The organism is Solirubrobacter deserti, from assembly GCF_027587175.1.
Taxonomy (GTDB): domain Bacteria; phylum Actinomycetota; class Thermoleophilia; order Solirubrobacterales; family Solirubrobacteraceae; genus Solirubrobacter; species Solirubrobacter deserti.
In genome coordinates this window covers 55,838-112,715 of the sequence record NZ_JAPCID010000021.1, presented here as the reverse complement: position 1 = coordinate 112,715, position 56,878 = coordinate 55,838, and the positions used below count along the sequence as shown (strand labels likewise).

50 protein-coding genes (2 of these 50 cut by a window edge) are annotated in these 56,878 nt (G+C 72.9%); 29 read left to right on the top strand and 21 right to left on the bottom strand.

Annotated elements, in window-relative coordinates; translation table 11 throughout:
* Positions 1 to 1,696, top strand: partial view of an O-antigen ligase family protein gene (locus OJ962_RS16530; RefSeq protein WP_270006484.1) — the 3' portion only. It extends 272 nt beyond the left edge of the window; 1,696 of the gene's 1,968 nt are visible here — the last part of the coding sequence; the start codon falls outside the window, past its left edge; it ends in the stop codon at positions 1,694 to 1,696.
* On the opposite strand, the gene OJ962_RS16525 is transcribed toward OJ962_RS16530, so the two are convergent.
* From OJ962_RS16525 to OJ962_RS16510, 4 genes are read right to left on the bottom strand one after another with little or no spacing between them, the layout of a single operon-like run.
* A complete protein-coding gene (locus OJ962_RS16525; RefSeq protein ID WP_202954977.1) occupies positions 1,693 to 2,262 on the bottom strand; it encodes a class I SAM-dependent methyltransferase in 570 nt (189 codons plus the stop codon). The genes OJ962_RS16530 and OJ962_RS16525 overlap by 4 nt on opposite strands.
* A complete protein-coding gene (locus OJ962_RS16520) occupies positions 2,262 to 3,722 on the bottom strand; it encodes a DUF4153 domain-containing protein (protein ID WP_202954976.1) in 1,461 nt (486 codons plus the stop codon). Before OJ962_RS16520 ends, OJ962_RS16525 begins: the two co-directional genes overlap by 1 nt.
* Positions 3,719 to 4,726 carry a sensor histidine kinase gene (locus OJ962_RS16515; RefSeq protein WP_202954975.1) on the bottom strand — a complete coding sequence of 336 codons (1,008 nt, stop codon included), beginning with the start codon at positions 4,724 to 4,726 and terminating at the stop codon, positions 3,719 to 3,721. The genes OJ962_RS16520 and OJ962_RS16515 overlap by 4 nt, the downstream gene beginning before the upstream one ends.
* Positions 4,723 to 5,400, bottom strand: coding sequence for a response regulator transcription factor (locus tag OJ962_RS16510; RefSeq protein ID WP_202954974.1), 678 nt, complete (start codon positions 5,398 to 5,400; stop codon positions 4,723 to 4,725). The genes OJ962_RS16515 and OJ962_RS16510 overlap by 4 nt, the downstream gene beginning before the upstream one ends.
* Before the next feature lie 117 nt (positions 5,401 to 5,517).
* Here OJ962_RS16510 and OJ962_RS16505 point away from each other — a divergent pair, with 117 nt between their 5' ends.
* The 4 genes from OJ962_RS16505 to OJ962_RS16490 are packed head-to-tail and all read left to right on the top strand — an operon-like array spanning position 5,518 to position 11,846.
* Positions 5,518 to 7,368 carry a Kelch repeat-containing protein gene (locus OJ962_RS16505; protein ID WP_202954973.1) on the top strand — a complete coding sequence of 617 codons (1,851 nt, stop codon included), beginning with the start codon at positions 5,518 to 5,520 and terminating at the stop codon, positions 7,366 to 7,368.
* 56 nt (positions 7,369 to 7,424) lie between these two features.
* On the top strand, positions 7,425 to 9,293 hold the full coding sequence (locus OJ962_RS16500) for a kelch repeat-containing protein (protein WP_270006483.1): 1,869 nt from the start codon (positions 7,425 to 7,427) through the stop codon (positions 9,291 to 9,293).
* Positions 9,287 to 11,071: a choice-of-anchor D domain-containing protein gene (locus tag OJ962_RS16495; protein WP_202954971.1), complete on the top strand. Its 1,785-nt coding sequence runs from the start codon at positions 9,287 to 9,289 to the stop codon at positions 11,069 to 11,071. The genes OJ962_RS16500 and OJ962_RS16495 overlap by 7 nt, the downstream gene beginning before the upstream one ends.
* Before the next feature lie 10 nt (positions 11,072 to 11,081).
* Positions 11,082 to 11,846, top strand: a complete 765-nt coding sequence (locus OJ962_RS16490; RefSeq protein WP_202954970.1) for an MBL fold metallo-hydrolase — start codon at positions 11,082 to 11,084, stop codon at positions 11,844 to 11,846.
* On the opposite strand, the gene OJ962_RS16485 is transcribed toward OJ962_RS16490, so the two are convergent.
* The 3 genes from OJ962_RS16485 to OJ962_RS16475 are packed head-to-tail and all read right to left on the bottom strand — an operon-like array spanning position 11,823 to position 14,584.
* Positions 11,823 to 13,346 (bottom strand): sugar transferase, encoded by a 1,524-nt coding sequence (locus tag OJ962_RS16485; protein WP_270006482.1) that lies wholly within the window; start codon positions 13,344 to 13,346, stop codon positions 11,823 to 11,825. The genes OJ962_RS16490 and OJ962_RS16485 overlap by 24 nt on opposite strands.
* Before the next feature lie 54 nt (positions 13,347 to 13,400).
* Complete coding sequence (locus OJ962_RS16480; protein WP_202954969.1) at positions 13,401 to 14,351, bottom strand: UDP-glucuronic acid decarboxylase family protein; 951 nt, start codon at positions 14,349 to 14,351, stop codon at positions 13,401 to 13,403.
* Between the two features lie 23 nt (positions 14,352 to 14,374).
* Positions 14,375 to 14,584 (bottom strand): hypothetical protein, encoded by a 210-nt coding sequence (locus OJ962_RS16475; RefSeq protein WP_202955231.1) that lies wholly within the window; start codon positions 14,582 to 14,584, stop codon positions 14,375 to 14,377.
* A gap of 28 nt (positions 14,585 to 14,612) precedes the next feature.
* On the opposite strand from OJ962_RS16475, the gene OJ962_RS16470 reads away from it, so the two are divergent.
* On the top strand, positions 14,613 to 15,146 hold the full coding sequence (locus tag OJ962_RS16470; protein ID WP_202954968.1) for a ferritin: 534 nt from the start codon (positions 14,613 to 14,615) through the stop codon (positions 15,144 to 15,146).
* Positions 15,143 to 15,775, top strand: a complete 633-nt coding sequence (tenA, locus tag OJ962_RS16465; RefSeq protein ID WP_202954967.1) for a thiaminase II — start codon at positions 15,143 to 15,145, stop codon at positions 15,773 to 15,775. Before OJ962_RS16470 ends, tenA begins: the two co-directional genes overlap by 4 nt.
* Positions 15,776 to 15,998: 223 nt before the next feature.
* Here tenA and selB read toward each other — a convergent pair whose 3' ends face one another.
* Positions 15,999 to 17,450, bottom strand: a complete 1,452-nt coding sequence (gene selB / locus OJ962_RS16460) for a selenocysteine-specific translation elongation factor (protein WP_202954966.1) — start codon at positions 17,448 to 17,450, stop codon at positions 15,999 to 16,001.
* Positions 17,451 to 17,467: 17 nt separating this feature from the next.
* On the opposite strand from selB, the gene OJ962_RS16455 reads away from it, so the two are divergent.
* Positions 17,468 to 18,217: a class I SAM-dependent methyltransferase gene (locus OJ962_RS16455; protein ID WP_202954965.1), complete on the top strand. Its 750-nt coding sequence runs from the start codon at positions 17,468 to 17,470 to the stop codon at positions 18,215 to 18,217.
* Positions 18,218 to 18,374: 157 nt separating this feature from the next.
* Positions 18,375 to 20,045 carry a biosynthetic-type acetolactate synthase large subunit gene (ilvB, locus tag OJ962_RS16450; RefSeq protein WP_202954964.1) on the top strand — a complete coding sequence of 557 codons (1,671 nt, stop codon included), beginning with the start codon at positions 18,375 to 18,377 and terminating at the stop codon, positions 20,043 to 20,045.
* Here ilvB and selA read toward each other — a convergent pair.
* On the bottom strand, positions 19,998 to 21,287 hold the full coding sequence (gene selA, locus OJ962_RS16445; RefSeq protein ID WP_202954963.1) for an L-seryl-tRNA(Sec) selenium transferase: 1,290 nt from the start codon (positions 21,285 to 21,287) through the stop codon (positions 19,998 to 20,000). The two genes, ilvB and selA, sit on opposite strands and share 48 nt — an antisense overlap.
* 25 nt (positions 21,288 to 21,312) lie before the next feature.
* Between selA and OJ962_RS16440 the strand changes: the two genes are divergently transcribed.
* The 4 genes from OJ962_RS16440 to OJ962_RS16425 are packed head-to-tail and all read left to right on the top strand — an operon-like array spanning position 21,313 to position 27,325.
* A complete protein-coding gene (locus tag OJ962_RS16440; RefSeq protein ID WP_202954962.1) occupies positions 21,313 to 22,926 on the top strand; it encodes an acyl-CoA mutase large subunit family protein in 1,614 nt (537 codons plus the stop codon).
* A gap of 44 nt (positions 22,927 to 22,970) precedes the next feature.
* Positions 22,971 to 25,469 carry a hypothetical protein gene (locus OJ962_RS16435; protein WP_202954961.1) on the top strand — a complete coding sequence of 833 codons (2,499 nt, stop codon included), beginning with the start codon at positions 22,971 to 22,973 and terminating at the stop codon, positions 25,467 to 25,469.
* Complete coding sequence (locus OJ962_RS16430) at positions 25,469 to 27,037, top strand: acyl-CoA carboxylase subunit beta (RefSeq protein WP_202954960.1); 1,569 nt, start codon at positions 25,469 to 25,471, stop codon at positions 27,035 to 27,037. The genes OJ962_RS16435 and OJ962_RS16430 overlap by 1 nt, the downstream gene beginning before the upstream one ends.
* Positions 27,038 to 27,325 carry a hypothetical protein gene (locus OJ962_RS16425; RefSeq protein WP_202954959.1) on the top strand — a complete coding sequence of 96 codons (288 nt, stop codon included), beginning with the start codon at positions 27,038 to 27,040 and terminating at the stop codon, positions 27,323 to 27,325.
* 12 nt (positions 27,326 to 27,337) lie between these two features.
* Here the strand turns inward: OJ962_RS16425 and OJ962_RS16420 are convergent, their stop codons facing one another.
* Both OJ962_RS16420 and OJ962_RS16415 read right to left on the bottom strand, forming a co-directional pair.
* Entirely contained in the window at positions 27,338 to 28,057 is a 720-nt protein-coding gene (locus OJ962_RS16420; protein WP_202954958.1) for a hypothetical protein, read from the bottom strand.
* A gap of 3 nt (positions 28,058 to 28,060) precedes the next feature.
* Positions 28,061 to 29,173, bottom strand: a complete 1,113-nt coding sequence (locus OJ962_RS16415; protein ID WP_202954957.1) for a hypothetical protein — start codon at positions 29,171 to 29,173, stop codon at positions 28,061 to 28,063.
* A gap of 177 nt (positions 29,174 to 29,350) precedes the next feature.
* On the opposite strand from OJ962_RS16415, the gene OJ962_RS16410 reads away from it, so the two are divergent.
* Complete coding sequence (locus OJ962_RS16410) at positions 29,351 to 30,019, top strand: hypothetical protein (protein WP_202954956.1); 669 nt, start codon at positions 29,351 to 29,353, stop codon at positions 30,017 to 30,019.
* Here OJ962_RS16410 and OJ962_RS16405 read toward each other — a convergent pair.
* Positions 30,016 to 31,344 (bottom strand): aspartate aminotransferase family protein, encoded by a 1,329-nt coding sequence (locus tag OJ962_RS16405; protein ID WP_202954955.1) that lies wholly within the window; start codon positions 31,342 to 31,344, stop codon positions 30,016 to 30,018. The genes OJ962_RS16410 and OJ962_RS16405 overlap by 4 nt on opposite strands.
* A gap of 75 nt (positions 31,345 to 31,419) precedes the next feature.
* Here OJ962_RS16405 and OJ962_RS16400 point away from each other — a divergent pair, with 75 nt between their 5' ends.
* Positions 31,420 to 32,331, top strand: coding sequence for a LysR family transcriptional regulator (locus OJ962_RS16400; RefSeq protein ID WP_202954954.1), 912 nt, complete (start codon positions 31,420 to 31,422; stop codon positions 32,329 to 32,331).
* Here the strand turns inward: OJ962_RS16400 and OJ962_RS16395 are convergent.
* Together OJ962_RS16395 and OJ962_RS16390 are read right to left on the bottom strand one after the other, a co-directional pair.
* Positions 32,273 to 33,871, bottom strand: a complete 1,599-nt coding sequence (locus tag OJ962_RS16395) for a virginiamycin B lyase family protein (RefSeq protein WP_202954953.1) — start codon at positions 33,869 to 33,871, stop codon at positions 32,273 to 32,275. The two genes, OJ962_RS16400 and OJ962_RS16395, sit on opposite strands and share 59 nt — an antisense overlap.
* Positions 33,872 to 33,888: 17 nt before the next feature.
* Entirely contained in the window at positions 33,889 to 34,113 is a 225-nt protein-coding gene (locus OJ962_RS16390) for a hypothetical protein (protein ID WP_202954952.1), read from the bottom strand.
* Positions 34,114 to 34,197: 84 nt separating this feature from the next.
* Between OJ962_RS16390 and OJ962_RS16385 the strand changes: the two genes are divergently transcribed.
* A complete protein-coding gene (locus tag OJ962_RS16385) occupies positions 34,198 to 35,760 on the top strand; it encodes an alkaline phosphatase D family protein (RefSeq protein ID WP_202954951.1) in 1,563 nt (520 codons plus the stop codon).
* A 29-nt stretch (positions 35,761 to 35,789) separates the two neighbouring features.
* On the top strand, positions 35,790 to 35,933 hold the full coding sequence (locus OJ962_RS16380; RefSeq protein WP_270006481.1) for a hypothetical protein: 144 nt from the start codon (positions 35,790 to 35,792) through the stop codon (positions 35,931 to 35,933).
* A 156-nt stretch (positions 35,934 to 36,089) separates the two neighbouring features.
* On the opposite strand, the gene OJ962_RS16375 is transcribed toward OJ962_RS16380, so the two are convergent.
* The gene (locus tag OJ962_RS16375; protein ID WP_202954949.1) at positions 36,090 to 36,647 is read right to left on the bottom strand and encodes a histidine phosphatase family protein; all 558 of its coding nucleotides are present in this window, start codon (positions 36,645 to 36,647) and stop codon (positions 36,090 to 36,092) included.
* Between the two features lie 10 nt (positions 36,648 to 36,657).
* Here OJ962_RS16375 and OJ962_RS16370 point away from each other — a divergent pair, with 10 nt between their 5' ends.
* From OJ962_RS16370 to OJ962_RS16350, 5 genes are all read left to right on the top strand, one after another.
* Positions 36,658 to 38,412, top strand: coding sequence for an acetyl/propionyl/methylcrotonyl-CoA carboxylase subunit alpha (locus tag OJ962_RS16370; protein ID WP_202955220.1), 1,755 nt, complete (start codon positions 36,658 to 36,660; stop codon positions 38,410 to 38,412).
* Positions 38,405 to 39,715 carry a M20/M25/M40 family metallo-hydrolase gene (locus OJ962_RS16365; protein ID WP_202954948.1) on the top strand — a complete coding sequence of 437 codons (1,311 nt, stop codon included), beginning with the start codon at positions 38,405 to 38,407 and terminating at the stop codon, positions 39,713 to 39,715. Before OJ962_RS16370 ends, OJ962_RS16365 begins: the two co-directional genes overlap by 8 nt.
* Positions 39,712 to 42,663, top strand: coding sequence for an AAA family ATPase (locus tag OJ962_RS16360; protein WP_202954947.1), 2,952 nt, complete (start codon positions 39,712 to 39,714; stop codon positions 42,661 to 42,663). The genes OJ962_RS16365 and OJ962_RS16360 overlap by 4 nt, the downstream gene beginning before the upstream one ends.
* A 95-nt stretch (positions 42,664 to 42,758) precedes the next feature.
* The gene (locus OJ962_RS16355) at positions 42,759 to 43,238 is read left to right on the top strand and encodes a hypothetical protein (RefSeq protein ID WP_202954946.1); all 480 of its coding nucleotides are present in this window, start codon (positions 42,759 to 42,761) and stop codon (positions 43,236 to 43,238) included.
* Entirely contained in the window at positions 43,235 to 43,900 is a 666-nt protein-coding gene (locus tag OJ962_RS16350) for a hypothetical protein (protein ID WP_202954945.1), read from the top strand. Before OJ962_RS16355 ends, OJ962_RS16350 begins: the two co-directional genes overlap by 4 nt.
* Here OJ962_RS16350 and OJ962_RS16345 read toward each other — a convergent pair.
* The 4 genes from OJ962_RS16345 to pdxR all read right to left on the bottom strand — a co-directional run bounded on the left by OJ962_RS16345 (position 43,876) and on the right by pdxR (position 49,624).
* Positions 43,876 to 44,991: an MFS transporter gene (locus OJ962_RS16345; RefSeq protein ID WP_202954944.1), complete on the bottom strand. Its 1,116-nt coding sequence runs from the start codon at positions 44,989 to 44,991 to the stop codon at positions 43,876 to 43,878. The two genes, OJ962_RS16350 and OJ962_RS16345, sit on opposite strands and share 25 nt — an antisense overlap.
* Positions 44,988 to 45,212 carry a hypothetical protein gene (locus OJ962_RS16340; RefSeq protein WP_202954943.1) on the bottom strand — a complete coding sequence of 75 codons (225 nt, stop codon included), beginning with the start codon at positions 45,210 to 45,212 and terminating at the stop codon, positions 44,988 to 44,990. The genes OJ962_RS16345 and OJ962_RS16340 overlap by 4 nt, the downstream gene beginning before the upstream one ends.
* 41 nt (positions 45,213 to 45,253) lie before the next feature.
* Positions 45,254 to 48,046: an ATP-binding protein gene (locus tag OJ962_RS16335; RefSeq protein ID WP_202954942.1), complete on the bottom strand. Its 2,793-nt coding sequence runs from the start codon at positions 48,044 to 48,046 to the stop codon at positions 45,254 to 45,256.
* Positions 48,047 to 48,199: 153 nt separating this feature from the next.
* Complete coding sequence (gene pdxR, locus OJ962_RS16330; protein WP_270006480.1) at positions 48,200 to 49,624, bottom strand: MocR-like pyridoxine biosynthesis transcription factor PdxR; 1,425 nt, start codon at positions 49,622 to 49,624, stop codon at positions 48,200 to 48,202.
* A 68-nt stretch (positions 49,625 to 49,692) separates the two neighbouring features.
* On the opposite strand from pdxR, the gene OJ962_RS16325 reads away from it, so the two are divergent.
* Together OJ962_RS16325 and OJ962_RS16320 are read left to right on the top strand one after the other, a co-directional pair.
* On the top strand, positions 49,693 to 50,715 hold the full coding sequence (locus OJ962_RS16325) for an SIS domain-containing protein (RefSeq protein ID WP_202954940.1): 1,023 nt from the start codon (positions 49,693 to 49,695) through the stop codon (positions 50,713 to 50,715).
* An 82-nt stretch (positions 50,716 to 50,797) separates the two neighbouring features.
* Entirely contained in the window at positions 50,798 to 51,619 is an 822-nt protein-coding gene (locus OJ962_RS16320) for a DMT family transporter (RefSeq protein ID WP_202954939.1), read from the top strand.
* Here the strand turns inward: OJ962_RS16320 and OJ962_RS16315 are convergent.
* Positions 51,606 to 52,367, bottom strand: coding sequence for an MBL fold metallo-hydrolase (locus OJ962_RS16315; protein ID WP_202954938.1), 762 nt, complete (start codon positions 52,365 to 52,367; stop codon positions 51,606 to 51,608). The two genes, OJ962_RS16320 and OJ962_RS16315, sit on opposite strands and share 14 nt — an antisense overlap.
* Entirely contained in the window at positions 52,364 to 53,044 is a 681-nt protein-coding gene (locus OJ962_RS16310; protein WP_202954937.1) for an HAD-IA family hydrolase, read from the bottom strand. Before OJ962_RS16310 ends, OJ962_RS16315 begins: the two co-directional genes overlap by 4 nt.
* A 67-nt stretch (positions 53,045 to 53,111) precedes the next feature.
* Between OJ962_RS16310 and OJ962_RS16305 the strand changes: the two genes are divergently transcribed.
* The 5 genes from OJ962_RS16305 to OJ962_RS16285 all read left to right on the top strand — a co-directional run.
* Positions 53,112 to 53,561: an NfeD family protein gene (locus tag OJ962_RS16305; RefSeq protein ID WP_202954936.1), complete on the top strand. Its 450-nt coding sequence runs from the start codon at positions 53,112 to 53,114 to the stop codon at positions 53,559 to 53,561.
* A gap of 38 nt (positions 53,562 to 53,599) precedes the next feature.
* Positions 53,600 to 54,382: a slipin family protein gene (locus OJ962_RS16300; RefSeq protein WP_238931755.1), complete on the top strand. Its 783-nt coding sequence runs from the start codon at positions 53,600 to 53,602 to the stop codon at positions 54,380 to 54,382.
* A gap of 15 nt (positions 54,383 to 54,397) precedes the next feature.
* A complete protein-coding gene (sucC, locus tag OJ962_RS16295; protein ID WP_202954934.1) occupies positions 54,398 to 55,537 on the top strand; it encodes an ADP-forming succinate--CoA ligase subunit beta in 1,140 nt (379 codons plus the stop codon).
* Positions 55,537 to 56,424, top strand: coding sequence for a succinate--CoA ligase subunit alpha (gene sucD / locus OJ962_RS16290; protein ID WP_202954933.1), 888 nt, complete (start codon positions 55,537 to 55,539; stop codon positions 56,422 to 56,424). The genes sucC and sucD overlap by 1 nt, the downstream gene beginning before the upstream one ends.
* Positions 56,425 to 56,520: 96 nt before the next feature.
* A protein-coding gene (locus tag OJ962_RS16285) for a delta-60 repeat domain-containing protein (RefSeq protein ID WP_202954932.1) crosses the window boundary here: on the top strand, positions 56,521 to 56,878 show its 5' end (the start). The gene runs 911 nt beyond the window's last position; the window shows 358 of its 1,269 coding nt (coding positions 1–358); its start codon is at positions 56,521 to 56,523; its stop codon lies beyond the right edge, outside the window.

The window sequence follows — 56,878 nt, the reverse complement described above, 5'->3', positions numbered from 1 at the left end:
GGCGGCGTTCGCGGGCGCGCTCGCGGTCGGGCGCCTCGCGCCGGGTCGCTGGAGCGCGGTCCTGTACGGCATCGCGTGCGGCGCCGTGGCGCTGTCGCTTTGGTCGCTGCTGTCGAAGGTCTTCCCGGGCCTGCTCGCGCCGAACGACTCGTTCGCGCGCCTGCGCCCACCCTCGGACTACTGGAACAGCGTCGGGTTGACCGCCGCGCTCGGCATCCCGCCCTTGCTGTGGCTGGCCGCGCGCCGTTCCGGCCACGCCGCGTTCAACGTGCTCGCGTGGCCGGGGCTCGGCATCGCCGTGACCGCACTGCTGATGGCCTACAGCCGCGGAGCGCTGCTCGCGCTCGCGATCGGGCTCGCGCTGTGGTTCGCGTTCGTGCCGCTGCGGCTGCGCGGCGTGGTCGCGCTCGCCGGCGTGGTGCTGACCGTCCTGCCGCTGTTCGTGTGGGCGTCCTCCCAGGACGGCCTCACGCGCGACGGCGCGGAGCTCGCGTTGCGCATCGACTCCGGGCAGGCGCTCGGCGCGCTGCTGCTGCTGTTGCTCGTCACCACGACGATCGCCGGGCTCGCGGTCGGCTTCCTGTCCGCGGTCCACCCCCCCGGCGCTCGGACGCGCGCTCGCGCAGCCCGCACGCTCGTCGCCGCGCTGCTCGCCGTCCCGGTCGTCGTGATCATCATGCTGGCGAACGCGTCGGGCGGCCTCGGCGGTCAGCTGTCCAAGGCGTGGAAGCAGGCCACCGACCCGGCCGTGTCCGCGCCGACGAACTCGCCGACGCGCCTCACCGAGACCTCCTCCGGGCGCGCCCGCTACTGGCGCGAGGCGTCCAAGATCCACGCGCAGGCGCCCTGGCTGGGCACGGGAGCCGGTTCCTACGGGACGCTACGGCTGCGCTACCGGGTGGACGAGCGCCGGGTCGAGCACGCGCACGGCTACATCCCGCAGACGATGTCCGACCTCGGCTGGATCGGGCTCGGGCTGTCGCTGCTCGCCGCCGGCGCGTGGCTGGTGACGGCGGCGCGGGCGAGCGGTCTGCGCCGCAAGGACCGGGACCTGCACTGGGACGCGCAGCGCGTGGGCGTCGCGACGCTGGCGGTGGTCGTGATCGTCTTCGGCGTGCATTCCGCCGTCGACTGGACGTGGTTCGTGCCCGCGAACGCGCTCACCGCGTTGATCTGCGCCGGCTTCGTGGTCTCGCTGCCCACGCTGCGTGAGCGCTTCGGCGCCCCCGAGCCCGAGCCCGCCCGCGCCCCGCTGCGGGCGCGTGCCGCCGTGGCCGCGTTGGTGGTGGTGATCGCGCTGGTCGCGTCCTGGAGCGCGCTGCAACCGATCCGCGCGTTGAACGCGCAGGACGCGGCGCTCGCGCGGGTGGAGCAGGGCCAGCTCCCGCAGGCGGCGGCGATCGCCCGCATCGCCCATCAGCGCAACCCACTGGCGGTGGATCCGCTCTTCGAGCTGGCCGCGATCGAGCAGGCGCGCGGGAACCGTGAGGCGGCGCTGCGCGCCCTTGGCGACGCGATCGAGCTTGAGCCCGCCAACGTGGAGACGTGGCGCCGGCTGGGCCAGACGCGGCTCTCGATGGGCGACGCGCGCGGGGCCCTGAGCGCGTTCCAGGTGGCGTTCTTCCTCGATCCGCGGCACCGGCGCAGCTGGTCGGACGTGGTCGTCGCCTCCCGCACGATCGCGGGCACGCCCTAGGTCCGCGTCGCGCGGGCGACCAGGAACGGGCCGTCGCGGCCGACGCTCGCCTCGAAGCCGGCGAACTCGAGCGCGGCGGTCAGCGAGCGGCGCGTGAAGAAGCGCACGTGCTGGCCGAGCGGGTCGAAGTGGGTCTCGAAGCGCGTGAGCGCGACCATCGCCGCCTGCACGCGGCCGTGGTACGGGACGGTGATCAGCGCGCGGCCGCCGCGGCGCAGCACGCGCCGGAGCTCGTTGAGCGTGGCGCCGACGTCCGGGATGTGCTCGAGCGTCTCCGAGCACCAGACCAGGTCGAACTCGCCGTGGCCGACGGGCAGCGTGTCCTCGGCGACCCGCACGTCCGCGCCGGGCACGTTGGCGCGGGCACGCCGCGCGGCCTCCTCGGCGATCTCGACGCCGACCGCGTCGTCCAGCAGCGCCAGGAAGCGGCCCGCCCCGCAGCCCAGGTCGAGCACGCGGTCGCCGGGCCGGACCTCCGCGAGCAGGAGCCGCTTGCGGCGCTCCCACTCGTACGGCTCGGGGTCCTGCGGCGCGTCGGCCCAGAACGCCTCGTAGAACTCACGCATCAACAGCCATTGGAGCGCACCCCGGAAGCGCGCGCCTGCGCGCGGCCGAGGTTCAGGCCGGCGAGGCCGTCCGAGCGCGGGACGTCCGGCACGCACCTCATGCCCTTCAACGCGGGGATCGCGTCGGCGGAGAGGTAGCCGAGGTAGTCCGCGTCGACCTTGCCCGTGCGCTCGAAGCGATCCACGTTCCACTGCGCGATCCGGCGATCCGGGTCGGCCAGCGCGAACGCCAGGAACGTCGCGAGCGTGAGCGTGAGCGCCGCGCGCGGCAGCCACTGCGCGCCGCGGGCGAGCAGGACCAGCACGAACAGCGCGCCCAGCCACAGCAGGATCGCGTGCGCGACGAACCGCAGCCGCGTGAACCCGTACGCCTCCTCGTAGAGGCCGAGCCGCTTGAGCGCCGACGCCAGCACCACCAGCGTGAGCAGGCACAGCGCGGCGAGGAGCACGCGCAACAGCGTGCCCCCGTCACGCGCCCAGCGGCCCGCCGCGGCGACCACCGCGAGCGTGAGCGCCGCGACCACCAGCAGCTGCGCGAAGCCGGAGCGCGCGTACTCGGCGTAGGTCAAGCCGGCGGTCTGGAGCACGTGGCGGTCGCCCGCGAACAGCGTCGCGAACTGCAGCGCCGCGAAGCCGCCCAGCAGCGCGACGAGCGCGCCGAGCGGCAGCGTCCACTCGGCCCGGCCGAGCGTGCGCCGGACCGCGACCGCCTGCGGCCGGTACGGCGCCACGGCGACGTACAGCAGCGCGCCACCGAGGGCCACGAACGCGGCGATCACGAACGCACGCGTGACCGGCAGGTCGAAGCCCGGCGCGACCGTGTCCAGGATCTCCGCGAACGCCATGTCCGCGCTGGCCAGCAGCGGCACGAACACGGCCAGCACGAGCGCGGTCAGCACCGCGCCGCGCGCCGCCGGGCCGAACCCCGCGCCGCGGCCCGCGCTGAGCACGGCGAGCACCGGCCCGAGCGGCAGCCGCGCCCACACGGCGCCCAGCCCGGCCCACAGCTCACCCCAGCGCCGCCCGTCCGCCGCGGCCAGCGACGCCGCCGCCACGGCGACGAGCATGCACGGCACGACGACCCAGGTCGCCGCCCGCAACACCGGCACGAGCGCCAGCGCGGCCGCGAGCGTCCACCACACGAGCGTCCAGCGGTCGCGCACGTCCGGCGCCGGACGCGTCCGCAGATCCGCGGTGGGCACGACCGCCATCCGCTTGACGCGCGCGACGATCACGCCCATCGCCAGCAGCACGAGGCTCAACCCGAGCCCGAGCGGTGAGCCCACGACGATCGCGCCGGCCCCGACCGCGACGGCGATCACGGCCCGCGCCGAAGCCGCCGGCACGGCGTCGCGCGCGGCGACGAACCGGCTCGGCGGCGACCACGCCGGCCGCGACGCCTCGGCGCCGACCGCCACGGTCGGCGGGTGCGCCGGCGGCGGATCGATCCACTCGCTCATCGCGGCAGCTCCACGACGACGCGGCAGCCGTTGGGCTCGCGCTCGCGTACGGCGATCGTGCCGCCGTGCGCGTCGACGATCCAGCGGGCGATCGCCAGGCCCAGGCCGGTGCCGCCGTCGCGGGCCGCGCGGGCCGCGTCGACGCGGTGGAATCGCTCGAACACTCGCTCCGCCTCCTCGGGTGGGATGCCGGGGCCTTCGTCGGCCACTTCGATCGTGGTCACGCCGTCGGTCGCGGCGTGGGCGCTCAACCAGACGCGGCCGTCCTGTGGGGAGTGGCGGACCGCGTTGTCGAGCAGGTTCGAGACCACCTGGTGCAGGCGCTCGGAGTCGCCCAGCGCGCGCAGGTCGCCGGGCTGGACGTCCACGCGCAGCCACACGGGGCGCGACATGAAGGCCTCGCCGATCTCGCACTCGCGGGTCGCCTGCTCGAGCAGCGGCCGCACCGGGAACGGCGCGGGGCGCAGCGCCAGCGCGCCGCTCTCCAGCCGCGAGAGGTCCAGCAGCTGCTCGACCAGGCGGCCCAGCCGCTCCGTCTGCACGAGCGCCGTCCGCAGCGCGGCCGGGTCGACCGGCTCGACGCCGTCCACCAGGTTCTCCAGCAGCGCCTGCAGCGCGCCGATCGGCGTGCGCAGCTCGTGCGAGACGTTCGCCACCAGGTCCCGCCGCATGCGATCGACGTCGGCCAGCTCGGCGGCCATCGCGTTGAACGCGCGCGCCAGCTCGCCGACCTCGTCGCGCGAGCTCGCGGTCACGCGCCGGCCGTAGTCGCCGCGGGCCATCGCCGAGGCCGCGGCCGCCATCTCGCGCAGCGGCGAGGTCATCCCGCGGGCGAGGAACTGCACGATCGCGAGCGCGATCACGGCGGCGGCCAGTGTCCGGATCTCCAGCCCCAGGCCCAGCTTGAGCCCGGCGATGAGCACGAGCACGGTGCCGGCGACCGTGGCGACGATCACGACGCCGAGCTTGACCTTGATCGAGCTCAGGCGGTCGAGCGGCCTCACGCCGGGGCCTCCAGCGCGTAGCCGACGCCGTGGACGGTACGCACGAGGTCGGAGCCCAGCTTGCGCCGCAGCCCGCGGACGTGCGAGTCCACGGTCCGCTGGCCGGAGCCGTCGCGCCAGCCCCAGACGTCCGCGAGCAGCTGCTCGCGCGAGAAGACGGCGCCGGGCCGCGCCGCCAGCAGGGCGAGCAGGTCGAACTCGGTCGGCGTGAGGTGCACGACGTCGCCGTCCAGACGCACCAGCCGCGCCGCCGGGTCGATCTCCAGGCCGCCGAGCCGCAGCGCGTCGCCGGGCGGCGCGGGCCGGCGCTCCACGCGCCGCAGCAGCGCGCGCACGCGCGCGACGAGCTCGCGCGGCGAGAACGGCTTGGTCATGTAGTCGTCCGCGCCCACCGCGAGGCCCACGAGCAGGTCGGATTCCTCACCGCGCGCGGTCAGCATCAGCACGGGCACGGGCCGGTCGCGCTGTACACGCCGGCACACCTCGAGCCCGTCCAGCCCGGGCAGCATCAGATCGAGCACGACCAGGTCGGGCCGGACGCGCTCGCACAGCGCGACGCCGGCGTGCCCGTCGTGCGCGACCTCCACGGAGAAGCCCTCCGCGCGCAGCCGCGCGGCGACCGCGCCCGCGATGACCTCCTCGTCCTCGATCACGCAGATCAGCGCCCCGTTCACGCCGGGCAGTGTGTCACCGCCCTGTGCGAACGGTCAGGGGATGTTGTGGCGATTTCGTGCAGGCTGGCCGAACGGACGATCGGTCCGTCCGCCGAGCCCATCTACATTGCCTCGCCCATGCCGTTCGCTCGCCTTGCCGCGCTGTGCGCCGTCGCTCTCGTCCTGTTCCCCGCCGCCGCGGCGAACGCCGCGATCACGCGCGGCTGGATGCGCGCCGGGGACATGATCACCCCGCGCTCGATGCACGTGGCCGTGGCGCTCGACCGCGACCGGGTGCTCGTAACGGGCGGCATGCCGGACGGCGGAGGCACGATGCGCGCGGCCGAGATCTACGACGTGCGCACCAACGTGTGGACGGCCGCCGCGCCGATGAACGTGCCGCGCCGCGAGCACGCGCTCGCGCGGCTCGGCAACGGCCAGGTGCTCGCCGTGGGCGGGACCGAGGACCCGGGCACGTCGGCCGAGCTCTACGACCCGGCCACCAACCGCTGGGAGATCGTCAGCTCGACGCACGAGCCGCGCTACCAGCCCAAGCTGCTCACGCTGCCGGACGGCCGCGCGATCGTGATCGGCGGCCTCGGCTACGACTCGGCCGAGATCTTCGATCCGCAGACGCGCACCTGGTCGTGGCCGATGAGCGTCTACGGCGGCGGTGGGCGCGGGGCTGCCGCCAGCCTGGCGGACGGGCGCGTGCTGTTGACCGGCGGCGCGTTCGAGTTCCTCGGCTTCACCGGCGCGACCGCGGTGTTCGACGGCGCCCGCACCGCCTGGACGCCCGCCGCCGAGGCGCAGGTGCTCCGCGAAGGGCACCAGCTGGCCGCGCTGCCGGACGGCACCCTGTTCGCCAGCGGCGGGACCGCGCTCGACATGGACGCCATGCCGCCGTGGGCTCCGAGCAGCCGGACCGAGGTCTACGACCCGCGCACCAACACGTGGACCGAGCGCGCGCCGTTCCCGGCGCTGCGGATGGGGTCCACGACCACGGCGCTGGCGGACGGCACGGTGCTGATCGTCGGCGGTCGTGGCGGGTTCGACCACTACCCGTACGACGAGGCGCTGCTCTACCACCCGGCGACCAACACGTACACGTCCGCCGGGACGCCGGCCCAGCACGACGACCACACCGCCACGGCGTTGCCGGACGGCCGCGTGCTGGTCGCGGGCAGCTACGACAAGAGCGACGACTCGGTCAAGGCCTTCGCGAGCCTGTGGACGCCGACCACCACGCTCGCGGCCGACCCGGCGCTCGCGTTCGGCGACGTCACGGTCGGGACCGGCGCCGATGGCGTCGTGCAGATCACCAACACCGGCACGCTTCCGCTGATCGTCGAGGACCTCGCGCTCGGCGGCGCGCACCCGGGCGACTTCCGCCTGGACCGCACGCGCTGCATGGCCGCGCCCGGCGCCACCTGCGCCGTCGGCGTGCACGTCGAAGCGGCCACGACCGGCGCGCGCAGCGCCACGCTCTCGTTCGCGTCCAACACCGCGGCCGGCAGGCACGTCGTGGCGCTGCAGGCCCGCGGCGTTCCGGCGCCGGCGCAGCCGCAACCCGGGCCGGGCCCCGCGTCCGACGCGGACGGCGACGGCGTCGCCGACGGCAGCGACCGCTGCGGGCAGCTGCGCGGCCCGCTCGCGCGGATGGGCTGCCCGGCCGGGCTGCTCGCCGACCCGTCGATCGCCTACCGGCGCGTGAAGGGCGGTATCCGCGTCGTCGCCTACCACGTGAAGGCCACCACGGGCGCCCGCATCGTGGTCAGGTGCTCGAAGGGGTGCAAGCCGACCACGACCACCGGCAAGGGCGCCAAGCGCGTCCGCATCAGCCGCCTGGATCGCCGGCGGCTGGCCAACGGCACCAAGATCACGGTGACGGTCTCGCTCGCAGGCCGGCTCGCGACCACCGTGACCGACAGCGTCGTCCGCGGCCGTCGCGTCGAGGGCCGCCCGACCTGCGCGCCGGTCGCCTGCTGACGGTGGCCGAACGGCCGAGTGCCCGCCCGGCGCACGCCATCTACAGTGGCGCGACCGTGCTCGCCGTTCGCTTGATCGCCGTCTGCCTGGCGCTGCTCTGCGCGTCCGCCGCGCCCGCGAGCGCCACGGTCAAGCCGGGCTGGGCGCCGACCGGCGAGCTGCACTTCGCGCGCGACGGCCACAGCGCGATCCTGCTGGATGACGGGCGCGTGCTCGTCGCGGGCGGCTCGGGCGACTCCGTCTCCATGTCGAGCGCCGAGCTCTTCGATCCAGCCACGGGCCGCTGGACGCCGACCGGGTCGCTCCATACCGGGCGCAGCTTCGCCTCGATGGTCAAGCTCAAGGACGGGCGGGTCCTCATCCACGGCGGCGGGGGTGACGCGTACGCGCTGCCGAACGCCGAGATCTACGACCCGAGGACGGGAGCGTGGACCAAGGCCGGCTCGATGTCCATCGGGCGCGCGTGGGGGACGTCGGCCCTCCTGCCGGACGGCAGGGTGCTCGTCGCCGGCGGGATCGACTGGAATCGCCAGTACAGCACGCTCGCCGAGGTCTTCGATCCCGCCACGCGCGAGTGGACGTACGCCGGCGAGCTCGGCGACCCCGTGTCCGCCCCGGTCGCCTCCACGCTGCCGGACGGCCGCGTGATCGTCACCGGTGGCACGCGGCCCGACGGCGCCACGGGGGCGACCTACCGGTACAACGGCGGCACATCATGGACGCCGATGGCGCCCATGCGCCAGCGCCGCTCGCTGCACGTGCTGACGCCGCTGGCCGACGGGCGGCTGCTCGCCACCGCCGGAACCGGCGACATGCAGGGTTCGGGCACGACCGAGATCTACGACCCGCGCACGAACGCGTGGACGTGGGCCGCGGCCACGCGCAACCCGTTCGCCTCCTCGGCGGCGGTCGCGCTCGGCGGCGGCTTCGTGCTGATGACCGGCACGGAGGACGTCTCCGCGGACGAGCCAGGCCTGCTTCCCTCGGCGCAGGTCTACGACCCCGTCAGGGACGTCTGGACGGCGACCGAGGTTCCCGATCCGCGCGCGAGCTACTTCTCGGCGACGCGGCTGGCGGACGGACGCGTGCTGATCGCCGGCGGCCTCGACGCGCGGACGTACTCACCCGTGACGACCGCCGAGATCTGGACCCCGACGACGACGCTCGCCACGGAGCCGGCGGTGACGTTCGGCGACGCCACCGTGCAAGTGGGCGTGAGCGGCGTCGTGCAGCTCACGAACACCGGCGGCCTACCCCTCTTCATCGGCGACCTCACGCTCGGCGGCGCCCATCCCGACGATTTCAGCGCCAACGGCGACCGCTGCCGAGGCGGAATCGCGCCCGGCGCGACCTGCGCGCTCGACGTCCGCTTCACGCCCTCTCAGGTCGGGGTCCGCGCCGCGACGCTGACCGTCTCGGCCAACACCCGGGGCGCCGGCCCCGTCGTCCTGCTCGGCGGACGAGGCGTCACGCCGGCGCTCGGCCCGATCGTGAGCCCCGGTCCGGCGCCTGGCGTGCCGGCGACCGATACGGACGCGGACGGCGTGGTCGACAGCGCCGACCTCTGCCCGGCCACCAAGGGCGCGACCCGCCGTGCGGGCTGCCCGACGGGCCTGCTGGCCGACCCCTCGATCGCGTACAAGCGGGTCAAGGGCGGGATCGAGGTCGTCGCCTACTACGTGAAGGCGACGACTGACGCGACCGTCATCGTGCGCTGCTCGAAGGGCTGCAGGCCGACGACGACCAAGGGGCGAGGAGCGCGCCGCGTCCGCGTCAGCCGCCTGAACGGCAAGCGGCTGGCCAACGGCACCAAGATCACGGTCACGGTCTCCCTGCCCGGTCGCCTGACCACCACCGTGACCGATAGCATCGCTCGCGGCCGCCGCGTCGAAGGCCGTCCCCGTTGCGTCCCCGTCGGATGCTGATTCGCCTCACGCTCGCCTTCCTGCTGGCGCTCGCCGCGCCCGCGCACGCGGGGATCACCCTCGGTTGGGCACCCGCGGCGCCGATGAGCGTCACGCGCACGCACTTCCAGGGCGTCGCGCTCGACGACGGGCGGCTGATGGTCGCCGGCGGCAGCGGCGGCACCGTGAAGGCGTCGGTCGAGTTCTACGACCCGCTGACCGATCGCTGGTCGCCCGGCCCGCCGATGTCTGAGCCGCGGACCTCGCACGCGATGACGAAGCTGACCGACGGGCGCGTGCTCGTCGCGGGCGGGTTCCTCTCGGCGACGGCGGAGATCTACGACCCCCGGACGAACGCGTGGACACCGGTGCGCAACCTCGCGGGGCAGCGGCGCACCGGGACGCTGGTCCCGCTCGCTGGCGGTCGCGCGCTGCTCGCCGGCGGGTCCCTCCCCGGGAACGCCGGTTCAGTCGAGCTCTTCGACCCGCTCTTCAACGGCTGGACGAGCATCCCGACGGGGCTGCCCGCGGACCGCCGCTTCATCGGCGCCGCCGCGCTGCCGAACAACGGCGTGCTCGTCGGCCCGGAGCTGACGTTGGATCAGGACGGTCAAGAACTGCCGCTCCAGCGCAACTGGACGTTCAGCCACCCAGCGAACACGTGGTCCGGACCGAGGCCGATGCACGTCGCGCGGATCTACCCGTCGCTGACGGCGCTCGCCGACGGCCGCGTGCTCGCCGCCGGCGGCAGCGGTGATCTGCGCAGCGAGATCTACGACCCGGCGACGGGCACGTGGACGCTCGCCGCCGCGACGCCCGGGCCGATCGTGCAGCCGATCTCGACGCTGCTGGCGAACGGTCAGGTCATGCTCACGAACGGCAACGGCAGCGGCAACGACGTCTTCTTCTACTCGCCGGCGACCAACACGTGGTCCGGCGGGCGCGCGTTCACCCGCGGCGTCGCCTACCACTCGCTCACGCGGCTGCACGACGGCCGGGTGCTGCTCGCGGGCGGCAACCTCGGCAGCGAGACGCTGCTGTGGACACCGACCGCGACGCTGAGCACCGACCGCGCGGTGACGTTCGAGGAGCGCGCCGAGGGCACCACGGGCGTCGCGGACATCGTCGTCACCAACACGTCGGCCGAGCCGCTGGTCACGGCCGACCATGCGCTGAGCGGCGGCGAGGCGGGAGACTTCGCCGTCGACGCGGCGCGCTGTCGCAGCGTCGCGCCCGGCGCGAGCTGTCGTATGGACGTGCGCTTCACACCCAGGGGCGGCGGCGTCCGCGGAGCGACGCTGTCGTTCGCGGCCAACACGACGACCGGGACCTACAGCGTCGCGCTGAGCGGCCGCGGAATCGCCGGGCCGCCCGCGCCACCGGCACCGATCCCGGCCGGACAGCGCGACGACGACGGGGACGGCCTGCCCAACGAAGCCGACGCCTGCGCCGGCAGCGCTGGGCCGCGCGCGCGCCGCGGCTGCCCGACCGGGCTGCTCGCCGACCCGTCGATCCGCTACCAGCGGCTCAAGAACGGCATCAAGGTCGTGGCCTACTACGTCAAGGCCACGACCGGCGCGCGCATCACGGTCACGTGCACGCGCAACGCCTGCCGGCGCGCGACCGCCACCGGCAAGGGCGCGCGGCCCGTGCGCATCAAGGCGCTCAACGGCAAGCGCCTGCGCAACGGCACGCGGATCAACGTCACGGTCGCGCTGCCGGGCCGCCTCACGACACCGTCACGGACCGCGTCGCCAAGAACCGCCGCAGCGAGGGCCGCCCGCGCTGCACGCCCGTAGGCTGCTAGGCGTGAAGCTCACCCTGATCCGCAACGCGACCCTGCGGGTGGAGGTCGCCGGCCACACGCTGCTCGTCGATCCCCAGCTGGACCCGGCGGGCGCGCGCGAAGCCGTCCCGGACACGCCGAACCCGCGCCGCAACCCGCTCGTCGAGCTCCCGCAGCCCGCGGAGGCGGTCGTCGCCGGCGTGGACGCCGTCCTGCTCACCCACGTGCACCAGGACCACTGGGACACGACGGCGCGCGAGCTGGTGCCACACGACCTGCCGATCTTCTGCCAGCCGCACGACACCGAGCGCCTGCACGCGGACGGGTTCGTCGACGCGCGGCCCGTGCACGCGGACGCCACGCTCGGCGAGCTGCTGATCGCCCGCACGGACGGGCAGCACGGCACGGGTGAGATCGGGGCGGCGATGGGCCCCGTGTCGGGCTTCGTGCTCCATGCTCCGGGCGAGCGGAGCGTCTACATCGCCGGCGACACGATCCTCTGCCCGGAGGTGCTGGCGGCCGTCGACGAGCACCGCCCCGGCACGATCGTGGTCAACGCGAGCGGTGCCCGCTTCAACACCGGGGACCCGATCGTGATGACCAGCGACGACGTCGTGGAGCTCGCCCACCGCGTCCCAGCGGTCCAGATCGTCGCCGTCCACCTCGACGCGATCGCGCACGCCACCGAGACGCGCGCGGACCTGCGCGCACGGCTGCGGGCCGAAGGGCTCACGGAACGGGTGCTGGTCCCGGAGGACGGCGCGCTAGTAGGCGCCCCGGCGCAGTAGCACGGCCGGGATCGTCTTGAGCAGGATCGCGAGGTCGAGCCCGACCGACCAGCGCTCGAGATAGAGGAAGTCGAGCCGCACCAGATCGTCGAAGTCCAGCTCCGAGCGCCCCGAGATCTGCCACAGGCCGGTCATGCCGGGCGTGACGAGGTAGCGCTTCTTGTGCCAGTCGTCGAGCTTGTCGAAGTCGCGCTGCGGGAGCGGGCGCGGGCCGACGAGCGACATCTCGCCGCGCAACACGTTCACCAGCTGCGGGAGCTCGTCGAGCGAGTAGCGGCGCAGGAAGCGCCCCACGGGCGTCAGGCGCGGGTCGCGCTTGATCTTGAACAGCGCGCCGCTCGCCTCGTTGAGCGACTCCAGGTCGGCCTGGCGCTGATCGGCGTCCGAGTACATCGTCCGGAACTTCAGGCACGCGAACGCGGCCCCGCCGATGCCGGGACGGTAGGAGCGGTAGATCACCGGGCCGCGCGACGACAGCCGGACGAGCAGCCCGAGGACGGCCAGCACGGGCGAGAGCAGCCCCAGCAGCAGCAGCGACACGAACACGTCGAACGAGCGCTTGATGAAGTAGTCGATGCCGTCGAAGACCGGCGGCCGCAGCTCGAACAGCGGCACCGATGTGCCCGGGACGAGCTCCGCGCGCTGGACGAGGATCTCCATCGTCGACGGCGCCACGCGCACGGTCACGCCGCGCTGGTGGCAGGTGTCCACGAGCTCGACGGCGCGCTCCTCCGGGAAGTCCGGGTCGGCGATGATCACTTCCTGCACGCGGTAGACGTCCAGCACGTCGGCGACGTCCTCGATCCGGCCCAGCGAGCGCAGGCCGTTGTCCGGCCGCGGCGTGAGGGAGATGAAGCCGACCATCTCGACGGGGACGTGCACCTCGTCGCGCAGCGCGTGCGCGACGTCCTCGATGTGGCGGCCGGAGCCGACGAGCACCGCGCGCCGGCGGTAGCCCGCCGCGCGCAGGATCATGCCCGTGACCTTCTCGTACATCCACCGCGCCGAGCCGAGGATGATCACGGCGAAGACCAGCGTGCCGTAGAAGATGTAGTAGCTGTTGTAGTCCTCGCTGCCGTTGACCAGCGCGAAGATCAGCGACACGACCGTCACCTGGAACAGCGACGAGACGATCCGTGCGATGCCCGGTCGCTGCGCGCGCTCGGCGTACAGGCCGGAGCGGGCGAACAGCAGGACCGTGACCAGATAGGCGAAGGCGATCGTCTCGCGCGCCTCGTGCAGGGACGCGTCCCACGCCCATTCGCCGTCGCGCACGACGGCCTTGACCATCAGCGCGACGACCAGCGCGGCGTACAGGCACGCGAAGTCCAGGGCGAGCAGCGAGACCACGCGCGACGCCTTGCGGAGCGTCTCCATCCGCAACAGGAAGGAGAGCAGCGGCGGGCGCTTGCGGCGCACGTCCACCGGTGGCAGCACCATCGTCTGCGGCGCGCGGGTGTGCGCGCGCGTCTCGGGGGTCTTGGTCTGGGTGTCGGCCACTGGCTTCGGTACTTCAACGCGCGACTCCGAGGGGAGTCGCGCGCATTCTCGCGGCTAGGCCGGCAGAGCGCCGGTCAGCGCGCCGGTCCCGGCCGCGTCCAGCGTCCGCTGGAGGCCATCGCGCAGGGTCACGGTCGGCTCCCAGCCAAGCAGCTCCCGTGCGAGCGTGATGTCCGGCTGGCGCACCTGCGGGTCGTCGGTCGGCAGCGCCTCGAACACGATCTCCGAGCGCGAGCCGGTCACTTCGATCACCGTCTTGGCCAGCTCCAGCAGCGTGAACTCGTGCGGGTTGCCGATGTTCACGGGCTGATGGACGCCGGACTCCGAGAGCCGGATGATGCCGTCGATCAGATCGTCGACGTAGCAGAACGAGCGGGTCTGCTGGCCGGTGCCGAACACGGTGATCGGCTTGTCCTGCAGCGCCTGGCGCAGGAAGGTCGGGATCGCCCGGCCGTCGTGCGGGCGCATGCGCGGGCCGTACGTGTTGAAGATGCGCACGATCGCGGTGTCCACGCCCTGCTGACGGTGGTAGGCCATCGTCAGCGCCTCGGCGTAGCGCTTGGCCTCGTCGTAGACGCCGCGCGGGCCGATCGGGTTCACGTGGCCCCAGTAGGACTCGGGCTGCGGATGCACCTGCGGGTCGCCGTAGACCTCGGACGTCGACGCCGTCAGGAAGCGGGCGCGATGCAGCTTCGCCAGGCCGAGCGCGTGATGCGTGCCGTAGGAGCCGACCTTCAACGTGTGCAGCGGGAGCCGCAGGTAGTCGATCGGGCTCGCCGGGCTGGCGAAGTGGAACACGAAGTCGACCGGCTCGTCGACGAAGAACGGCTCCGTGACGTCCTTGTGCATGAACACGAAGTCCGGTCCACGCAGATGCTTGATGTTGGCGAGCGACCCGGTGTCGAAGTTGTCGACGCAGATCACTCGGTGACCCCGTGCCAACAACGCATCGCACAAGTGCGATCCGAGAAAGCCGCTGCCACCGGTTACGAGGCAGGTGGCCATGGGCTGCCAGGATAGCCAGCCGGCTACCCGCGCGCCGCCTTGAGCACTTTCTTGCTCACGTCGATGCTCAACACGTAGTTGCCGTTCGGCAACCGTTCCGCGAGTCCTTGGTTGGACAGCCGCTTGCACACGACCGGGCACTTCTTGCACCGCGGCCGGCTCTTGCAGCACTTGCCCTTGACCTTCACGAGCTTGGGTCCGTCCGGCTTGGTCTTCGACTTCTTCTTCGCCAAGGGGTCGTCGGTATAGCATCCGCGCTTAATGGCCGCCGACGCCTTTGTCAAGCTCCTGAACGAGCAGATCGCGCACGAGTACGCCGCACACCAGCAGTACGTCGCCTGCGCCGTCCACTACGACGCCGAGACGCTCCCGCAGCTCGCGCGCTTCTTCTACGCGCAGGCGCTGGAGGAGCGCGACCACGCGATGATGATGGTCCAGTACCTGATCGACGCGGACGCCGACGTCGTGATCCCGGGCGTGCTGGCGCCCCAGGTGCGCTTCGCCGACATCGTCGAGCCCGTCGCGCTGGCGCTCGCGCAGGAGAAGCGCGTGACCGAGCAGATCAACGCGCTCGCCGGCTGCGCCCGCGCCGAGGGCGACTACACCAGCGAGCAGTTCATGCAGTGGTTCATCAAGGAGCAGGTCGAGGAGGTCGCCACGATGAGCGACCTGCTGCGCGTCGTCGAGCGCTCCAAGGACGACCCGATGGACATCGAGAACTTCATGGCCCGCGAGATGGCCGACTCCGAGGGCGCCGACCCGACCGCGCCGGCGGCCGCGGGCGCCGGCGGTTGATCCGCTCGCTGGCGCTGCGCGACGCCGCCGCCGAGCTGTGGGAGGCGTCCCTGACGCATCCGTTCGTGCGCGGGATCGGCGACGGGACGTTGGACGAGCGCGTCTTCCAGTGGTACGTCCGGCAGGACTACCGGTTCCTCATCGACTACGGGCGGCTGCTGTCGCTGGGCGCCGCCCGGGCGCCGCGGCTCTCGTGGATGCGGCGCTTCGCGGCGTTGTCGCTGGCGGTGCTGGAGACCGAGATGGAGCTGCACCGCTCGTTCGCCGCCCGCTGGGATGTGCACGACCTGGAGGCGACGGTGGTCGAGCCCGCGACCGCCGCCTACTGCGACTTCCTCCTGCGCGTCGCGTCCTTGGGCGACTTCGCCGAGCTGGTCGCGGCGGTCGCGCCGTGCATGTGGGGCTATGCGGAGATCGGGACGGCGTTGGCGTCGTCGGCGACGTCGGCGCGGTACGGCGAATGGATCGAGATGTACGCGAGCGAGGAGTTCGGGGAGCTCGCGGCGTGGTCGCGCGAGCTGCTGGACGAGGTCGAAGGCGACTTGGACCGGATGCGCGAGGCGTTCGTGGCCTCATCGCGGCACGAGCTCGCGTTCTGGGAAGCCGCCTGGCAGTCCGCGGCCGCGTGACACCGCGGGCGATTCGCTCGGGCTCGTGTCGCGCAGGGGGGTGCCGCAGTCTCCTTCCGCTCAGCGAAAGCTCCCTGCTGCACCCCTCACCACGGCCGGCGCTCCCGGCCTGAAAGGGCGTGTGCGTGAGCGCCCAGGCGTTCACGCAGTCCGGGAACCGGACCTCACTGGGCCGTAAGCGCGCGCCCCGCCCGGGTGGGTGCGCTCGCCGTTGACGTTGCGTTCAACCACGCCGCTGCCGCAGCACGCGGACGTCGCCGCGGCGCAGCGTCAGTCCCTCGCGGTCGAACGCCTCCAGCAGCGCTTGCGCGTACTTGCGCGAGGTCTGCAGCTCGTCGCGCAGGCCGGCCAGCGTGATCTCGTCCATCGCGACCACGCGCTCGCGGACGGCCGCGAGCGCGTCGACGTGGATGTGCATGGTCGGCCCGAGCCGCACGGCGCGGCCGTGCTCGCGCAGCGCCGCCAGCGACTCCGCGTCCTCGTCGGGCGGCGGCTCGTGGGCGGCGGCGAGCAGCGCTGCCTCGAGCGCGAGCGCCCGGGGGCCGAGCGGCGCGCGCTGCGGCGCGGGCGCGGGCTCGGCCGGAGGCGCCTCGGGTTCCGGCTCGCCGCGCTCGAGCCGGGTGAGCCGGGCGAGCAGGTCGCGGCTCGGCCCGTGGCGACGCGGGGCCGGATCGAGCACGACACCGCCGCCGAGCGTGTCCGGCGGCGCCAGTGACCGGATCACGAGCCGGTCGCCCGCCGCGGGCACGATCGGCTCCTCCAGCCGCAGCTGGAAGAAGCGGCCGCCGAGCTCGACGAGCCGCGCCGCGGACTCGCGCGTGCCGTGATGGACGGCGACGCGCGCGCCGCCGTCGGGCCGCGCGTCGGGCGTAGCCCAGGTGAGCGCGACGTCGACGCGATACGTCGCCTCCAGGGTCTCGCCGACCACGATCACGTCCCCGCGCGCGACTTCGTCGCGGCCGAGAACCAGGTTCAGGGCGACGCGCTGGCCCGCCTCGGCGCGCTCCACCGGCTCGTCGTGGACCTCGACGCCGCGGACCCGCGCGTCGCGGTCCGCCGGGAGCACGGTCACGTGGTCGCCGCGCGCCACCGTGCCGGACCACAGCGTGCCCGTGACGACGGTGCCGGCGCCCTTGATCGTGAAGGCGCGGTCCACGTGCAGCCTCGCCGGGCCGTCCGAGACCCGCGTCGCGACCCGCTCCGCCGCGCGGGCCACCGCCGCGCGCAGCTCGTCCAGGCCCGCACCCGTGCGCGAGGACACGGGCACGCGCTCGGCACCCGGCAGCAGCTCGGCGGCCTCCGCGGCGGCTCGCGCGGGGTCAGCGAGGTCGGACTTGGTGATCGCCACCACCCCGACGGACACACCGAGCGCGGCCAGCACGGCGGCGTGCTCGCGCGTCTGGGGCATCACGCCGTCGTCGGCCGCGACGACCATCAGGTAGAGGTCGATGCCGGTCGCCCCCGCGACCATCGTGCGCACGAAGCGCTCGTGGCCCGGCACGTCCACCACGGACACCCTCCCGCCGGGCAGGGCCAGCGGCGCGTAGCCGAGCGCGATCGAGATGCCACGGGCCTGCTCCTCGGGCAGGCGGTCGGTGTCGACGCCGGTCAGCGCGCGTACGAGCGCGGTCTTGCCGTGGTCGATGTGGCCCGCGGTCCCGAGCGTGAGCGGCATGCTGGAATGAGCCTGACATGCGGGACTTCGACGAAGTGGCGCGCGCGATCGCGGGCATTCCGTTCATGTCGCCCGCGCAGGGACGGCTGGTCTACGAGCACGTCCAGCGCACCGACGCGCGCGACGTGCTCGAGCTCGGCACCGCGCACGGCGTCGGCGCGGCGTACATGGCGGCGGCCGGCGCGAACGTCACCACGGTCGACTTCGCCGGAGCGCACTACGACCCGAGCCCGGAGGAGACCGCGCGCCGCGCCGGCGTGGAGCTGACCGTCGTGCGCGAGTTCTCCTCGTACACGTGGTGGCTGAAGACCCAGGTCGAGGAGCGCTCGGACGCGCACGGCAACGTCACGCCCGCGTACGACTTCGTCTACCTGGACGGCGCGAAGAACTGGACGATCGACGGCCTCGCCGTGATCCTGATCGAGAAACTGCTGCGGCCCGGCGGCTGGCTCCTGATGGACGACCTGCACTGGACCTACGCGCAGGACCCGCACCGCGACGCCACCGACGGAATCGTCCACCGCGAGCTCTCCGAGCCCGAGCGCACCGAACCGCACCTGCGCGCCGTGTTCGACCTGATCGTCGCCCAGCACCCGAGCTTCACGGAGCTGCGCCGCGAGGACGAATGGTGGGGCTGGGCGCGCAAGCACCCCGGCGCGCCGCGGACCTACAGCGTCACCACCTCGCGGCCGCTCAGCGCGCTGATCACCAACACGGCGCGCAAGGCGGCTAGGAAAGCGCGCCGCCGTGTGGCATCCTTGCGCTAGATGACCGCGCGCGCCTCACGAGTACGAGTACTCCCCGCCGCGCTTCTCATCGTCCTCTGACGCACCCTCGCGTCGCCCTCATCCAACTCCCAGGAGTCCACATGCTTCTCGTCGTACTCGCCTCCGTCCGGCACACCCTCGTTCATACACAGCGCGCATGCGCGGCGCCGACTCCCTGATCCGCGCGCTCGAGGGCGCGGGCGTCGACACCATCTTCGGGGTTCCCGGCGGCGCGGCGCTGCCCGTCTATGACGCCCTGTTCGACAGCTCCATCCGCCACGTCCTGATGCGCCACGAGCAGGGCGCGGGCCACGCCGCCGAGGGCTACGCGCGCGCGTCCGGCAAGCCCGGCGTCGCCCTCGGAACGTCCGGCCCAGGGGCGACGAACCTCGTCACCGCGATCGCCGACGCGCAGATGGACAGCGTCCCCACGTTGTTCATCACGGGCCAGGTGAAGACGACGCTCAGAGGCACGAACGCCTTCCAGGAGGCGGACGTGATCGGCATCACGCAGCCGATCGTCAAGCACTCGATCGCGATCGAGCGCGCCGACGACATCGCCCAGGCCGTCCAGGACGCGCTCCACATCGCGACCAGCGGCCGCCCCGGGCCGGTCCTTATCGACCTGCCCAACGACATCGCCACGGCGCCCGCGCGCGCGGACACCGGCGACACCCAACTCCTCGGCTACCGCCCGTGCCCGCGCCCGAACGGCCATCAGGTGCGGATCGCGGCCGAGGCCCTGGCGGTCGCCCGCCGTCCCGTGCTCTACGCCGGCGGCGGCGTCGTCAACGCGGGCGCCGCCCAGCAGCTGCGGGACTTCGCGCTCCTCACGGCCGCGCCCGTCACGACCACGCTGATGGCGCTCGGCGCGTTCCCCGCGTCCGATCCCGCCTGGCTCGGGATGCTCGGGATGCACGGCACGCGGGTCGCGAACTGGGCGATGGACGAGGCCGACCTGATCGTCGCCATCGGCGCCCGCTTCGACGACCGCGTGACCGGCGCGGTCGACGAGTTCGCGCCGCACGCGAAGATCGTCCACATAGACATCGACCCAAGCGAGATCGGCAAGATCGTCGACGTCCATGTCCCGCTCGTGGGCGACGCCAAGCTCGTGCTGGAGGCGCTCACCCGCGCCTACGAGAAGCTCGACCCCGACCCTGCCCGGCTCGCGGCCTGGTGGTCACGGATCCGCGGCTGGCAGGCCGACCATCCGGCTCGTACCCCCGATCCCGAGCCCGGCTGCGTGGACCCCGAGGACGCGCTCGACCAGCTGAGCGCCGCCCTCGGCGACGCGATCGTCACCACCGACGTCGGCCAGCACCAGATGTGGGCCGCCAACCGCCTCAAGTTCGAGAACCCGCGTCAGTGGATCACGAGCGGCGGGCTCGGCACCATGGGCTTCGGTCTGCCGGCCGCGCTCGGCGCCAAGGCCGCGCATCCGGACAAGCCGGTCGTCTGCGTGTCCGGCGAGGGCTCGTTCCTGATGAACGTGCAGGAGCTCGCGACCGCCGTCGAGGAGGACCTGCCGGTGAAGGTCGTCCTGCTCGACAACGCCTGCCTCGGGATGGTCCGCCAGCAGCAGGACCTGTTCTGGAACGGCCGGCGGTCCGCGGTGAACCTCGGCGCGAGCCCCGACTGGGAGCTGCTGGCCCGCGCGTTCGGCGTGAACGTCCGCTCGATCGGCGACGGCGACGAGGTCCCCGACGCCCTGGCCGAGACGCTCGAGGAGGACGGTCCGTCGCTCCTGCACGTGCGGATCGCGCCGGAGGCGAACTGCCTACCGATGTTCAAGCCCGGCGGCGCCGCCCGGGAGATGATCGGCTAGCAGACGCACGACCGTCTCCAGCTCGTCCGGCGCCAGCGTGCGGGGGTCGAGCAGGAGGCGGTCGTCCTCGATCCGGCCGACCAGCGGCGGGTCACCGCGCCGCAGGGCCTCTGCCAACGAGGCGTCCGGGAGCGCGACCACCGGCCCGGGCAGCTCCACCAGCGGCAGCGCGCCGCCGCCGACCCGCGCCGTCGACTCGATCACCTCCGCGCCGGGAATCCGCTCCGCGAGCCACTCGGCGCGCGCCCGCAGGTCGGTCGCATTGAGCATCGCCAGCACCGGAATGTCCTCGGGCGCGTCGCGGTGCAGCCGCAACGTCGCTTCCAGCGCGGCCAGCGACAGCTTGTCGATCCGCAGCGCCCGCGCGAGGGGATGCCGCCGCGCCGCGTCGACCGCCTCGGCGCGCCCCACCAGCAACCCGGCCTGCGGCCCGCCCAGCAACTTGTCGCCGGAGAACACGACGAGCGCAGCGCCCGCCGCGACCGATCGCCGCACCGGCGGCTCGTCGTGGACCGGGTCGAGCGCACCGGAGCCGACGTCGTCGATCACGGGCACGCCGAGCTCGCACAGCGCCTCGATCCCGACGTCCTCGACGAACCCGAGCTGGCGGAAGTTCGACCGGTGCACCCGCAGCACCGCGCCCGTCTCCGGCCCGATCGCGTCCGCGTAGTCGCTCAGCCGCGTGCGGTTCGTCGTCCCCACCTCGACGAGCCGCGCACCTGCCTGCGCGATCACGTCCGGTACCCGGAAGCCGCCGCCGATCTCCACCAGCTGCCCGCGCGAGACGACGATCTCGCGCCCGCCGATCGCCGCCACCGCCAGCAGCGCCGCGCCGGCGCCGTTGTTGACCGCGAACCCGGCCTCCGCGCCGGTCAGCTCGCGCAGCAGCGGTTCGACGTGCACGTGCCGGGAGCCGCGCCCGCCGTCCTCCCACTCGAGGTTCGAGTAGCCCTCCGCGGCCGCGAGCACCGCGTCCCGGGCCGCGGGCGCGAGCGGCGCGCGGCCCAGGTTGGTGTGGACGATGACGCCGGTGGCGTTCAACACCCGCCGCAGCGACGGGCGCCCCGACGCCGCGGCCCACTCGCGCGCCCGCGCCCCGAGATCCACCTCGTCCGCCGCGCCCGCGAGCAGCTGCGCGCGCCGCTCGGCGAGGACGGCCCGCGCCGCCGCGACCGCGACCGCCCGCGGCGCGTCGACCGCGGCCGCGAGCGCGTCCACCGGTGGCAGGTCACGCAAGCTCATGCGATCGGAGCGTAACCTGCCCCGTATGGCCATCGAGGACAAGGATCTCTCGGTCGCGCCGGTCGTCGGGCCCGATGATCCGCGCCGGTTCACCGATTCGGGCATCGAGGTCAAGACGCTCTACACGAGCGAGGACCTGCCCGAGCGCCTGGACCTCGGCAAGCCCGGCGAGTTCCCGTACACGCGCGGGGTGCACGCGGAGATGTACCGCAAGCGCACGTGGACGATGCGCCAGTACGCCGGCTACGCGTCGGCCAAGGAGTCCAACGAGCGCTACAAGTACCTGCTCGCGCACGGCGGCTCCGGCCTCTCGATGGCCTTCGACCTGCCCACGCAGCTCGGCCTGGACTCCGACGATCCGCGCTCGCTCGGTGAGGTCGGCCGCACCGGCGTCGCGATCGACACGCTCGAGGACATGCGCACCGCGTTCGATGGGATCCCGCTCGACGAGGTCAGCACCAGCATGACCATCAACGCGCCCGCCGCGGTCCTGCTGCTGCTCTACGAGCTCGTCGCGGAGGAGCAGGGCGTCGACTCCACCAAGCTCCGCGGCACGGTCCAGAACGACATCCTCAAGGAGTACATCGCCCGCGGGAACTTCATCTTCCCGCCCGAGCCGTCGATGCGGCTGACCACGGACCTGTTCGCCTACTGCAAGCAGCACATCCCGAAGTGGAACACGGTCAGCATCTCCGGCTACCACTTCCGCGAGAAGGGCGCGTCCGCCGTCCAGGAGGTCGCGTTCACGCTCGCATCCGGGATGGCGTACGTGCAGGCCGCGATCGACGCCGGCCTCGCCGTCGACGACTTCGCCCCCCGCCTCGCGTTCTTCTTCAACGGCCACAACAACGTCTTCCAGGAAGTGGCGAAGTTCCGCGCCGCGCGCAACATGTGGGCGCACGCGATGAAGGAGCGCTTCGGCGCGCAGGACCCGAAGAGCCTGATGCTGCGCTTCCACACGCAGACCGGCGGCGTGACGCTCACGGCCCAGCAGCCGCTCAACAACGTCGTGCGCGTCGCGCTGCAGGGCTTCGCGGCGGTCTGCGGCGGCACCCAGTCGTTGCACACCAACGGCTTCGACGAGGCGCTCGCGCTCCCGTCCGAGCGCGCCGCCAAGCTCGCGCTGCGCACCCAGCAGGTGATCGCCTACGAGTCCGGCGCCACCGACACCGTCGACCCGTTCGCCGGCTCCTACTACGTCGAGGCGCTCACGGCCGAGATCGAGCAGCGCGCCTGGGCGCTGATCGACAAGGTCGACGAGCAGGGCGGCTCCGTGAACGCGATCGCCTACATCAAGAACGAGATCGAGGAGTCCGCGTTCGGCTATCACGAGCGCTACCGGACCAAGCAGGACATCGTCGTCGGCGTCAACGAGTTCGTCGAGGACACCGCCGAGGTCGAGGAGATCCTGTCCGTCGACCCCGCGTCCGAGCAGGCCCAGGTCGAGCGCCTGAAGGCGTTCAAGGCCGCCCGCGACAACGAAGCCACCCAGCACCGGCTCGGCGAGCTGCGCACCGCCGCCAAGGGCACCGACAACCTGCTGCCCCCGATCCGCGCCGCGCTCAAGGACGGCGCGTCCGTCGGGGAGGTCTGCGGCACCCTGCGCGAGGTCTTCGGGGAGTATCAACCCGAGATGTAGTCAACTGGCGCATCCTGACGCGCCGTCACTTAGCGTTTCACGGCGTGAAACGCCTGTTCGCCGCCGCCCTGCTGTTCTTCGCCATCGCCTCGCCCGCTTCCGCGGAGCTGACCGTCACGACGACCGAGACCCAGGCGGGTGATCCGTCGAATGTCACGATCGACGCGCGGTTCACGGCATCGCCGTCCCGCGTCGACCTCAGCCTGCCGCCCGGCCTGGTCGGCAATCCGAACGTGCCCGGCAAGACCAAGTGCCCGGTGGCGACGTTCCGGGCGGGCGCCTGCCCCGGCACGTCGGACGTCGGCGACGCGTCGGCGACGAGCGGGCTCTTCACGCTCACGGGCAACGTGTACAACCTTGTGCCCGAGCCCGGCGAGCCGGCGCGGCTGGGGATCGCGATCGAGTTGCTGGGACTGTTTCCGCTCGTGCGCAACGAGGCGTCCATCTCGCTGCGGCCGGACGGCGGGCTGAGCTCGACGATCGCGTCGCTCGAGACCGGCGGGCTCAACCTCAACCGGCTCTCCATCACGCTCGACGACTCGTTCATGACGCTGCCGACCTCGTGCGGCACCCACGTGATCACGCTCAACGGCGAGAGCGACACGTTCGCGACCGACGGCTGCGAGAACGTGCCCTTCACGCCGTCCGTGGCCGCCGCGCTGCAGACGACGCAGCGCGCGGTCCCGAGCGGCGCGACCGTCACGCTCAACCTCCCCGAGGGCGACTCGCACGTCAAGCGCGCCGAGATCGTGCTGCCCGAGGGCACGACGCTCTCGCCGGGCGTCGCGAACGGGCTCGCGGGCTGCTCGGACGCGCAGTTCGCCGGCGAAGGCTGCCCGGCGGCGGCGCAGGTCGGCGAGGTGAGCTTCGTCACGCCGCTGCTCGGCACGCTCGGCGGCCGGGTGTACTTCGGCGACGGCTTCCGGCTCTACGTCGTGGTGGACGGGCCGGGCGTGCAGGTCAAGCTCGCCGGCGACGTCAAGCTCAACCCGGCCAACGGCCAGATCACGACGGTCTTCGACAACCTGCCGCAGGTGCCGTTCACCGCGTTCGCGCTGTCGTTCGCGGGCGGCGCGAAGGCCGTGCTCAACAACCCGAGCACGTGCGGCGAGAAGACGCTCAGCGCGACGCTCACGCCGTGGAGCGGGACGGCGCCGAAGCACGCGACGGCGAGCTTCACGATCGACCAGGGCTGCGCGCTGCCGGCGTTCGCGCCCGGGCTGCAGGTCTCCGCGGCCTCGACCGCCGCGGGCCGCCCGGCCGGCTCGGTCACGATGACGATCACGCGCCCCGACGGCGCCGAGGACCTCTCGCGCGTCACCGCCGACCTCCCGCCGGGCCTGGCGGGCTCGCTGAAGGGCCTCCCGCCCGGCACGCGCGTGGGCAGCGTGAGCGCCACCGCGGGCGCGGGTGAGGCGCCGGTCGCGCTGTCGGGCGACGTCTTCCTCACCGGCCCGCAGGACGGCGGCCTGGCCGGCTTCCAGATGGTGATCCCGGGGAAGGTCGGCCCGGTCGACCTCGGCACGGTGACCGTCAACGCGTCGATCAAGCTGCGCCCGGACGGCGGCCTGACCGTCACGACGACGCCGCTGCCGCGGCTGGTCGGCGGCGTGCCCGTCTCGATCCGCTCGTTCGCGCTCACGCTCGACCGGCCGGGCTTCATCCTCAACGCGTCCTCGTGCGCCGAACAGGCCGTCAACGCGACGCTCGAGGGCGTCGGCGGGACCGTCGCCAAGGTCTCCGCGCCCTATCACGCGACGGACTGCGCCGGGCTGGCGTTCGCGCCCAAGCTCGAGGCGACGCTCGGCGCGCGCGGCAAGACGAAGGTCGGCGCGTTCCCGCCGCTGAAGGCGGTGATCACCGTGCCTCCCGGACAGTCGTCGACCGCCGTGGCCGACGTTGCGCTGCCGCAGATGCTCGGGCTGGACCTCAAGAAGCTCGCGAAGGCCTGCAGCGGAGCGCAGTTCCAGGCCGGCAGCTGCCCCGGCAGCGCGCGGATCGGTTCCGCCGTGGCCACGACGCCGCTGCTCGACAGCCCGCTGATGAGCCCGGTGACGCTCGCCTCGCCCGCGCTGGGCGAGCTGCCGGGGCTCGCGCTGCAGCTGAGCGGCATCGTCACGCTGCCGCTGTTCGGCAAGGTCGCGCCGCCCGTCGGGACCAAGGGCCGGATCGCGAACTCGTTCGCGGGCATCCCGGACGTGCCGCTGGAGCGGTTCGAGCTCACGTTCACGGGTGGGACCAACTCGCCGCTGCGGCTCAACAAGGACGCGTGCCGCGGCCCGCGCCAGCTCGTGATCGGCAAGCTCACGGGCCACAACGGCGCGGTCGCGAACCTGTCCGTGAAGCCGAAGATCGTCGGCTGCGCGCCGACCGTCACGCTGCGCCGCCGGGGCGGCAAGCTGCGCGCCACGGCCAAGCCGGGCCGCGACGGGGCGAAGGTCCGCTCCGTCAAGGTCGGGAAGAAGACCAAGAAGGGCTACCGGGTCACCGTCAAGGACGCGGCCAAGGAGACGTGGAAGCTGGTCGTTAAAGTCCGCCGGTAATGCGCCAGAAGGCCCCCGAGACGTTCGCGGAACGCCTTGCCCAGCTCCAGGAGCTGCGCGAGGCGGTCGTGGACCATGCGTCCGAGAAGGCGGTCGAGAAGCAGCACGCGAAGGGCAAGTACACGGCCCGTGAGCGGATCGAGAAGCTGCTCGACCCCGGCTCCTTCCAGGAGCTCGACACCTACGTCCGCCACCGCACCACGGACTTCGACATGCAGAGGAACCGTCCGTGGGGCGACGCCGTGGTGACCGGCCACGGCACGATCGACGGGCGCCGCGTGTGCGTCTTCTCGCAGGACTTCACGGTCTTCGGGGGCTCGCTGGGCGAGGTGATGGCCGAGAAGATCGGCAAGGTCATGGACCTGGCCGAGAAGATCGGCTGCCCGGTGATCGGCATCAACGACTCGGGCGGTGCGCGCATCCAGGAGGGCGTCGTCTCCCTGGCCGGCTACGCCGACGTCTTCTACCGCAACGTGCGCGCTTCGGGCGTGATCCCGCAGATCTCGCTGATCATGGGCCCGTGCGCGGGCGGCGCCGTCTACTCCCCGGCGATCACCGACTTCATCTTCATGGTGAAGGAGACCTCGCACATGTTCATCACCGGCCCCGACGTGATCAAGACGGTCACGGGCGAGGAGGTCGGCTTCGAGGACCTCGGCGGCGCGATGTCGCACGCGTCGAAGTCCGGCGTCGCGCAGTTCGTCTCCGACGACGAGGACGCATGCCTCGAGGATGCGCGCTACCTGCTCGGCTTTCTCCCGCAGAACAACCTCGAGACGACGCCGCGGGTGGAGCCGACCGACGACCCCGACCGGATGGACGAGGCGCTCGACGCGATCGTCCCGGACAGCGCGAACAAGCCCTACGACATCCGCGACGCGATCCGCCTGATCGTCGACGACGAGGAGTTCTACGAAGTCCACGAGCATTACGCGCAGAACATCGTGTGCGGGTTCTCGCGGCTCAACGGCCACGCGATCGGCGTCGTCGGCAACCAGCCCAAGGCGATGGCGGGCGTGCTGGACATCGACGCGTCGAGCAAGGCTGCGCGCTTCGTGCGCTTCTGCGACGCGTTCAACCTGCCGCTGCTGACGTTCGTCGACGTCCCGGGCTTCCTCCCCGGCACCTCGCAGGAGTGGGGCGGGATCATCCGCCACGGCGCCAAGCTGCTCTACGCCTACGCCGAAGCGACCGTGCCCAAGCTCACCGTCATCACGCGCAAGGCGTACGGCGGCGCGTACGACGTCATGGCGTCCAAGCACCTGCGCGCGGACTTCAACTTCGCCTGGCCGACGGCCGAGATCGCCGTCATGGGGCCCGAGGGCGCCGTGAACATCATCCACCGCCGCGACATCGCCTCCTCCCCGACGCCCGAGGAGCGGCGCAAGAAGCTGATCGACGACTACAAGGCGCGCTTTGCCAACCCCTACACGGCGGCCGAGCGCGGGTACGTGGACGACGTGATCATCCCGCACGAGACGCGCCCCAAGCTCATCGCCTCGCTGGAGGCGTTGCTGACCAAGCGTGAGGCCGGGCCCAAGCGCAAGCACGGCAACATCCCGCTGTAGATGCTCGTCGAGGGCCGCCACGTCCGCCAGACCGGCAGCCCGGGCCGGTATGCGGTCGTCCGACTGCGCGTGGAGGCGGGCGCCGGCTTCGAGTTCGTCGACGAGACCGCGCCGGGCTTCCCGCCTGAGTTCGTCGCCGCCACCCGCCGGGGAGTGGAGGCGACGCTCGGCTCGCTCACGGACATCCGCGTCACGCTCGTGGAGGCGAAAGACCACCTCGTGGACTCGTCCGAGCGCGACTTCGAGATCGCCGCCGAGCAGGCGATCTCGAAGGCGCTGGAACTCTAGATGTAACGGGGTTCAGGTCTTCGGCGTGAACCGGAGGATCGACCACCCGTCCGCGGTCTCCTTGACAACGAGCCGCCGGTTCTCCTCGACGCGCAGGGTCCGGTCCTCGGCGCTCCCGCGCGGGAACGAGAGGATCCACGTCGGGTGGCCATCGACGTCGCTGCCGTCCCGCCGGTACTGCGCCCGCAGCCGCCCCGGGTCGCCGCCCGACAGCGTCCGCACGGCCGTCCGGCAGATCTCCGCGAACGAGATGCCCGCCAGCGCCTGCAGGTCGAGGTCGTTGTCGCCGTTGAACGGCCAGTAGGGCGCGCCTTCGCCGCCGTCGGGGCTCGCCAGTCCCTGGGCGAGCCGCCCCTCCGGGAACAGCGCGAGCAGGTTCGCGAGCTCGGCCTCGCGGGTCGGCGGCGGATTCTCGGCGGAGTGGACAGTCGGGTCGTACGGGTCCGGTTCACCCGTATAGTCCTCGATCGAGTAGAACCCGAACAGGCTGCTCTGGGCCTCCGGGACGAACAGGCGGATCTGCTGTTGCAGGCCTTCGACCACCCGGCCGTAGTCGCAGCCGAGCAGGCGGTCGTTGAACCCGTCGACGATGAACCGCGCGAGGCCCTCGCCGTCAGCGGCCCGCCGGTCGGGAGCACCGGCGGCGGCGCTCGGGGCCTTGGCGCTCGGCGTCTCACCACCGCAGGCGGCGAACAGCACGGCGAGCGCGAGCACGACGAAGTGACGCGTCATGGCTCAGCCTCGGACGCGCGGGGAGCGGACTTGCAGGCACCGGCCCGCCGGCGTCACGAGCACCGGCGCCACGACATACGCTCGCTTACCGGACCGCCGCCCTTGGGAGAAGCGGAACTGCCCCGTCCGACTCACCCGGGTCGTCGCGAGCAGCTTCGGCCGGCGTCCCTCGCGATACAGGCGCACGCCGCGGCGTGTGACGCAGGCCGCGGCCGCCGAGCTCAACCGGCCGGCGAAGCCCTTCCCGCGCCGGACGAGGGTCACCGAACTGCGGTAGTCGGCCTGCCCGTCACAGTTCTCGTCCACGGGATTGTCGAGCACCTCGTCGGCACTCGCCGCGCACGAGGCGACGACTTGTCCGGACGGCGCGACGACCAGCCGCCGGACCACGGACCCCATACCCCCCAGCGCCGTGGTTCCCGAGTCGCTGAAGACGAGCAACTCGTCCTGCGTGAGGCCGAAGGTCCAGGAGCTCTCCGCGCCCGACTTGAGGACCTCCAGCGTCAGCCGCTGAGGCTCCACGAGGTGGCCGAGGTCGACCGACGCGCCGGCCGGGTCGGTGAGCCGCGCGATCTCGGTCCCGTCGACTGACGCTCGGACGGTTCCGGATCCGCTGAACCCGAGCACGTGGCCGGGGCTCTCGGGCGTCACCGCGTCGGCGGGATCGATCCGGATCGAGTACTTGCAGCGCGTGATGTCGGGCGTCGTGACGATGTAGAACTTGCGCCGCCCGGCCGTGCTGTAGCGCAGGTGCGAGACGACGCCGTTCTCTTGGTCGCGCACCTCGCTGACGATCCGGTCGCGTGAGTCGCGCAGGGTGAAGTGGATCGACTGGCTCGACAGGTTGGGCTGGGGCGAGCACTCGAAGACCTGGAGCTGGATGTCCAGCTGCCGCGCGCCGGACGAGTAGAACGCGTACCAGTCGACGTCGTTCTCGGTCTCGCGAGCGGCGAGCACCGTCGTTCCGCCAGGCAACGGCCCGGCCGCGGCCCCGAGCGTCTCGTTCGGCTCGTACGGTCCGTCGGCCGCGGCGGGCGCGGCGGTGAAGAGGGCCAACGCGAGCGCGACGACCCCGACGCGCAGCCGCGCCGTCGTCGCACCGTGCAGAGTCCTCACAATGGCGTGCAAGGTCGTCACCCCTTCCGTGGGCGAAGGTCTTGGGTCAACTCGAGGCGCACACCCTCGGGGCCGGCGCTGCCGCGCAGGGGATCGTGAGCGTGCTGGCGGCGCAGCCTACTCCGGCTCCGGACGGCGCGGTTGTGAGATCCCACAAAGGCGGTCTATCGTCCGCCGATGGACTCCACGCGCGAGAGGATCGTCGAGAGCGCCCTCGCGGTCGTCGACCAGATGACCTTCGGCGAGCTGCTGGCGGCGTTGACGCCGGAGCGCCTGGCCGAGGACGCCCGCTGGTCGCCGGGGACCGTGCGCTACCAGTTCCGCGCCGCGGAGGGCTCGCTGTCGTTCGATCGCGGGCGGCTCGCGGACGCGCTGCTCGACCGCTTCTGCGAGCGCTCACGGCTCGAGGCGCAGGCGTCCGTGGCCGGCTACGTCGCCGCCGCCGAACAGCTCGGCGCCGGGGATCTCGACAGCGTCGCCGCCGCGATCGAGAGCAACATGGCCGCCTTCCGGCCGGGTTCGGCCGGTACCGAGGCCACCGCCGGCGAGCGCGTACACCTGCTCGCGCTCGCCATGTGCGACGCCGAACCCGCCGTCGCCGCGCGGCTACGCGGGTTGCAGCAGGACGTGCTCGACATCTTCGCCCCGGTGTACGACGCGCTGCTCGCCGCGACCGGCCGCCGTCCGGCACCGGGCTTCACGCCGCGCGAGCTGGCCGTCGTGGTCAACGCGTTCCTGGAAGGGCTGCTGCTCGTGCACCGTTACGACACCAGCCTCGACCCGGCCGTCGCCGCCCGGGCCGTGCTGCGCGCGTTCTGGGCGCTGACCGTCCCGGACGAGCCCTAGACGAACTTCGGCGCGACCTCGGTCAACGACTGGTCGAGGATCTCGAGCGCACGGCGCAGCTCGTCGTCGGTGATCGTGAGCGCGGGCGCGATCCGGAACGTGCCCGACAGCTCGGGCAGGTTGACGATGTTCAGGTGCAGGCCGAGCTCCAGGCAGCGGTCCATGACGGCCGTGCCGAGCGCCGGCGAGCTCTCCTTGGTCTCGCGGTCGAGCACGATCTCCAGGCCCTGCATGAGCCCGCGCCCGCGCACGTCGCCGACGACGGCGTGGCGGTCCTGCAGCTCGCGCAGCCCGGCCGCGAGCAGCTCGCCCTTGGCCGCCACGGCCGCGCCGACGCCGTCGTGCTCGAGCACGTCCAGGACGGTGTTGCCGACGGAGGCGACGAGCGGGTCGCTGATGTGCGTCGTGTAGAAGAGGAACTTGCGCTCGAAGGCGGCGGCCTCGATCTCGTCAGTGGTGACGACCGCGGCCAGCGGCAGGCCCGCGCCGAGCGTCTTGGACATCGTGATGATGTCGGGCACGACACCGTCGCGCTCGAAGCCGTAGCGATCGCCCGTGCGGTACAGCGCGGTCTGCGCCTCGTCGAAGATCAGCAGCATCCCGCGCGCGTCGCAGTGCTCGCGCAGCGCGGCGAAGTAGCCGGGCGGCGGGACGAGGATGCCGCCGCTGGACAGGATCGGCTCCACGATGCAGGCCGCGAGCGCGCCCGTGGACTGGGCGTCGATGAGCTGGAAGCCGAGGTCCAGCTGGCGGCGCCAGTCGAGCTCGCCGTCGGCCGTCTCGATGTCCGGGCGGTAGGTGTCCGGCGTCGGCAGGACGAAGTTGCCGACGTTGGCGGGGCCGTAGCCCTTGCGGCCGGCGCTGTAGGTCGCGTTCTGCGCGCCGCCCGTCATGCCGTGCCAGGAGCGGCTGAACGCCACGATCTCGTGGCGGCCCGTGACGAGCTTGGCCATCCGGATCGCGGCCTCGTTGGACTCCGCGCCCGTCGTGAGCAGCATGGTCTTGGTCAACGGGTCCGGCAGCGACTCCGCCAGCCGCCGCGAGAGGTCGACGACCGGCCGCGAGAGCATGCCGCTGAACAGGTGGTCGAGCGTGCCGACCGCCTCGCGCACCGTCGCGACGATCGCCGGGTGCGAGTGGCCGAGGATCGCGCTCATCTGACCCGACGTGAAGTCGATCAGCTCCCGGCCGTCGGCCGTGTAGAGCGTGCTGCCCTCAGCGCGCTCGACGATCACCGGCACGAAGGTCGGGTTGTAACGGACGACGTGACGGTCGACGTCGGACCAGAACGCCGGGTCCAGCCCGGTCTCGGCAAGCACGCTCATGTACCGCAAGCTAGCTCGACCGACCGTGCAGGTCCAGCGACATTTTCTGCTCTGGCTGTAAAGTTGTGCTTCACAGTGCTCGACCCACGCCGCCTGCGCCTGCTGATCCAGCTCGAGAGCCTCGGAACGGTCCGGGCGGTGGCGAGCGCCGCCTCCATGAGTCCGTCGGCGGTGTCCCAGCAGCTCGCGGCGCTGGAGCGCGAAAGCGGCGCGGCCCTGCTGGAGCGGCACGGGCGCACGGTCGCGCTGACCGACACGGGCGTCGCGCTGGCCGGCCACGCTCGGCTGATCCTCGAGCGCATCGAGGCGGCCGAGGAGGCGTTGCGCGCGCTGCGTGACGCACCCGCCGGCAGCGTCCGCGTGTCCGCGTTCACGAGCGCGATGCGCGGCTTCGTGATCGACGCCGCGGCCGAGGTCGCCCGCGTGCACCCGGGCATCAGCGTCCAGCTCGCCGAGCTCGAGCCGGCCGAGAACGTGCCCGCGCTCGAACGCGGCGAGGTCGACCTCGCGATCGTGGCCGATTTCGGCGACGGCACGTTCCCACATACCCCGCAACTGCGGTCGGTGCCGCTCGCGCAAGACGAGCTGCAGGCCGTGCTACCGCCGGGCACGCCGTTCAGCGGCGCGCTGGCCGACCTCCGCGAGCATCCGTGGCTGCTGGACGGCACCGAGCTCGAGGGCCACATCATCCGCCGCTGCCGGCAGGCGGGCTTCGAGCCGCGCTTCGCCGGCCGCCTGTTCAGCCACGAAGCGCTGCTCTACGCCGTCCAGCGCGGGCTGGGCGTGACGGTCCTGCCGTCGTTCGTGCTCGCCCCGGCGGGAGCGGTCGAGCGCCGCTCGCTCGACCCCGTCGCCCGCCGGGACTTGCTCGTCCTGCACCGCGAAGAGGCGCTCACGCGGCGCTCGGTCGCCCTCGTCCTGGACGTCCTCACGGCTTCAGCGGCCGCCGCACGATCCTCGGGTCCTTCTTGCGCTTGCCGATCGTGAGCGTCGCCACCGACCCGGTCGCGCCCGCCTTGGTGATCCGCACCTCGATCTTCGCCCCGGTGCGCAGCTTGCGCTTCTTCCCGAACAGGCTCGTCAGCGACCGGTTGCCCGCCTTCACGTTGCGGTAGGTCTTCGACTTGAGCGGGCAGCCCTTCTTCTTGCCGCCGGCGCACGTGATGCGGACCGTCTCACCGCCTTCGAGGTCGGTGATGCGGATGCGGGTGAGCACGGTGCGCGCGCCGGTGAAGCCCCAGCTGAAGCTCGCGCGCGCCTTGAGCACCTTCTCGACCGGCGGGGGCGGCGGCGGGGCGGGCGTCGTAAAGGTGAAGTCGCCGCTGGGCGCGGCCTCGCCCTCTTCATTGATCGCACGCACACGGGCGTGATATGTCGTCCCGGCCGCGAGTCCGCTGAGCGTCGCGCCGACTGGGAACGGCCCGACGCCGCTCGCCGCGACGGTGACCGCGCTGCCGTACGCGGTGGTCGGTCCGTACTCGAAGGTGACCGTGGTGGCGTTCCCGCGCGCGTCGACCGTCGCCGAGACGTTGGCGCTCGTCGTGGCGGTCGCCACGCCGCCAGCCGCCCCGACGCGCGGCGCGCTGCTGACGAAGCGCCGCACCCGCCCGGAGTCCAGGTCGGTGAAGTAGAGGTCGCCGTCCGGCCCGGCGACGATGTCCCAGGGCTTGCCGCCCGCCGGGAAGGACTTGAACGTCCCGTCGGCGGACACGCGGACGAGGTTGCCGCTCTCGCTTCCGGCGGCGTACACGCGACCGTCAGGCGCGGCGACGATGCCGAACGGCGCGGTGACGGAGCCGCCGAACGTCTGGGCCGCGCCGCCGTTCTGCGTCGCGGGGAAGCGGGCGACGCCGCTGCCCCCGAATTGGGACACCCACACGTTGCCCTGTCCGTCCACCGTCACGCCGTCGGGCGAACCGGGCACGCCCACTGCCGTCTCGAAGGCGCCGAGCGCAAGCGAGTAACGCAGGACGCGGTCGTTGAAGAAGTCGGGCGCGAAGAGCTTGCCGCCGCTGACCGCGAGGTCGAACACCGCGTTCGGCGTCGTGTTCTTCACCTGGCCGGCGCCGTTGGCGTCCACGGACCCGATGTACGAGTCGCCGCCGCACGTGCCGGGCTGCGTGAAGTACATCCGTCCGTTGCCGCCGTCGGCGATCCCGACCGGGCCGCAGCCCGCACCGCCCGTGTTGGTCGGGATCAGCTGCGGTGCCGGAGCGGCCTGCGTCGTGTCGAACCGGGCCAGCTGGTTGGCGCCGGTCACCGACACCCAGACCGTCCCGTTGGGCCCGGCCGCGATCGACGTCGGGCGCGCGCCCACGGCCCAGCGTCCGGTGATCTGCCCCGCGGGCGTCATCCGCGCGACCGAGTTGCCGAACTCCTCGGAGACCCAGAAGTTCCCGTCCGGCCCGAGCGCGATCCCGTTCGTCCCGGTCGTGAACCCGCTGAAGTCCTGGATGACGGCCGCGCCCGCCGGAGCCGGAAGCGCGACGAGCGTGAGAAGAATCCCGAGCAGTAGGCGGCGACGCATGTGCCGACCGTACTCCTCTAGTGGCGGTCGCGGTGCATCTCTTTCACGACCGCGCCGATCACGACCGCCGCGAGCAGCCCGATCACGACGACGTTCTTGGCGCGGTTGACCCACTGCAGCCAGTCGGGGACGTCGATGTCCGGCAGCGACAGGTCGACCGACGGGAGGTCGACGAACCGCAGCGCGACATTGAGCAACACGATCAGGGCGATGACGGCGACGACCTTGGCGGCACTGGACATGCCCCGATCATCGGCGTCTCGCGGGCCGTGAACATCCGGCCGCAGTCGACTTGCACTTCGACCAAAGTCGGTACGCTCGCGCCCATGCTGACCCGTCGCCAGCTCGTCCGGCGCGGCGCCGCCGGCGCTGCCGTCCTGCTGCTCCCGCCGGCCACCGCCCGCGCCGCCGTCCTGCGCGACGGACGCTTCCGCCAGGGCGTCCTGTCCGGGGACCCGACGCCGGACGGGATCACGTTGCTGACGCTGCTCGACGACGCCGAGGGGCGCGGCCAGGTGCGGCTCGAGGTCGCGCGCGACGCCGCCTTCCGCCGCGTGGTGGCCTCGCGCAACATCACCACGAGCGCGCGCGACGGCTACTCCGTGAAGGCGCGGATCAGGGGCCTGGACCCGCACGAGCGCTACTTCTACCGCTTCGAGACCCGCACGACCCAGTCCCCCGTCGGCCGCTTCCAGACCGCGCTGCCGGAGGACTCCAACGAGACGGTCAAGTTCGCGTTCTTCAGCTGCGCGGACTACACGCACGGCTACTACAACGCCTACGAGCTGATGGCGCGCGAGGACGTCGATTTCGTCGTCAACCTCGGCGACTACATCTACGCCGAGGCCTATCACCGCCGGGGCCAGACCGGCGTCCGCAACGACCCCATCGGCGAGGCCCGGTCGCTCGACGACTACCGCGACAAGTACGCGCTCTACCGCTCCGACAAGGCGCTGCGCGACGTGCACGCGAAGTTCCCGATGATCGCCACCTGGGACGACCATGAGGTGATCGACAACTACGCCGGCAGCGCGCCCGCCGGCGGGCTGCCCGCGGGGAAGTACAACACCGCCCGCAAGAACGCCGGCTACAAGGCGTACTTCGAGGCGATGCCGTTCTTCGCGTCCGGCCGCAGCCGCATCTACCGCGGCCTGCGCTTCGGCAACACCGTCGACATGATCATGCTCGACCAGCGCCAGTACCGCGACGACCAGCCGTGCAACGACGCCGTCGCGGTCCCGTGCGCCGGCTACGACGCTCCGCGCGCGTACCTCGGTCGCGCACAGATGGACTGGGTCAAGCAGCGCCTGGCTTCCTCCCCCGCCGCGTGGAAGGTCATCGGCAACGAGACGATGATGATGAACGCCGAGCTGCTCGGCGGCGCGTACTACACGTTCGACTCCTGGCAGGGCTACAGCAACGAGCGTGAGGAACTGCTCGAGCACATCCGCTCCCGCGCGATCCAGGACGTCGTGTTCGTCACGGGCGACATCCACACGTTCATCGCCGGCGACGTGCGTACGCAGCGCCAGCGCGGCGAGTCGGTGGCGCTGGAGTTCGTCGGCGGCTCGATCACGTCGCAGTCGTTCGGGGAGACCGACCTGCCGGTCGGCGGCGGGCAGACGCTGCCGGGCAACGACGCCAACCCGAACACGCCGCAGGCGATCATCGACACGCTGCGCGGCCTGAACCCGTGGGTCGACCAGGCCGACTTCGACCACCACGGCTACGGGCTCGTCGAGGCCAGCCCGACCAAGTTCGATGTCAGCTTCAAGCGCGTGCAGACGATCAAGCGCCGCTCGCGCGCGACGCTCCCGTCCACCGGCTTCACCTACTCGGTGGCGCGCGGGCAGAAGTCGATCAAGGGCGTCAACGGCCCGCCGGCATGAGCGCTCCGTCACCGGAGGAGGCGGCGGCGGTGATCGCCGCGATCCAGCAGTTCGAGGTCGACACCGCCCCGCCGCCCTCAGGGGAGGGGAAACCCGCGGTGGTCAGCCCGTGGGTCAGGGCGGCGAGGCTTGAGGGTGTCGATCGTGAGCCGGAGTGGGTGTTCCGGCAGTGAAGTCGGGAGAAACCGGCCGGCGCGGCGGCCCCATTTGCCGGCCGGCCGGTTCCCATATGGACCGCTACTCAAAAGGCCCCAGGATGAGAGCGGCGTACTGTCTGGAACGCGGCCTCTCGCGCAGACTTGCGGCAAAAAGTGGACGCGTCACATCGCTTACAGGGCGGGCGTCCAGGCGTAGCGCTCGAGGAACGGCGGGCGCAGCACGGTGACGCTCGTGTTGGCCGGCCCGGCGACCATCCGCGGGTTCACGCCGGTCACGTACGAGAGCGCGGCGCGGACCACGCCGCCGTGGCAGATCACCAGCCAGTCGCCGCCCGCGGCCACCAGCTCGTCGACCGCGCCGCCGACCCGCGCCTCGAACTGCGCCCACGACTCCCCGTCCGGCGCCCGCAGCGGCCCGCCCCGCCACGCGGCCTCGGTCCCGGTCGGCAGCTCCGCCAGCGAGCGCCCGGACCACTCGCCGACGAAGATCTCGCGCCAGCGCTCGTCACGCGGCGCGTCCGGATAGCCGAGCAGTGCCGCGGTCTCGCTCGCGCGCTGCAGGTCGCTCGTCACGACCTGCTCGAAGCGCGGCAGAAAAGGGCGCAACGCCTCCGCGTCGGCACGGCCGGTCTGCGACAGCGGCGGGTCGGCCTGACCCTGCAGCCGGGCCTGGGCGTTGTAGGTCGACTGGCCGTGGCGGACCAGGACGAGGCGGGGAGGGGTTAGCATGGCGCGCCCCATGTTTACTAGGGTCCTGGTCGCGAACCGCGGGGAGATCGCGGTGCGAGTCATCCGCGCGCTCGACGAGCTCGGGATCGAGTCCGTGGCGGTCTACTCCGAGGCCGATCGCGAGGCGCAGCACGTCCAGCGCGCCACGCACGCCTACCTGCTCGGCCCGGGTCCCGCGGCCGAGTCCTACCTCAACGTCGACAAGCTGCTCGAGGTGATCGAGGAGTCCGGCGCCGAGGCCGTGCACCCCGGCTACGGCTTCCTGGCCGAGAACGCCGCGTTCGCGCGCCGGCTGGAGGAGGCGGGCGTGACGTTCATCGGCCCGCCCGCGAGCGCGATCGAGGCGATGGGCTCCAAGACCAAGGCGCGCGAGCTGATGCAGGACGCCGGCGTGCCGATCGTGCCGGGCACCACCGACCCGGTCGAGTCGCTCGAAGACGCTGAACGCATCGCCGAGGACATCGGCTATCCGGTCGCGGTCAAGGCCGCGGGCGGCGGAGGCGGCAAGGGCTTCCGCGTCGCGCTGGAGCCGGACAAGCTCAAGGACGCGTTCGAGGGCGCGGCGCGCGAGGGCGAGAAGTTCTTCTCGGACGCGACCGTCTACCTGGAGCGCTACCTGCCGGACCCGCGCCACGTCGAGGTGCAGGTGCTGGCCGACGGGCACGGCAACGTCGTCCACCTGGGCGAGCGCGACTGCTCGATCCAGCGCCGCCACCAGAAGCTGATCGAGGAGTCCCCGGCACCGCTCGTCGACGCCGAGCTGCGCGCGCGGATCGGCGAGATCGCGGTCGAGGCCGCACGCGCGGTCGACTACCGCGGCGCGGGCACGATCGAGGGCCTGCTCTCCGACGAGGGCGAGTACTTCTTCCTGGAGATGAACACGCGCGTGCAGGTCGAGCACTGCGTGACCGAGGAGGTCACGGGCGTGGACATCGTGCGCGAGCAGATCCTCGTCGCCGCCGGCGAGCCGCTGAGCTTCGGCCAGGACGACATCCGCTGGCACGGCCACGCGATCGAGTGCCGCATCAACGCCGAGGACGCGGCGCGCAACTTTGCGCCCGCGCCGGGCACGGTCACGCACTACCGGGAGCCGTCCGGCCCGGGCGTGCGCGTGGACTCCGGTGTGCTGTCCGGCTCCGAGATCACGCCGCTGTACGACCCGATGGTGGCGAAGCTGATCGTGTGGGACGCCGACCGCGAGCGCGCCACGCGCCGCATGGCCCGCGCGCTGAAGGAGTTCGAGATCGAGGGCGTGCGCACGCTGATCCCGTTCCACAAGGCGATCATGGCCTCCGAGCAGTGGGCCAAGGGCGAGACGTGCCGGGACCTGATCGAGGACAAGGAGTGGCTGAAGACGCTGGCGGCGCCCAAGCCGGAGCCGGCCGCCGAGGAGGCGGAGGTCGTCGCCCGCGACTACGTCGTCGAGGTGTCCGGCAAGCGCTTCCAGGTCACCGTCCACGGCGAGGCGGCCGCGAGCAACGGCGCCGCGCCCAAGGCCGCTCCGAAGAAGCGCGAGCGCAAGGGGTCCAGCGGCGGTGGGGGCGGCGGCGACACGCTCGCCTCGCCCATGCAGGGCAACGTCTTCAAGGTGCTCGTCGAGCCGGGGGCGCAGGTCGAGGCGGGCGCGCTGATCTGCATCATCGAGGCGATGAAGATGGAGAACGAGATCACGGCCCACAAGGCCGGGACGATCGCCGAGCTGCCGATCTCCGAGGGCGCCGCGGTCAAGTCCGGCGACACGCTGGCGGTGATCAAGGATGCCTGACCTGCTGAGCGAGGCCATCGAGTGGCTGAAGATCCCCTCGGTCTCCACCGGCGAGCGTGACGAGGCCGCGCTGCGGGAGGCCGCCGAGTGGGCCGCGAAACGCGTGACGGACGCGGGCGGCACCGTCGAGCTGGTGGACACGGCGGGCGGCGCCCCGCTCGTCGTCGGCGAGCTGCGCTCCTCCCGCGAGGACGCGCCGACCGTCCTCATCTACGGCCACTACGACGTCCAGGACCCAGGCGACCTCGCGCTGTGGGACTCGGCCCCGTTCGAGCCGACCGAGCGCGACGGCCGCCTGTACGCCCGCGGCGCGACCGACGACAAGGGCAACTTCCTGCCGCTGCTGCACGTCGCCTGCGAGCTGGCCCGCGCCAACGAGCTCGGCGTGCACGTGCGCGTGCTGATCGAGGGCGCCGAGGAGACCGGCTCCGACGACGTCGGCGCCTGGGTGCGCGCCGACGAGCGCGGCGCCGACGCGGCGGTCGTGTTCGACGCGGGCATGGTCGACCCCGACACGCCGGCGCTCGCGGTCGCCACGCGCGGCATGGTCTTCGCGCACATCGAGGTCCGGACCGGCACGCAGACCGCGCACTCGGGCATCTACGGTGGCGCGGCGCTGAACGCCTTCCACGCGCTGCACCGCGCGCTGGGCGCGGTGCTCGCAGGCGCCGACGGCCGGCTGCCCGAGCCGCTGCGCGTCGGCATCCGGCCGCCCACGCCGGCCGAGGTGGAGACGTGGGCGACGCTGCCCGACGGCGAGGGCGAGCTGGCCAACGTCGGCGCCCGCCCGGCCGACGCCACCGCCGCGGCCGAGTTCTACGTCCGCACGACCGCGGAGCCGTCGCTGGACGTGCACCGGATCGAGGGCGGGCAGGCGCGCACGATCGTCGTGCCGGTCGCGTCGGCCGATCTGTCGGTGCGGGTCGTCGGCGGGCAGGACCCGGACGAGATCGCCGCCAACCTCGAGCACCTGCTGCGCGAGGCGCTGCCCGAGGGCGCGGAGCTGCTGTTCTCGGCCGACACGGCGCGCCCGAGCGCGTTCGATCCCGAGGACCCGGTCCTGCGGGCGGCGCGGCGAGCGTTCGAGCGCAGCACCGGCAAGGCGCCCGCGCTCGTGCGCGAGGGCGGGACGATCCCGGTCCTGGCTGACTTCTCCGCCCGCGGCATCCCGACGATCGTCTCCGGCTTCAGCCTCCCGGACGACGCGCTGCACGCGCCCAACGAGTCCTACCGGCTCATCGCGCTCGAGCACGGCGCGGCGGCCGCGCGGGCGCTCTACGAGGAGCTCGCGAAGCTGCGGTGAACGAGCTGATCGCGGAGCTGCGCGCGCTGCCCAAGGCTCAGCGCAGCGCCGCGGCGCTCCTGCTCAACCCGAAGTTCCAGGAGGCCGTGCGGCTCGCGTCGGCGACCGGCGACGAGGAGCTGTTCGCGCTCGTGCGCGGCGAGCGGATGCGGGCGTGCGTCGCGCTCGAGGCGCTCGCGCAGCGCGACGGTGAGGAAGGCTCGCTGCTGCTGCTCGCCCCGGCCGCGCGCGGCGCGTTCGCGTGCTTTCTGCTCCGCGCGCTCGACCGCCGCGCCGGTCACGGGCTCGTGCAGCGGCTTCTGCTGGCCGTCGGCGAGGGGTGGCTGAAGCCCGCGCCGCTCGCGGACCTGCGGGCGCTCGTGCTGCGCCGCGGCGAGCCGGTCGACCTCAGTCCGGCGGGCGACAACCGCGTCGACGAGCTGCTCACGCTGGTGGACAAGCTCGGTGACGCGCTCGACCCCCAGGTGAGGGCCGACCTCGTGCGCCGCAAGCGGCTGCAGGAGCTGGCCGGGAACCTCGGCGGCGCCGGCCGGCTGCACCGCGGCGAGGCGGCGCGCACGCTGGACGCGGGGGTCGTCGGCGACGACGCTTTGGGGCGCGACCTCGACGCGCTCCGGCGAGCGATCGGCGCCGACCGCTCGGTGCTGGTCGTCGGCGAGCCCGGCTCGGGCCGGACCGTGCGGATGCGCGCGCTCGGCGCGGACCTCGCGCGCGAGCGCGGCTGGGCGGTCTACGAGGCGAGTGCGACCGAGCTCAACGCCGGCCAGACGTTCATCGGCGAGCTCGAGGAACAGGTGCTGCGGATCGTCAAGGCGCTCGACGATGCGCCGGTGCTGTGGATCGTGCCGCGCTTCGAGGAGCTGCTGTGGACGGGCACGCACCGCCACAGCCGCACGGGCATCCTCGACATGCTGCTGCAGGGGATGGGGGGCGCGCGCCTGCGGATCGTGGGCGAGGTCGACCCGGCCGGCTACGAGCGGCTGCTGCGCGAGCGACCGGCCGTGCGGACCGCGTTCGAGCCGCTGCGCGTCGAGCCCGCGGACGAGTCCGCCGCGCGCGAGCTGGTCCGCGCCGTGGCGCCCGACGCGGCGGTGGCCGACGAGGCGCTCGCGCTCGCGCGCCACTTCCTGCCGGGCGCGCTGCCCGGGTCGGTGCTGTCGCTGCTGGAGGCGACGCGCCAGCGCGCCGGCGACGCGTACGGCATCAACGACGTGCTCGAGAGCGTCGCTGAACGCTCCGGCATGCCGCTGGCGATGCTCGACGACCGCTCGCGGCTGGACGTGGACGCGGTGCGGCGCTTCTTCAGCGCGCGCGTCGTCGGCCAGCCCGAGGCGGTCGAGCTGATGGTGGAGCGGATCGCGTTGCTCAAGGCGGGGCTGACGGACCCGACGCGGCCGCTCGCCGTGCTGCTGTTCGTCGGCCCGACCGGTACCGGCAAGACCGAGATCGCCAAGGCGCTGGCCGAGTACCTGTTCGGCTCAGGCGACCGGATGATCCGGATCGACCTGTCCGAGTACCAGAACCCCGGCAGCGCGCAGCGGCTGCTGGGCAGCGGCGAGCCCGAGGACGCGTCGCTGGTGGCCTCGATCCGCAAGCAGCCGTTCTCGGTCGTCCTGCTCGACGAGTTCGAGAAGGCCGACCACGGCGTCTTCGACCTGTTCCTGCAGGTGTTCGACGACGGGCGGCTGAGCGATCCGCACGGCGCGCCCGCCGACTTCCGGCACGCCGTGATCATCATGACCTCCAATCTGGGGGCCACGATCCCGACGGGTGCCGGGATCGGGTTCTCGCCCGCCCAGGGCGGGTTCGTCGCGCGCAGCGTCGAGCAGGCGGTGACCAAGACGTTCCGCCGCGAGTTCGTCAACCGGATCGATCGCACGGTCGTCTTCCGGCCGCTGTCGCGGCCCGTGATGCGCGAGATCCTGGCGGCCGAGCTCGAGTCCGTGTTGGCCCGGCGCGGGCTGCGCTCGCGCCAGTGGGCGGTGGAGTTCGACGACTCCGCGCTGGAGTTCCTGCTGAGCGAGGGCTTTACGCCGGACCTCGGCGCCCGGCCGCTCAAGCGCGCGGTCGAGCGCCACTTCCTGACGCCGCTCGCGCTGGCCATCGCGGGCCACGACGTGCCCAGCGGCGACCAGTTCCTGTTCGTCCGCGCGGGGCGCGACGGGCTCAAGGTGACCTTCGAGGACCCGGACGCGCCGTCGGAGGTCGTGCCGACGCCCGCCGAGACCACGCTGAAGACGCTCGCGCGCGAGGGCGGACCGGGGCTCGAGCTGCTGGAGGCGACGTTCGCGAACGTCAGCGAGCGGCTGGCGCGCGAGGTCGAGACCAAGGACGCGCTGCTGGCGCAGATGGCCGAGCCGGGGTTCTGGGAGGACGACGGGCGGGGCGTCGTGCTCGCCGGGATCGAGCTGCGCGACCGCATGGAATCCGGCCTGCGCTCCGCCGCGTCGCTGCTCAACCGCGTCCGCAGTGCGCGGCAGCCGCCGGCCGCGATCGTCCGCCGCGCCGCCCAGCGGCTGCTGCTGCTCGGCGAGGCGCTCGACGCGCTGGCCGCGGGCGAGCCCGCCGACGCCGGGCTCAGGGTCGACGGCGACCCGGAGTTCGCGCCGCGGATCGTCGCCATGTACCGGGCCTGGGCGCACGAGCGCGGCATGCGGCTCGAGGTCGTCTCCGAGCAGCCGTTCGAAGCGACCGTCTCCGGCTTCGGCGCGCTGCGGGTGCTTGCCCCCGAGGACGGCATGCACGTGCTGGAGGTCCCGGACGGCAAGGGCGGCTATGAGCGCCGGCGCGTGCGCGTTCGGGTCGTCGGCGCGCCGGAGGAGGGCCGCTCGACGATCGTCCGCCGCTACCGCGAGCGCCCGACGCCACTCGTGCGCGACGCCATCCGCGGCTGGCGGACGGGCCGCCTGGACGCCGTCCTCGCAGGCGGCTTCGACCTCGTCGAGTAGTCCGCACCCCGACGGGAGCGGCTGCCCGCACCCCGGCAAAGATCAGGGACGAGCTCCCGATGTAACGGCGCGCGTGCGCCGGACCATGCCGTCCCATGCGAATCAGCCTTCCCACCCTCGCCCTGGTCGGCGTGCTGGCCGTCGGGATCTCCGGCGCCGCGGTCGCCGCCCCGCCGCGCGAGGACACCGGAACCTCCTCCGCCTCCAAGGCCCTCACCGCCAGCCAGGCCGGCACGCACGACGGGCTGCCCAAGACCGTCGCGAAGATCGCGCTGCCGGCCGACGGCGCCTTCACCGTCTCCGCCAAGGCGACCCTGATGAGCAAGACGTCGCAGCAGGAGCTGGCGGCGTGCGATCTCGTCATCAAGCGCATCGGCAGCCAGACCAAGCTCGACAGCGGGAGTTGGATCGGCAACGCCAGCACGCTGGCGCTGCAGGCCACCGCGACCACGGACGCCACCGGCGCCTCGCTCGAGCTCGTGTGCGGCGGCGACATCTCCAGCAAGGGCGACTTCACGCTGTCGAACGCCAGGCTGACGGCCCTCCAGGTCGGCTCGGTGGAGGTGCAGTCGTGATCCGCGTCCGCCACCTCGCTCTCGCGGGCGTACTCGCCCTCGGCCTGACCGGCGGCGCCGTCGCGGCGATCCCGTCGGCCGACGGCGCGATCACCGCGTGCATGACGACCGCCGACGGCAGGCTGCGAATCGTGGACGGCGAGCAGGAGGTGGGCCGCTCCTGCCTGCCGGGCGAGAAGCCGCTCAGCTGGAACCAGACCGGGCCACCCGGCCCCGCCGGCCCGTCGTTCGCTCGCATCATCGAGCACCCCGGCGCGTTCATCGGCGAGCACGCAGGGCACGACAAGCATGTCGGCATCCTCACGCTGGCGCCGAACACCCACCACGTGGTGACGGTCAGCGCCCGGGCGGACCGACCCGAAGCCCATCACCTGAACACGATCGGCGCGAGCTGCGCGGTTTACGCCGCGCCGACCGGCAACGGCGGCGGGTGGGGCGACAAGGTGGCCTCCGACAAAGCCTGGTGGACCGGCGGAGACGACACCCCGCAGCGCCTACTGATGCGTGGCTACATCACGACGACCCAGTGGACCACGGTCAGGGTCGTCTGCCACGCCGACGCGCAGTCCGGGTACGGCGGGCCCAAGGACTTCACGCAGGTCAGCCAGGTGCAGTTCGAAGCGCTGCAGATCGGCGGCTACAGCCGCAAGGTCACCCAGTAGAGCGCGAGCGCGGCGAGCGCCAGCATCACCGGCACGACGAGCAGCGCGCCGGTGATGCTGGTGGCGTCCGCGAGCGCGCCGATCGTCAGCGGCGCCAGCAGGACGGCGGTCGAGCCGGCCAGCACGGCGCGGCCTGACGCGAGCGCCGCGCGGTCGGGCGCGAGCGCGACGGTCACGGCGAGCGCGAACGGGAACAGGTTCCCGAGCCCGACGCCGATCACGAACAGCCCGGCGAACACCTGCGCCGGGTTCGTCGCAGGCCACAGGACCGCGAAGCCCAGCGCGGCCACCACGAGCGCCGCCGCGAGCAGGCGGGGCGGCGGATGCCGGCGCGCGAGCGCGCTCCCGGTCACGCGGCCGGCGAGCACGCCGCCGAAGTAGCCGAACATGAGTGCGACGGCGGTGTCAGCGGAGACGTCGGCGGCTTCCTCGGCGAAGCTCGCGCCCCAGGCGGTGAGGCACCACTCGGCCGCGACCGTGCAGAACATCATCGTCGCCGCCACGGCGAACGCCGCGCCCAGCCGGCCGTGATCGGCGCGAGCCGCCGGAGCGGTCGTGATCGGCACCGCGCGGGCGGCGGCGAACAGCGCCACCGGCGCGAGGAAGCTGGCCAGCAGCGCGGCGCGCCAGTCCAGCAGCGCGATCGCGCCGACGAGCAGCACGTACGCGGCGCTCGCGCAGACGTTGGCCTCCGTCAGGGCGATCGCCCGCTGCTCGCCGTGGTGGTCGGCGAGCAGCGCCTGGTCGGTCGCGAGCAGCAGGCCGCCGCCGTAGCCGGCGACGAGCAGCGAGCCGATCGTGACCGCCACGACCGGCCCCGCGACGAGGCCCGCGACGCCGAGCATCATCACCGCGACGGAGCCCCAGAGCAGCGCGCGGCGGCCGAGCGCGGCCTCCAGCCGCGGCGCGGACAACCCCGCGAGGGTGCTGCCCGCCGCGAACGCGGCCACGTGCAGCCCGCCGGTCGTGTAGCCGATGTCGAGCTCGTCCCGCAGGTACGGGACGACGAGGCCCGGCGCGGCCTGCAGGAACGCGAACCAGGCCAGCAGCGCGTACGCGACCCAGGTCAGGCGGTCGCGCCGGAAGCTCACGGACCGCCGCGCGTGAAGCGCCCGCGGCCACGGCACAGCTCGAGCGCGTACTCCGGCGCGTCGACGGTCGGCCCGTCGTCGAACCGGACCCGCCAGCGGCGCTGGATCCAGCCCGCCTGCCCGACGACCAGACCCTTGGCGCCCTGCGCGACGCCCTCGGGCAAGGCTTGGTTGGCCATCACCCGCGCGCCCACGTCGATCGTCTCGAGGTGCGTGTCCACTGTTGGCTGTAACGCGCCCGGGGCGCAGAGATTGCGGTCATTCACGCGACTGCCGCCAGCGCGTCGGCGAGCTGCTTGCGGGAGCGTACGCCGAGCTTGGAAAACGCGCGGCCGAGGTGCGTCTCGACCGTCTTCTCGGTGACGAACAACGCCTGCGCGATCTCGCGGTTGGTGAGCCCGTCGGCCGCCATCTCGGTGACCCGGCGCTCGGACGGCGTGAGGTCGTCGCGGCTCGCGGCGGCGCTGCGGCGCGGACGCGCGCCCGTGGCGAGCAGCTCGCGGTGGGCCTGCTCGACGAGCCGGCTCGCGCCGCAGCGCAGCGCGAGCTCCTGACCGCCGCGCAGGTGGTCGCGCGCGGCGTCGCGGCGACCGGCGCGCACGAGCGCGCGGCCGAGGTCCACGCGGGCGCGTGCCAGCTCGAGCGTGCCCTGACTCGCCTCGAGGCTGGTGACGGCGTCGGTGAGCAGCTCGATGCGCCGTTCGCCCGACTCGGCGAGCGCCGCGGCGCGGAGCGCGACGCCGATCGCCCGCGGCGCGCCGATCCGCCGGGCGAGCTGGAGCTCGGCGTCGGCCAGCGCGCGGCCCTGCTCCAGCCGGCCGAGCGCCAGGCAGACCTCGGCGGCGCTCGAGCGCCACGCGATGATCTGCGGCGTCCCCACGCCCCACAGCTGCTCGCGCGCGCCGCACGCCAGCAGCTCCTCCAGCCCGCCTTCGGAGTCCCCGAGCTGCGCGCGCAGCCAGCCGCGGGCGTGGATCGCCTGGCTGTAGGGGAGGTCCTCGGTGGGCTGGGTGGCGAAGAAGTCGTCGGCGAGCGCGAGCAGCTCGTGGTCGGCCTCCCCGCGTTCGAGCCGGGTGAAGACGAGCGCGTTGAGCGCGCACGCGAGATAGCCCTGCGAGCCGTGGACGTCGTTGCGCAGGTCGAGCGCCGCGGTGGCGTCGGCCTCGGCCTCCGACAGGCGGCCGCACCGGTAGTACAGGAGGCTGCGCAGGCTCGAGGCGGCCGCGAAGCCGACGCTGGAGCCGCGCCGCCGGGCGTCCGAGACGGCCTGGTCGTAGGCGCGCTCGGCCTCCTCGTAGCCCTCGGAGAACATCAGCGCGCCCGCGGCGCTGATGAACACGTGCCCGCCCGCGCTCACGTCGGTCGGCTGCTCGGGCCCGAGCGCCTTGCGCGCGAGCTCGGCGGAGCGCTCGCACGGGCCCGCGGCGATCACGGTCTCGAACGCGCTCGCCATCAGATGCAGGCGGTCGAGCTGGGTGGCGGCGCGCTCCGGCGCCTCGAGCGCGGCGATCTCGGCGGCCAGCAGCGGCCGCGCCGAGAGCGAGATGTAGCCCGAGGAGACGAGCTCGAGCTCGAGCTCCTCCGCGAGCGGGCCGTGGTCGAGCTCGGCCAGCGCCTGGCGCAGCACGTCGACCGCGGCCGGCGAGTCGCCGCGGAACTTCAGCGCACGGGCGAGCCCGACGGCGATCTGGCCGCGCTCGTGCGCGTCGGCGGCGAGCTCCATCGCGGCGCGGAAGTGCTCGACGGCGTCCGGGCGGCCGGACTGCGCCTCGGCGCGGGCGAGCTCGTGCAGGACCGCGGCCTGCGTCTCTGCGGGCGGTGGCTCCTCGAGCGCCCGCTGCAGGCAGGCGAGCGCGGCTGCGGGGTCGCCGAGGATCAACGCGCGCTGCGCGGCGGCGCGCAGCGCCTGCACCGCCCACGCGTCACCCCGCGGGGCGGTGAGCGCGAGGTGCGACGCGATCTCCTCGGGCGCAGCGCCACGCTCGGCGAGCAGGCGCGCCGCCCGGTGGTGACCGTCGCGGCGCACGCCCGCGGGCAGGTCGTGGTAGATCGCGGCCAGCACGATCGGGTGCACGAAGCCGAGCCGGTCGTCCTCGTCGCGGGTGATGACGTCGGCGCGGCAGAGCGCGTCCAGCGCGGTCTCGGCGGCGACCGGATCGAGGCCGGCGAGCTGCGCCGCGAGCGGCGGGCGCGCGCCCTCGCCGAGGATCGCGATCGCCCGGGCGAGCGCGGGCGCGTCGGACGGAAGCCGCTGGAGGCGCTGCAGGACGACGGTGCTGATCGCCTCGGGGCCGAGCGCGCGCACCGCGGCGGCCTCGGCGTCGGTGGCCCGCAGGCGCTTGTGCGTGACCTCGTGCAAGAGCTCGGACACGAGGAACGGGTTGCCGCCGGTGGTCTCGTGGCAGGCGCGGCAGAAGCCGTCGGCGGCGTGATCGTCGACGGCCTTGCGCACCCACTCGCGGACGGCGTCGCCGCTCAGCGCCGTGGGGCGGAGCACGCGCGTGGCCGGGTCGGTCACGATCGCGCGCAGCACGTCGGACTCCTGCTCCGCGCGCGGGCGCGTGCCGACGAGCAGCGCGACCGGGAGATCCTCGAGCCGGCGCAGAAGGAAGCCGAGGAAGCTGAGGCTCGGCTCGTCCGCCCACTGCGCGTCGTCGACGCAGACGACGAGCGGCTGCTCCGCGGCCAGGTTCGCGCACAGCCAGTAGAGCCCGTGCAGGCGCGCGTAGGAGGACTCGTCGGCGTTGTCGGCGAGGTCGAAGATCGGCTTGGCGAGGCTCGCCGCGCCCGCGAAGTGGCGCTCCTCAGCGGCGGCGCGCTCGAACAGCTGGCGTACAACGCCGAACGGGAACGTGCGCTCGAGCTCCGAGCCGCGCGCGTGCAGGATCAGCATCCCGGCGTCGCGGCCCTGCGCGCGCGCCGCGGTCAGCAGGCTCGTCTTGCCGATCCCGCCCGGCCCCTCGACCGCGATCGCGTGGCCCGTGCCCGCGCGGGCACGGGCCAGGACCCGGTCGAGCTCCGCCAGGTCGTCCTCGCGTTCGAGCAGCTCGCGCACGTTGTGCGCATCCTAAGCGTGTCAGCGGTTGGCGTTGGCGGCGCCCAGCGCGGCGACGATCGCCAGGCAGATCAGGGTGATGTGCTTGAGCATGCCGTCGATGGTCCGGGAGCGGGCCGCCGGCGGCTTCAGGCGGCACCCTGATCCGGGCCCTTAGAGCGCGTGGGCGAGCGCCGCGACGGCGCCCGGGACCGCCGCCTGCGGCAGCCGTCCGTAGCCGATGACCAGCGCAGGCTCGTCGCGGGCGGTGAGCCGGTAGGCGTTCAGGCCGTTGACGCGCACGCGGCGCTCGGCGAGGCGGCGCACGACCGCGTCCTCGTCCGTGCCGGCCGGGAGCCGCAGCAGCAGATGGAGCCCGGCGGCGACCCCGTCGATCCGGCAGCCGGGCAGCCGCTCGGTCAGCGCGGCGACCAGCGCGTCGCGGCGTTCCCGGTACTCGCGCCGCGTACGCCGCAGGTGCCGGTCGACCTCGCCGGTCGCGAGCAACCGCGCGTACGCGCGGGCGTTGATCGCCGGCCCGCCGCTGTCGACGGCCCAGCGCTCGGTGGCGATGGCGTGCGTGAGCTCCGGCGGCGCGAGCACCCACCCGAGCCGCAGCGCGGGCGCGAGCGTCTTCGACGCGGTGCCGAGATACACGACCCGGTCCGGCGCGAGCCGCTGCAGCGTGCCCACGGGCGCGCGGTCGTAGCGATACTCGCTGTCGTAGTCGTCCTCGAGCACGATGCCGCCCCACGCCAGCAGCGCCCGCCGGCGCTCGGGGCTGAGGACCGCGCCCGTCGGGAACTGGTGCGCGGGCGTGACGAGCACGGCGTCCGCGTCGAGCCGGCTCGGGTCGATCCCGTGCTCGTCGACCGGCACGGGGACGACGTCCAACCCGGCCGACCGGATCGTCCCCCAGGCGTCGTCGAGCGACGGGTCCTCAACCGCCACCCGCGTCGCGCCGCGATGCGCGAGCGCCCGGCACGCCAGCCACAACCCCTGCGTGTAGCCCGACGTGATGACGAGGTCCTCAGCGTTCGCCGCCGCGCCGCGCACGCGCACGAGGTACGCGGCCAACTCGGCCCGCAGCTCGTCGTCCCCACGCGGGTCGCCGTAGTCGAGCGCCGCGTCCGGCATGTCCGCGAGCGCCCGCCGCAGCGCCGCCGCCCACGCCCGCCGTGGGAACGCCGACAGATCGGGCGCCGTCGCACGCAGATCCACCCGGGCCGCCGGAGCACCCACGTTTCCTAAAGAGGGACTGTCCCCCTTTAGGAAAACACCCGTCGGTGTCCCCGGCGGACGCCCGCCACCCGGGTCGTTTCCTAAAGAGGGACTGTCCCTCTTTATGTTCGCCGGCTCGGTTCGGACGACGGGCGCGGCGCCGTGGCGGACCTCGATCCAGCCCTCGGCGGCGAGCTGGGCGTAGGCCTCGCTGACGACGCCCCGGGACACGTGCAGCGCCTCGGCGAGCACGCGTGAGGCGGGCAGGCGCGTGCCCGGCGGAGCACCGCCGCCGGCGATCGCGGCGCGGATCGCGGTCTCCAGCTGAGCGCGCAGCGGCTCGGGCGAGGCGCGGTCGAGCGCAGCGAAGAGCTCCAAAGTGGCACGGTTCGTCGACATCGAAGTGGCTCTGTTGGTCGAGCCACTCGGACGGTACCGTCTCGAGCATGAGCGACATGCCGGAGCTGCGCACGGGCCCGCCGTGGGCCATGGAGGAGATGATCTACGCCGAGCCGGGGTTGGTGGAGCCGATCCTGACCTCGTCCGCCGCGCTCGAAGCCGCCGAGTCGATCCGCGAGGGCGGACCCGTCGTCATCGTCGGCTGCGGCACGTCCGAGCATGCGGCCATGGCCGGCGCGGCGTTGATCGAGGGGGCGACGGCGCGCGACGCCTTCGAGGCCTCGCTCGACCCGCAGGCCGGCGGCGTCTGCATCGCGATCTCGCACGAGGCGGGCACGGCCGCGACGCTCGCCGCCATGCACGCGGCCGCCGCCAACGGCGCCCGCACGATCCTCATCACCGCCAAGCCCGACGAGATCGTGCCCTCCTCGGCCGCCACCGCCACGACCGGCGGCGACACCGTCACCGCGCCCGACATCGTCTTCGCGACGCCGCTCGTGGACACGTCGTGGTGTCACACCGTCGGCTATGTGTCGCCGCTGCTGGCGCTCACCGCGATCGCCGGCGCCGCCGACGCCGCCACCTGCGCCCGCGTGCTCACCGACACGCTCGAGCACCGCGCCCGCTTCACCGACGCGGCCAAGCAGCTCGCGTCCGCCGAGCGGCTGGTCATCACCGGCAGCGGCGTGGACGAGATCACCGCGCGCGAGCTCGCCCTCAAGATCGAAGAGGGCCTGCACGTCCCGTGCACCCCGCTCGGCGTCGAGAAGGTCCTGCACGGCCACCTCCCGGCCGCCGACGCCACCACCGGCATCATCGTCATCCGCGTCGACCCGAGCGCCGCGGCCAAGCGCGACGCGCGCGCCGACGACGTCCGCCGCGCCGTCGCCGAGCTCGGCATGCCGACCGTCACGGTCGACGCGCTGCCCGAAGGCCACCCGCTGCTCGCGGGCGCGATCGCGCTGCAGCTGCTGACGCTCGAGCTCGTCCACCAGGCGGGCACCAACCCCGACCTGATCCGCCGCGAGCAGCCGACCTACAAGGCCGCCGCGGACGCCGCCAGTACATGAGGTCCAGACCCTCTCGGCGCCCGAGTGCGAGCCCTTCGGGCGAGTACTCGCAGCGACGCGAGCCGCCAGCCGAGCGTCGCCCGTGAGCGGCGCGCCCGCCGCGCTGCTGGCGTCCCTGCTCTGGGGCACGGCCGACTTCCTCGCCGGGCGGGCCAGCCGCGTCCACCCCGCGGTGCTCGTCGCGCTCGTCGGCCAGGCGGCCGGGCTGGTCGCGCTCACGATCATCCTGGCGATCCGCGGCGTCGACTCGGGCGCGTTCCTGCCGGGAGCGCTGTCGGGCGTCGTGGGCTCGGTCGCGATCCTGTGCTTCTACCGCTCGCTCGCGCTCGGGACGATGTCCGTGATCGCGCCGATCGTGGCCACGTCGAGCATCGTCCCGGTGGTCGCGGGCGTCGTGTTCGACGGCGAGCGCCCCGGGGCGCTGCAGTGGGTCGGCATGGCGCTCGCGCTGGCCGGCGTGATCCTCGCCAGCCGGGAGCCCGCGCACACGACCGCGATCGACCCGCGCCGGGCGATCCAGCTCGCGCTGATCGCGGCCGTCTTCATCGGCCTCGCGCTGATCTGCCTCGACGCGGCCGCCGAGCACGACGCGCTCGGCGGCGTCGCGGCGGCACGGGTCGTCGGCGTCGTGGTGCTCGGCGCGCTCGCCTGGCGCACCGCCGCCCGCGCGCCGCTCTCCGAGCTCCCGAAGCTCGGCGGGATCGGCCTGCTCGACACGGGAGCGAACACCGCGTTCGCGATCGCCACCACCGGCGGCCTGCTCAGCCTCGTCTCGGTCCTCGGCGGCCTGTTCCCGGTCGTGACCGTCGCGCTGGCCTATCTGATCCTGCACGAGCGGCTCGTGCCGGTTCAGCGGGTCGGCGTCGCGCTCGCCCTCGCGGGCGTCCCGCTCATATCCGTGTGAGGTTCTTCTCGTGGATCGCGCGCTGGGCCTTGGTCCGCCGCGCCAGCGGCAGCGACGCTTCCGGCAGGCCTTCGAGATAGGCCCGGTCCTCGCGCAGGATCGCGAGCGCGCGCTGCGCGTCGATCGGGCCGCCGTGGCCCGGGACGACGTGCTCGGCCTCGATCACGAGCTCCTCGAGCCGGTTGAGCGTCGCCAGGTAGGCGGACACGGAGCCGCCCTCGGAGATCATCGGGATCTCGACCGGTGACAGGTAGTCGCCGGGGATGAGCACGCGCGCCCACGGGACCCAGACCGCCATGCCGTCCACGGTGTGCCCGTCGGCGGGATGGACCTCGAGCGTCTGCTCGCCGATGTCGATGTAGCCCGGCGTGTCCAGCCGCTGCGCGCCCGGCAGGGACAGCGGGGAAGGGCGCACCACATACATCTCGTCGTCGAAGTCGCGCAGCTTGCGCTGGGCCGCGCCCGGCTCGTTGATCAGCCGCGCGGCGGTCGACTCGGCGGCGCCCAGCGGCGCCTCCGGGAACGCGTAGCGGCCGAGCAGGTGGTCCCAGTCGGCGTGCGTGGCCAGCACCCCGACGACGTTGAACTGCGACTGCGCGGCGATCCCGGGCAGGATCTCCAGCTCGTCCGGGAACACGGGCGAGTCCACCAGGAACGCCTCGCCGCCGTTGCGCACCAACACGCTCGCGGTCGCGAACGCGCGGGAGGTGACGGCGATGACGTCCTCGTGAAGGGCGACTGCTCTCAAGCGACGCCGAGCAGCTTCGCCGCTTCGAGCAGCGTCTTGACCTCGGCCGTCGGCTTCTTCTGCGACGCGTCGAGGGTCTCCTTGTTGCGGTTGACCCAGATCACGGGGACCTTGGCCTTCAGGCACGGCTCCACGTCGTAGTAGTACGACGAGGTGACGTGCACCCAGCCCTTCTTGGTGCCGATGCGACGCTCGGCCTCCTTGAAGTGCGCGGGGTCCGGCTTGTAGGAGCGGACCTGCTGCGCCGTGACCACGAGGTCGAAGTCCGTCTTGAAGTAGCGCCGGGTCTCACCGAGCAGCTTGTCGTCGATGTTCGAGATCAGGCCGAGCTCGAACTTCTTGGCGAAGCGGTCGAGCTGGGTCCTGGTCTCCTTGAACGGCGGCCAGCGGGACACCGAGGCCGGGAGGAAGCCGGAGCGAGACGGCTCCAGCGGCCAGCCGAGCTGGCGTGAGATCTGGACGGCGGTCCGGCGAAGGACCTCCGCGTACAGCTCGTACGAGCCGCCCTTGATCTCCTGCTGGGTCTCGAGGAAGAGCGGCACGAGCTCCTCCTTCGACAGCGTGTAGCCGTCCTTCTCCGCCTCCTTGGCAAACGCGTCGTACACCCCGGTCTCCCAGTCGATCAGGGTGCCGTAGACATCGAAGGTGACGAAGGTGACTTCTTTAGGGAGGGGCATCGCGGCCGTGCATGATGACATTTCCATTCGCGCGAGCCGGGAGTAACCTGTTCTGCAGGAGAAATAGGTGCTCACGCTCGGCCTCCTGCTCGTGCTCGCGGGCGCCGCGCTCGCGGCGGCGGAAGCCCACGTGCCGAGCCACGGCGCGCTGGGCGCGAGCGCCGTGCTCGCCCTCGCCACCGGTGTCGCGCTGCTGCTCTCCGCCGCCGGCTCGGCCACGCTGGTCGCCGCCTCCGCCGGCCTCGGCGTCGGCCTCGCGGGGGCGGTCGCGCTCGCGCTGATCGTGCGCAAGGCGCTCGCCACGCGCCGCATGCGCGCGTCCAACAGCCTGATCGGCCGGGTGGGCGTGGCGCGCGGCACGGACGCCGTGTTCGTGGACGGCGGGCTGTGGCGCGCCCGCGGTTGGGGTCTCGACGGCGATCCGCCGCTCGCGCGCGGCCTGCCGGTGGTCGTCGAGAACGTGAACGGCCTGACGCTGATCGTGCGCCCGGCCGAGGAGTGGGAGGTGGCCCCGTGATCGAGGCGCTGTTGGTGACCGTCGTGTGCGTGTTGGCGATGCTGCTCGTGCTGGCGGCGGCGTCGGTGCGTGTGCTGCGCGAGTACGAGCGCGCGGTCGTGTTCCGGCTCGGGCGGGTGATCGACACCAAGGGCCCGGGCCTGGTCCTGCTCGTGCCCGCGATCGACCGGATGGTGCGCATCTCGCTGCGCACCGTGACGCTGAACGTCCCGCCGCAGGACGTCATCACCCACGACAACGTCCCGGTGCGCGTGGACGCCGTCGTCTACTTCCGCGTCGTCGACCCCAAGTGCGCCGTCGTCCAGGTCGAGAGCTTCCTGAAGGCGACGTCCCAGATCGCGCAGACGACATTGCGGTCTGTGCTGGGCAAGGCCGACCTCGACTCGCTGCTCGCCGAGCGCGAGACGCTCAACGAGGAGCTGCAGAAGATCATCGACGAGCAGACCGAGCCGTGGGGCGTGAAGGTGACCACGGTCGAGATCAAGGACGTCGGCATCCCCCCGGCGATGCAGCACGCCATGGCCCGCCAGGCGCAGGCCGAGCGCGAGCGGCGCGCGAAGATCATCAACGCCGAGGGCGAGTTCCAGGCCGCGGCGCGACTGGGCGAGGCCGCGGACGTGATCTCGAAGAACCCGACGACGATCCAACTGCGCTACCTGCAGACGATCAGCGAGATCGGCAAGGACAACTCGACGGTCGTGTTCCCGCTGCCGATGGACCTCATCAAGCCGCTGCTGGAGGCCGGCCGGCCGGAGCTGCCGCGCGGCAACGAAGCCTCACCACTTGTGAACGGACAGCCATCGGAGCACGCGCGCTCGTAACATTCGGCGCGCACAATGGACCTACTCGAATATCAGGGCAAGCAGCTGTTCGCCCGCCATGGGGTGCCGGTGCCCAGCGGCGCCCCCGCCACCACCGTCGAGGAGGCCGTCGCGGCGGCCGACGAGATCGGGTATCCCTGCGTCGTCAAGGCGCAGGTGCAGATCGGCGGCCGCGGGAAGGCCGGCGGCATCAAGGTGGCGCAGAACCGCCAAGAGGCCGAGGAGCACGCGAAGAACATCCTCGGGATGGACATCCGCGGGCACACGGTGCACGAGGTGTGGATCGAGGCGGCGTCCGAGATCGCGGCGGAGTACTACGCGAGCATCGTCTTCGACCGCAGTGCCAAGCGCCCGCTGGTCATGCTCTCCACCCAGGGCGGCATGGACATCGAGGAGGTGGCGGAGAAGGACCCGAAGGCCATCGCGCGCCTGCACGTGGACCCGCTGCTCGGCTTCCAGGACTTCCACGCGCGCCGGCTCGCGTACGAGGCCGGCGTGGACGCCGACGTCGTCCGCCCGCTCGGCGCGCTGCTGACCAAGCTCTACACCGCCTTCGTCGAGGAGGAGGCGATGCTGGTCGAGGTCAACCCGCTGATCGTGACCGCCGACCGCAACGTCGCCGCGCTGGACGCGAAGGTCACGCTCGACGGCAACAGCCTCTTCCGCCACCCGGACAACGCCGCGCTGCGCAACACGGCGGCCGAGGACGAGCAGGAGCGGATGGCGCGCGAGCGCGGGCTCACGTTCGTCAAGCTCGACGGCAACGTCGGCATCCTCGGCAACGGCGCCGGCCTCGTGATGTCGACGCTCGACGTCGTCGACCAGGCCGGCGGCCAGCCCGCGAACTTCCTCGACGCGGGCGGCGGATCGAAGGCCGAGGCGATCACGCAGGCCGTCGAAGTCATCCTCTCCAACCCGAACGTCACCGCCGTCCTGTTCAACATCTTCGGCGGCATCACGCGCTGCGACGAGGTCGCGCGCGGGCTGATCGAGGCGTTCGACCAGATCAAGCCGACCGTGCCGTTCGTGGTCCGCCTCGACGGCACCAACGACAAGGAGGGCCGGCAGCTGCTCGCCGACGCGAACCTCCCCAATGTCCATACGGAGGCGACGATGCTCGGCGCCGCGAAGAAGGTCGTGGAGCTGGCTGGCTGATGGCGATCCTGGTCACCAACGACACGAAGCTGTGCGTCTCCGGCATCACCGGCCGTGAGGGCACCTTCCACACGCTCAACAACCGCAACTACGGGACGAACGTCGTCTCCGGCGTCACGCCCGGCAAGGGCGGCCAGGACGTCGAGGGCATCCCGGTGTTCAACACGTTCCACGACGCGGTCAGCGAGACCGGCGCGAACACGGCGATGATCTTCGTCCCGCCGCGTTTCGCCGCCGACTCGATCCTCGAGGCCGAGGACGCCGGCATCAGCCTGATCATCGCGATCACCGAGGGCATCCCCGCCCACGACGAGCTGCGCGTCTACAACCACCTCGCCAAGAACCCGAACGTGCGCCTGGTCGGCCCGAACTGCCCGGGCATCCTGTCGCCGGGCAAGGCCAACGTCGGCATCATCCCGGCCGCGTTCTTCTCCGAGGGCAACGTCGGCGTCGTGAGCCGCTCCGGCACGCTGACCTACCAGATCGGCAACGAGCTGGCCCAGGCCGGCTTCGGCAACTCGAGCATCGTCGGCATCGGCGGCGACCCGGTCCCCGGGTCGAGCTTCATCGACATCATCGCCGAGTTCGAGGCCGATCCCGAGACCGAGCTGATCGTGATGGCGGGCGAGATCGGCGGCTCCGCCGAGGAGGAGGCGGCCGAGTTCATCAAGGCCAACGTCTCCAAGCCGGTCGTCGCCTACATCGCGGGGTTCACCGCACCGCCCGGTAAGACGATGGGCCACGCCGGCGCGATCGTCTCCGGCACCGCCGGCACCGCCAAGGCCAAGCAGGAGGCGCTGGAGGCCAACGGCGTCCGCGTCGGCCGCACGCCCACCGAAGTCGCGCAGATCGCGGCCGAGATCGCAGGCTCGCTGAAGTCGGCGTAGAACCACCTGGCGCGGCGGGGGCGCATCCTTTGCCCCCGCCACGCGTTGTAACCGCCCGGTGGGGCTGCCGCCCCCCCGAGACCCCCCCGCTCCACGATGCCCCGCTTCCTTCTCGCCCTCGCCCTCCTGCTCGCCCTTCCCGCGCCCGCGTTCGCCGCTGCCGGTGACCCGGACACGGACTTCGGCCGGCGCGGAACGGTGACGCTGAAGGCCACCGACGCCGACGCGGTCGGCTTCGCGGTCAAGGTCATCTCCGGCAACCGCGTGCTCGCGGGCGGGTCCGCGGCGGGCCAGCTGGTCGTGCTCAAGCTGCGCGCGTCCGGCTCGCTGGACAGCACGTTCGGCACGCGCGGGCAGGTCGTCCCGGCGCTGCCGGGCACGTCGCTGGACGGCGTGAAGGGCATCGAGACCGTGCGGGACGGGCGCGTCGTCGCGTCCGGCACGTTGCGGCTCG

Excerpts from the sequence above, each read along its gene's own strand:
- OJ962_RS16525 (WP_202954977.1), bottom strand. The coding sequence starts at position 2,262 with ATGCGTGAGTTCTACGAGGCGTTCTGGGCCGACGCGCCGCAGGACCCC.
- OJ962_RS16520 (WP_202954976.1), bottom strand. The coding sequence starts at position 3,722 with ATGAGCGAGTGGATCGATCCGCCGCCGGCGCACCCGCCGACCGTGGCG.
- OJ962_RS16505 (WP_202954973.1), top strand. The coding sequence starts at position 5,518 with ATGCCGTTCGCTCGCCTTGCCGCGCTGTGCGCCGTCGCTCTCGTCCTG.
- OJ962_RS16495 (WP_202954971.1), top strand. The coding sequence starts at position 9,287 with ATGCTGATTCGCCTCACGCTCGCCTTCCTGCTGGCGCTCGCCGCGCCC.
- OJ962_RS16480 (WP_202954969.1), bottom strand. The coding sequence starts at position 14,351 with ATGGCCACCTGCCTCGTAACCGGTGGCAGCGGCTTTCTCGGATCGCAC.
- OJ962_RS16470 (WP_202954968.1), top strand. The coding sequence starts at position 14,613 with ATGGCCGCCGACGCCTTTGTCAAGCTCCTGAACGAGCAGATCGCGCAC.
- selB (WP_202954966.1), bottom strand. The coding sequence starts at position 17,450 with ATGCCGCTCACGCTCGGGACCGCGGGCCACATCGACCACGGCAAGACC.
- OJ962_RS16455 (WP_202954965.1), top strand. The coding sequence starts at position 17,468 with ATGCGGGACTTCGACGAAGTGGCGCGCGCGATCGCGGGCATTCCGTTC.
- ilvB (WP_202954964.1), top strand. The coding sequence starts at position 18,375 with ATGCGCGGCGCCGACTCCCTGATCCGCGCGCTCGAGGGCGCGGGCGTC.
- selA (WP_202954963.1), bottom strand. The coding sequence starts at position 21,287 with ATGAGCTTGCGTGACCTGCCACCGGTGGACGCGCTCGCGGCCGCGGTC.
- OJ962_RS16440 (WP_202954962.1), top strand. The coding sequence starts at position 21,313 with ATGGCCATCGAGGACAAGGATCTCTCGGTCGCGCCGGTCGTCGGGCCC.
- OJ962_RS16430 (WP_202954960.1), top strand. The coding sequence starts at position 25,469 with ATGCGCCAGAAGGCCCCCGAGACGTTCGCGGAACGCCTTGCCCAGCTC.
- OJ962_RS16425 (WP_202954959.1), top strand. The coding sequence starts at position 27,038 with ATGCTCGTCGAGGGCCGCCACGTCCGCCAGACCGGCAGCCCGGGCCGG.
- OJ962_RS16420 (WP_202954958.1), bottom strand. The coding sequence starts at position 28,057 with ATGACGCGTCACTTCGTCGTGCTCGCGCTCGCCGTGCTGTTCGCCGCC.
- OJ962_RS16410 (WP_202954956.1), top strand. The coding sequence starts at position 29,351 with ATGGACTCCACGCGCGAGAGGATCGTCGAGAGCGCCCTCGCGGTCGTC.
- OJ962_RS16405 (WP_202954955.1), bottom strand. The coding sequence starts at position 31,344 with ATGAGCGTGCTTGCCGAGACCGGGCTGGACCCGGCGTTCTGGTCCGAC.
- OJ962_RS16395 (WP_202954953.1), bottom strand. The coding sequence starts at position 33,871 with ATGCGTCGCCGCCTACTGCTCGGGATTCTTCTCACGCTCGTCGCGCTT.
- OJ962_RS16390 (WP_202954952.1), bottom strand. The coding sequence starts at position 34,113 with ATGTCCAGTGCCGCCAAGGTCGTCGCCGTCATCGCCCTGATCGTGTTG.
- OJ962_RS16385 (WP_202954951.1), top strand. The coding sequence starts at position 34,198 with ATGCTGACCCGTCGCCAGCTCGTCCGGCGCGGCGCCGCCGGCGCTGCC.
- OJ962_RS16375 (WP_202954949.1), bottom strand. The coding sequence starts at position 36,647 with ATGCTAACCCCTCCCCGCCTCGTCCTGGTCCGCCACGGCCAGTCGACC.
- OJ962_RS16370 (WP_202955220.1), top strand. The coding sequence starts at position 36,658 with ATGTTTACTAGGGTCCTGGTCGCGAACCGCGGGGAGATCGCGGTGCGA.
- OJ962_RS16365 (WP_202954948.1), top strand. The coding sequence starts at position 38,405 with ATGCCTGACCTGCTGAGCGAGGCCATCGAGTGGCTGAAGATCCCCTCG.
- OJ962_RS16355 (WP_202954946.1), top strand. The coding sequence starts at position 42,759 with ATGCGAATCAGCCTTCCCACCCTCGCCCTGGTCGGCGTGCTGGCCGTC.
- OJ962_RS16325 (WP_202954940.1), top strand. The coding sequence starts at position 49,693 with ATGAGCGACATGCCGGAGCTGCGCACGGGCCCGCCGTGGGCCATGGAG.
- OJ962_RS16310 (WP_202954937.1), bottom strand. The coding sequence starts at position 53,044 with ATGCCCCTCCCTAAAGAAGTCACCTTCGTCACCTTCGATGTCTACGGC.
- OJ962_RS16300 (WP_238931755.1), top strand. The coding sequence starts at position 53,600 with ATGCTGCTCGTGCTGGCGGCGGCGTCGGTGCGTGTGCTGCGCGAGTAC.
- sucC (WP_202954934.1), top strand. The coding sequence starts at position 54,398 with ATGGACCTACTCGAATATCAGGGCAAGCAGCTGTTCGCCCGCCATGGG.
- sucD (WP_202954933.1), top strand. The coding sequence starts at position 55,537 with ATGGCGATCCTGGTCACCAACGACACGAAGCTGTGCGTCTCCGGCATC.